The organism is Pseudomonas sp. 1L-E-NC-VB-C3, assembly GCF_057291535.1.
Genome location: NZ_JBXAWD010000012.1, coordinates 114326 through 169275 on the forward strand (window position 1 = coordinate 114326; position 54950 = coordinate 169275).

Genomic DNA, 54950 nt, shown 5'->3' on the forward strand with positions numbered 1-54950 from the left:
ATGCTCTGCGCCACGTGGTTTGACCGATCAGCGAGGCACTTTTTCACCGCTTGACCGTCTTACCTGCACGACTGTTGACCTACCTTGAGGTGTGAGTGATGAAAGCCTGGATCTGTGTACCGTTGATGGCTCTGGTTCTGGCCGGTTGCGCCGGCAAAACCGCGTACCGCGACAGCTGCGGCAGCCAACTCGACGCGGCCTGGCACGAACTGGACCTGGCCAAGGCTGAAGGCTTCGCCGGCACCGTCAGCTATTCCAAAGCGCTGTCGCTGCTGACCGCCGCCAAGACCCAGCAACAATTCGAAGGCTTCGAAGGCTGCAGCAAGAAAGCCGAGAAAGCCCGCTTCTACATTCGCGAATCCCGCGCAGGACGTTAACAGCAGCTGCAAGTTTCTAGCTGCAAGCCGCAAGCTTTGAAGCAATCACATTCAGCTTGAAGCTTGTAGCTAGAAGCTTGTAGCTGTCTACGGAGTAGACCCCATGATCGATCGCTTGGTGGCTCATGTGTTGAGCCTGGATGTGCGGCTACTGGCATGTCAGGCGCGCCTGACTGCGCGCACTGATCCCGAGGCGTTGCATGATTTGCGCACCACGGTGCGGCGCTTGCGCAGTCTGTTGCGGCCGTTGCGCGGCTTGCCGGGTGTCGAGCAACTGGAGGCGGCGGCGTCTGCGGTGGGCGAGTTGACCACACCGTGGCGTGATCGCGAAGTGCTCGCGGCGTATCTGCTCGAGCATGATCAGCCCGAGGCTGCGCAGCGGCGTCTGGCGCAAATGGCCGAGGCGTATCCGGCGCTGGCGGCGAGTGCGGAATTGGCTTCGTTGCTGATGATTCTCGACGCCTTTCCACGGTTTCTGCGCGCGTCCGAGCGTCAGGGCTTGCTCAAAGATCTGGATAAACGCATTGAAAAACGCCTGGGCAAACAATGGCAGAAACTCGACGAAGCGCTGCACGATCCCGCCCATGACCGCCATCGCCTGCGCCTGCTGATCAAGCGTGTGCGCTATGGCATCGAAGCCTATCCCGAGCTCGATCGCTTGCCGAAGCCGGCCTACAAACGCCTGAAATCCGCGCAAGGCGCACTGGGCGACTGGCACGATTGCTGGCAATGGCTGGCGCGCGCCGAACAGGAGGCTGATCTGCAGCCGTGCGTGGCCACCTGGCAGGCCGGGTTGATCAAGGCAGAGCTGAAGGCCGATCAAGTGCTGGAAAAGCTCAGCGCTACGTGTTTCAAATCCTGAAGCTTGCGCATCCCCTGTAGGAGCTGCCGAAGGCTGCGATCTTTTGATTTTGATTTGCAAACAGATCAAAAGATCGCAGCCTCGTTTCACTCGACAGCTCCTACAAGGGTTTTGCGGCGAAATCGAAAAGTGCCAAGGCCTATCTGTCAGCCCATTTGACCGGAATAGACGCTGCGCCGCCGCCCGGGGCTGGGTAAGATCCGCGCATTCCTTTCTCGTTTTCCGAGGTTGCCATGCGCTTTTGCGATCTGCTCGATGCTGTCCGCCAACAACCTGAAGTAATCATCCCCGCCGAATGGGGGCAGGGCCGCGCCAGTTTTGGCGGACTGGTGGCCGCGCTGCAATTTGAAGCCATGCGCGCCAGGGTGCCGACGGAGCGCCCGGTGCGTTCGCTGGCGATTACCTTTGTCGGCCCGGTCGAGCCGGAAGTGCCGGTGAGTTTCGAAGTCGATGTGCTGCGTGAAGGCAAAGCCGTCAGCCAGGTGTTGGGCCGCGCCATGCAGAATGGTCAGGTGGTGACGATCATTCAGGGCAGCTTCGGTGCCTCGCGGCCCTCGGAAGTCGCTGTCGAAGCCTACCCGGCGCCGACCATGAAACACTGGGACGAATGCCAGGAGCTGCTCTACATCAAAGGCGTGACCCCGGAATTCATGCGCCATCTGGCGATGCGCTGGAGCGTCGGCGGTATTCCGTTTTCCGGCACGGCATCGCGCTTGATGGGCGGCTGGGTGCGGTTGCGTGGGGATGTCAAAGAGGAGCCGGTCAACGAGGCACATCTGCTGGCACTGGTGGATGCCTGGCCGCCGGCGCTGTTGCCGTATCTGAAGAAGCCGGCGCCGGGTAGCACGCTGACCTGGACCATCGAATTCGTGCAGCCGTTACACGATTTGAGCACGCTGGACTGGTGCCAATACCTGGCCGACATCGAATACGCGGCCGACGGTTACGGCCATGTCGCCGCGAAGTTGTGGAGCGCGAAAGGGGAGTTGATTGCCATGAGTCGGCAGACCGTGACGATCTTCGCCTGACTCAATGCCGACGGTGGCGCTCACGCCAGGCGCGCCACCAGCCACCGCTGAGAAAGAACCGCGGAAAGGTCAGAAACTGCTCGACCAGCAAACGTGACACGGCATCTTTGCGATCACTGAACGGCTCGGAGGCTTGCGCCTCCAGGCCGTGGCCGTGGCGCTGCAGACCCAGCGCCGCGATGATACCGATCACGCCGATGGCGACGCTGGCCAGGCTCAGACTGAACACTCCCGACACGATCAACAGAAACGCCACGATGAACAGCGGCACGGCAATCAAGTGCAGGACCAGATTGGTCGGATGCTGATGATTGCCCGGGTAGGCGCGCCATTGCCATGCGGGAAGGTTGGGGTGACGTTTGCCCATGTTTGCTACTCCTCGATCCATGTTGAACTTCATGGTTGAAGAATAGGCCCGGGCGCGGAGCGCGGCGAATCAAGGTTGGCTATTGAGCTGATAGCGGCAATGGCAAAATTTGATGTCGCCTGAGCGGACGGCATCGCGGGCGAGCCCGCTCCCACAGTGTGCTCGGTGTACGCACAATTGTTGATTGTCGAAAATCCCTGTGGGAGCGGGCTTGCCCGCGAAGAGGCCATCAGAGTTTCAACTGACCTATCGCCTTGTTCAGCTCCCCGGCCAACGTCGCCAGCTCATTACTGGTCGTCGCCGAATCCACCGTCTGCTGCACGGTGTTCTCGGTCACGTCACGAATACTCACCACCGCGCGATTCATCTCCTCGGCAACCTGACTCTGCTGTTCCGCCGCCACGGCAATCTGCGTGTTGCTTTCGCGCATCTGCGCCACCGCTCCGGTGATTTCCGCCAGCGCCGCGCCAGCCTCCTGCGCCTGCTGCACGCAGTCGTCGGCTTTGTACGAACTCTCCTGCATGAAATCCACCGCATCGCGGGTGCCGGCCTGCAACGCGGCGATCATGCCGGTGATCTCGTCGGTGGAAGCCTGCACGCGCTTGGCGAGATTGCGCACTTCATCGGCGACCACGGCAAAGCCGCGACCCATCTCCCCGGCGCGGGCCGCTTCGATCGCCGCATTCAGCGCGAGCAGATTGGTCTGTTCGGCAATGCTGTGAATCACGCTGACCACGCCGTTGATCTTCTGGCTGTCCTCGGCCAGGCGTTGAATCATTTCTGCCGTCTGCTGCACGCCGTTGGACAACCCGGCAATCGATTGCTGCACCCGCGCCACCACCTGCTGACCGCTGCCGGCGAGGCCATCGGCGGTTTTCGACAGATCGCGGGTGGCGCCGGCGTGTTGCGCGATGTGATAAACGGTGGCGGTCATTTCGTTGATCGCGGTGGCAGCTTGGTCGGTTTCGCTCTGCTGGCCGAGCATGCCGTGGCGCACGTCGTTCATGCTCGAGGCCAGCCGCGCTGCACCGTCATCCAGTTGTCGCGCGGTGCTGGCAACGGTGGTCACGACGCGTTGATAACCGGCCTGCATGGCGTTGAAGGCATTGGCCATCTGCCCGACTTCGTCCCTGCCCACCAGCGGCACGCGAGCGGAGAGGTCGCCGGTTTTTTCAACGTGCAGCATCACGTCTTTCAACGTGTTGAGCTGGCTGAGCAGAAAGCGGATCAACAGTTGCGAGGCGCCGAGCATCGCCAGCATCAGGATGAATACCGCCAGCGCATAGTTGGCGAAACGCTCGCTGAACACCTGGCTCAGGCTCGGGGCATAGGCGATGACCGCCACTTGCTCGCCGTCGGCACGGCTGAACACTTCGGCGCCGATCAACGGATTCTCGCCAAACAGCGGCATTTCATTGATGGCGTTCCAGCCGTTGCTGCCGGTGATTTCCAGCAGCGGTTGATCATTGAGACGCGGCGCTTCACTGCGCTTGAATGTCAGCACTTGGGCGGACTTGGGCAACGGTTGCCCGAGCGGCCAGGCCTTGAGCAACTGCGCCTGCGCTTGTGCGGATGCCTGCGCGGCGTGGCTGCGGGCCTGCTGTTCGAGATGTACGGCGTACAGTACGAGCAGCAGGGTGGTGACAAAGGCGACCGCGTTGACCGCCCAGAATTTGTATTTCAGCGAGATGTTGCTAAGCCAGGCACCCATGGAGGTCTTCTCTGATAGCGGAAACAGTTTTGGCAAGGTGCCATTATTGTGCCGCTATGCAGATTCGGGAGTTTTGATATGAATCAACAGATGCCGAGATCTATTGTGGGAGCGAGCCTGCTCGCGAAAGCGCTGCGTCCTTCAGCCCATTTGTAGCTGATCCACCGCCTTCGCGAGCAGGCTCGCTCCCACAGGGGAAGTGTGCAGTCAGGTGAGAATGGGAAGATTAAAAAACGCCCGGGCACACGCGGTGGTATGTGCGGCCAGCGCTTCCTCAGTCTCGCCGCGATGCAACGCCACCTCGCGCAGCACTTCGGTCAGATACGCCGGTTCGTTGCGACCGTTTTTCGGTTTCGGCCGCAACGTGCGCGGCAGCAGATATGGCGCATCGCTTTCCAGCATCAGCCGCCCCGGCTTGATCTCTTTGACCAATGGATGCAGATGCGTGCCCCGGCGTTCGTCGCAGATCCAGCCGGTGATGCCGATGTGCAGATCCAGATCGAGGTAGCTGAACAAAGCCTTTTGCTCGCCAGTGAAGCAGTGCACCACCGCCGCCGGCAGTTGATCGCGGAAGTCTTTGAGGATCTCCAGCAGCCGCTGGCTGGCATCACGCTCGTGCAGGAAGACCGGCAATTGCAGTTCGACGGCCAGCGCCAGATGTTCTTCGAGAACCTTTTCCTGTTGCGCGCGCGGGGAGAAGTCGCGGTTGAAATCCAGCCCGCATTCGCCCACCGCGACGACGCTGGATTCGTTCAACAGACTGCGCAGACGACGGGCGCTGTCAGCGTTCCAGTCGCTGGCCGAATGCGGGTGAATACCGGCGGTGGCGAACAGCCGTTGGCCACTTTCATCCAGTTGCTGGCACAGTTCCAGCGCCTGCTCGCTACCCTCGACGCTGGTGCCAGTCAGCACCAGTTGGCAGACGCCGGCGGCGTAGGCGCGGTCGAGCACGGCCTGGTGTTTGTCGGCGAAACTGGGGTTGGTCAGGTTGACGCCGATATCGATGAGTTGCATGGTGCTACCTCGGGCCGAAGGCCGGAAAGCATATCAGAGCTGTAGATTTATAAGAAAAGCCAAGAACTACAAAGACTTATGGCTGTCTGTTGAGGCCGCGGGGGACTCCGGGGTGGCGACAATGCCATCACTGTGCCAGTCTCACGCACTTTATCAGCGCGCAAAGCGCTCTGTTTTCGTCGGTGATGTCGTCTCTTTTGCGACGAATCGCCCCGTATTCTTTTCGGAGAGTGGATGCATCGTCCCTCGGTTCTGCTGCTGTTGTGTGCTGCGTTGCTGCTGCCGATGACGGCGGCCGCGCGCCTGCCCGGACCGCTGCAAGCCGTACCGGCGAGCAAGGTTCGCGACCTCTCCGAAATCCGCAGCAGCCGCGTGTTGCGGGTGTTGGTCAATCAGAGCCGCAACAGCTCCGGCGAAGTCCAGGGCCAGGCCATCGGTGTCGAGTACCACCGATTGCGCGCGTTCGAGCAATACCTCAATGGCCATGCTCGCGACGGCCAGGAAGTCACCCTCAAGATCATTCCCAAAGCCAAGGATCAATTGCTCGGCGCTTTGCAGCGCGGCGAAGGCGACATGGTCGCGCCCGGTGAATTGCTCGATCTGCCATCGGGCTATGCAGTGGCCAGCAGTGAGCCGATTGCCAGCAACGTGCCGCTGGTGCTGGTCGGTATCAAGGGCCAGCGCCGGTACACCAAGGTCGAGCAACTGTCCGGCAAGACCCTGGCCTTGCCTACCGGCAGTGCGGCGGGGGAGGTGGTCAGCCAGCTCAACCAGAAACTGGCGCTGCACAAACTGGCGCCGATCAACATCGAGTGGGTCGATCCGACGCTGGCGGTCGAAGACGTGCTGGAGATGGTCCAGGGCGGGATTTTCCACCTGACCATTGTCGAGCAACCGATTGCCGAGCGTTGGGGCAAGATCCTGCCGAAGCTGCGTCTCGATCGGCAACTGAGCCTCGGCGAGCCGGGCGAAGAACATTGGTTCGTGCGCCGCGATGCGTCGATGTTGCGCGCGAGCATCGATCGCTTCCTCACCGGTTACAAGAGACCGTCGGACGAAGACGCCGCTTTCTTGCGCATCTATCGGCGCCTTTATCAGGTGCACAATCCGCTGGCCAAGGCCGATCGCCAGCGTCTGGAAAAACTCCGTCCGACCCTGCAGAAGCATGCCGACGCGCAAAACATGGACTGGCTCAATCTGGCGGCGCTGGCGTTCAAGGAATCGCGTCTGCAGCCCAACGCCCGCAGCGGCAGCGGTCCGACCGGGCTGATGCAGATCACTCCGTCCGCCGCGCAACGGGTCGGCGTGAACAATATCCAGAATCTCGATGCGAATGTGCAGGCCGGCGCCAAGTACCTGGCGATGATCCGCCGCAAGTTCTTCAGCAGCCCGAAACTCAACGAGCGTGAGCGCATGGCGTTCACCCTCGCCGCGTACAACATCGGCCCCGAGCGCGTCCAGGGTATGCGTGCGGAAGCCCGCCGCCGTGGCCTCAATCCCAACCAGTGGTTCTTCCAGGTCGAGCGCATTGCCATGGAGCAGGTGGGGATGGGCGCCGTCAGCTATGTTAATAGCGTGAACAAGTATTATCTGGCATTCGACCGGGAGCGAGAGTCGCTCGAGCCCCGGCAGCAGAAAGTGGTCACACGGAAATAATCTAATAATTCGATTGTTATGGCGAAATTTTTGCGCTTTAAACATGAAATAAACTGATTAATATAGCGACCAACCCAAACACACAAACACTTCTGCACAACAAGGAATGCACCATGAGCTCTCTGATCAACAAGGTTCTGTTCACCCGCGCCGGTTACGGCCTGACTGTCCTGCGCATTGCTGTCGGCGTGATCTTCGCGGCCCACGGTTCGCAGAAACTCTTTGGTCTGTTCGGTGGTTACGGCCTGGCCGGCACCGCGCAATGGATGGAAAGCATTGGCCTGACCCCGGGCTATCTGATGGCCTCGCTGGCCGGCGGTACCGAGTTCTTCGCCGGTCTGGCGCTGATCATCGGCCTGCTGGTACGCCCGGCGGCACTCGGTCTGGCGTTCCTCTCGCTGGTGGCGATCTTTTCGGTGCACATCGGCAACGGTCTGTTCATGGCCAACAACGGTTACGAGTTTGCTCTGGCTCTGCTGGCCGGCAGCATCGCGGTATTGATCGAAGGTGCCGGCAAGCTCTCGGCGGATCGCGCCATCGCCGGTTGAAGGCTCTGGCTCAAGGCAAAGGCCCGCATTGCGCGGGCCTTTTTTTGTTGCGGGGGATTCTTGACACTGATCGGTCACGTTCTCTAGGATGTTGCCCATGCGCCGATTTAAACAGCTACTTGCGGGGCGCCAGGTGACTTCTACAGTTACCGTCAGAAGCCGGAACAGGGCTTCGAAATACCGCTAAAGCGCTGGTTCGGTGTTGCCTCTCACCTGCCATGCAGACTTTTGAGGCAGAGACACGACAAGATGAACGCACTACGCCCTCCAGCACGTCCCGCGCCGATCACGGCACATGTCACCCAGCGCAACCCGAAAATCCTTCTTGGCGGCAAACACCAGCCGACGCTGTTGCGTTATCTCGATGGCTGGCCACGTCGCAGCGGCGGTCCTGCCGCGTTCCTGATCCAGTTTGTCGATGACGGCGAGTCGCTGGCGCGTTTCGCTACGGACAGCTTCGATCTGGCGGTGATTCAGGCGCCGAGCGCAGACGATGCGCCGGAGATGATCAAGCAACTCACCCGCGTTGCACGGCAAGGCCTGATCACTCGGCGCTGATCAGTCTTACGGGTATTCAATCGCAACGATGTAAACGAACTGCTCGCCGGTCGGCGTCTGCACCCGCACTTCCGCGTCGAGTGCCTTGCCGATCAGCGCGCGGGCCAGCGGCGAGTCGATGCTGATCAAACCCTGTTTGAGGTCCAGTTCATCGGGGCCGACAATGCGGTAGCGCGACTGCTTGCCGTCCTCGTCTTCGATGGTTACCCAAGCGCCGAAATAGACTTTGTTCGGGTCGCTGGGTTTTTCGCTGACTACCTTGAGCGCTTCCAGGCGTTTGGTGAGAAAACGCACGCGACTGTCGATTTCGCGCAGCATCTTCTTGCCGTAGGTGTATTCGGCGTTTTCCGAACGATCACCCTGCGCCGCCGCTTCACTCACCGCCTGGGTGACCTGCGGGCGACGCACATGCCACAACTCATGGAATTCGGCGCGCATCCGCGCTTCACCCTCGGGGGTGATCAGCGCGGTGCCAGCGGTGCGGGGAGGGCGATAACGGCTCATGGCGACTTCTTGTGATTAAGACCGTTTGAGTCTATCAACCCTCGCGCAACACTGTCAGCGGGCTCGCATTCAGAGCGCGACGCGTGCCGAACACACCGGCGCTACCAATCAGCGCGGCGCCAATCAACGGCAGCACCAGCAGCCATGGATGCGGATGCCATGGCAGATCGAAGGCGAAGCGGTACAGCACCAGACTGACCACCTCCGAACCGATCGCCGCGAGCAGACCGCTGACCGCACCCAACAAACCGAATTCGATACGCCGCGCCTTGATCAGCAACTGCCGCTCGGCGCCCAGCGCGCGCAACAGCGCACCCTGGCGGATGCGTTCATCCAGCGTCGCTTGCAGGCCGGAGAACAGCACCGCCATCCCCGCAGCCAGAACAAACAACAACACATATTCCACCGCCAGAGTGACCTGAGCGAGGATGCTGCGCAGCTGTTCGAGCAACGCTTCGACCTGCAGGATGGTCACCGCCGGGAAGGTCCGCGACAACTCGACGATCTGCTGATCATGCCCCGGAGCCAGATAGAAACTGGTCAGGTAGGTCGCCGGCAGATCCTTCAGGGTGCCAGGCTGGAAGATCATGAAGAAGTTCGGCTGGAAGTTGTCCCAGTTGATCTCGCGCAGGCTGGTGACCTTCGCTTCGCGATTGACCCCGCCGACACTGAACACCATGTGATCGCCGAGTTTGAGTTTCAGGCTTTCGGCAACCTTGCCTTCCACCGAAACCCCCGGCACATCATCGGACGGCTGGCCGCTCCACCACGAGCCGGCGGTGAGCTTGTTGCCGGCCGGCAGATCCGCCGCCCAGGTCAGGCTCAGGTCACGCTGAATGGCGCGGTCACCGGCCGAGTCCTTGCTGACGATCTGTTGTACCGCTTCGCCATTGATGCTGATCAACCGACCCGGCACCACCGGATACAACGGCGCCGCTTGCGCGGACACCTTGATCAGGTGATCGGCGAAAGCCTGTTTGTCCGCCGGGAGAATATTCAGCGCGAAATAGTTCGGCGCGTTTTTCGGTAGCTGGTTCTGCCAGGTGTCGAGCAGTTCGCCGCGCAGCAGTGCGATCAGCGCCATCGACAGCAGGATCAGACCGAACGCCAGCGACTGCCCGGCCGCCGCCAATGGATGCCGCAACAACTGGCCAAGGCCCAGACGCCATGGCAACGAGGCGCGGGCCAGCATGCGGCGCAGGCTTTGCAGCAGCAACAACAGCAGGCCGCCCAGCACCAGCGCGGCGACTACGCCACCGCCAAGCAGGGCGAAGGTCAGCAGCAGGTCGAGGCTCAGACGCCACATGATCAGGCCCAGCGCACCCAGCGCCGCGCCGTAGACCATCCATGTGCTCGAGGGGATCGGCAGCATGTCGCGGCGCAACACCCGCAGCGGCGGCACGCGACCCAGTGCAGCCAAAGGCGGCAAGGCAAAACCGGCCAGCGCCACCAGCCCGGTGCCAATCCCGGCCATCGCCGGAAACAGGCCACCCGGTGGCACGTCACTTGGCAGCAAATCATGCAGCAACGCGAACAGCCCCAGTTGCGCCAGCCAGCCGAGCAGGGCGCCACTGATGGCGGCAATCAGGCCGAGCACGGTCAGTTGCAGGCTGAACAGCACCATGGTTTCCCGGCGCGACAAGCCGAGGCAGCGCAGCAAGGCACTGGCGTCGAAACGGCGACTGGCGAAACGATTGGCCGATAGCGCCACGGCCACGCCAGCCAACAACACCGCGACCAGACTGGCCATGTTCAGATAGCGCTCGGCCTTGCCCAGCGCACCGCCAATCTGCCGGTTACCGTCACGGGCATCCTGGATTCGCTGGTTTGCAGCGAGGCCCGGTTTGATCAGCTCGCGATAAGTTTCCAGCGCCTGCGGTTCGCCGCGCCACAGTTCGCGATAACTCACCCGGCTGCCCGGTTGCACCACGCCGGTGGCGGCTAGGTCCTCAAGATTGATCAGCACCCGTGGCGTCAGGCTGTAGAAGTTGCCGGCGCGATCCGGCTCGTAGGTCAGCACGCGGGTCAGCTTGAGCGTCTTCATGCCGACGTCGATGCTGTCGCCTATCTTCAGATCCAGCGCGGTCAACAGACGTGCCTCGACCCAGGCTTCACCGGGTTGCGGTTCGCCGCCGACTTCTTCCTGGGCGAATGGTGCGGGCGCGCTTTTCAGCTCGCCGCGCAGAGGATACGCGCGGTCGACGGCTTTGATGCTGGATAACTGAATGCCATTGTCGGTGGCGATGACGCTGGAGAACTCCACCACTTGCGCATGATTCAGGCGCAGTTCGGTGCCGCTGCGGATTTGCTCCTCGCGGGCCGGCGAGCTGCCTTCAAGGACCAGATCGGCACCGAGAAACTCGGTAGCGCGCAGCATCATTGCGCCATTGAGGCGGGCGCCGAAGTAGCCGATCGCGGTGCTCGCCGCGACGGCCACCACCAGCGCGAAGAACAACACGCGCAATTCTCCGGCGCGGGCATCGCGCATGAGCTGGCGCAGGGCAAGGCTGAACAGACGCAACAGCGGCAGACGTGCCATCAAGGCTCCAGAGGGGCGACCAGCAGCCCGGCTTCAAGACGGATCAGGCGCCGGCAGCGATGGGCCAGGCGTTCGTCGTGGGTCACCAGCACCAGGGTGGTGCCGCGTTCCTTGTTCAATTCGAACAGCAAGTCGCTGATGCGCTCGCCGGTGTGGCTGTCGAGGTTGCCGGTCGGCTCGTCAGCGAACAGCACGTCCGGTTCGGCAGCGAAGGCGCGGGCGATGGCCACGCGTTGCTGTTCACCACCGGAGAGCTGGCGCGGCGAGTGGGTCAGGCGCTGGCCGAGGCCGACGCGCTGAAGCAATTGCGTGGCGCGCTCGCGGGCATCTTTGCGGCCGTCGAGTTCAAGCGGCAGCATGACGTTTTCCAGCGCATTGAGGCTGTCGAGCAACTGGAACGACTGGAAGACAAACCCGACGTGCTCGGCGCGGATTCGCGCGCGCTGGTCTTCGTCGAGATTGCTCAGGCCCTGGCCGGCGAGAGTGACTTCGCCGCTGCTCGGCAGGTCGAGGCCGGCGAGCAGGCCGAGGAGGGTGGATTTGCCGGAACCGGACGCGCCGACGATGGCCAGGCTGTCGCCCTTGTTCAGTTCCAGGCTGAGTTCGTGCAGGATAGTCAGTTCACCTTCCGCGCTAGGGACCACTTTGCTGAGGTTCTTCGCGGTGAGAATGCTTGCGCCCATGGAGAATCCGATGCGTGTATGGTTTTTGAGTGCTGGCCTGGCCTTGATGTGCATGGCCCAGAACGCAGCGGCGGGTACTGTCCTGATCGTTGGCGATAGTATCAGCGCCGGTTTCGGCCTGGATACCCGTCTGGGGTGGGTGTCGTTGCTCGAGCAGCGCCTCAAACAAGAGGGTTTCGACGATAAAGTGGTCAATGCCTCGATCAGTGGCGACACCAGTGCCGGAGGCCAGGCGCGGCTGCCGGCGCTGCTTGCAGAGCATAAGCCGGAGTTGGTGATCCTCGAGCTGGGTGGCAATGACGGCCTGCGCGGGATGCCGCCAACGCAATTGCAACAAAATCTTGCCTCGATGATCGACAGCTCGCGGCAGAGCGGCGCGAAAGTGCTGCTGCTCGGCATGCAGTTGCCACCCAATTATGGCAAGCGCTACACCGATTCGTTCGCTGAGGTTTACGGCAAGCTCGCCGTAGAGAAAAACATCCCGTTGGTGCCGTTTTTTCTCGAAGGTGTCGGTGGTCATCCGGACCTGATGCAAGCCGACGGTCTGCACCCGGCTGCCGGGGCTCAGGGCAAGTTGCTGGAAAATGTCTGGCCGACGCTAAAACCGCTGTTATGAGGCTTTTCTAGAGGCAGGCTTTCGGCTAATGTGGCGCCCCCTAATTTGGAGCCCCCGATGCCGCGTCCTGCCTGGTCCCTGTTTGCCTACCAACTGATCGAGCCTGACGAGCAGCTGGATCTGTTCGCCTGCCAGGAAGTGCGGGTGCATCTGGTGACGCGTCAGCTGGAACTCGGTGGCTCGGCCGATCGCACGCTGTGCGGCACGCTGCTGCCAGCGCAACCGCGCTGGTCGAATGTTGATCGCCGGGTGTTTCAGGATCAGCGTCTGTGCTCGCTGTGCCGGGCGATTCTTGAATCGCAGAAGCGCGGTACGTCGCCGATCTGGCCTGAGCTGCGTTTCGAACTCTGAGCGCTGAAGATCAAAGTGTGGGAGCGAGCCTGCTCGCGAAGGGGTTTTATCAATCGACATTTATGGTCGCTGATACACTGCTTTCGCGAGCAGGCTCGCTCCCACCTTGAACGCACCCTGTCGCCAATAGCGGTGCTACCTCCCCGAATCCCCAAGCCGCGGTGTACAATCGCGTCCTTATACCCTTGATGATCATGCGAAGGATTTTCCGGATGTTGCCGCGCTTTCCTGCCGTCACCCGCTGCCTGTCACTTGCCGCCCTGTGTGTGGCCGGCCCCGTTGCTGCATTGGAGCTTCCCCTGCCACCACCCGGCGAAGACATCGTCGGTCAGGTGCAGGTGATCAAAGCCAAGTACGAAGACACCTTCGCCGATCTGGGCACCACCTACGATCTGGGTTATTCGGAAATGGTTGCGGCCAACCCGGGCATCGATGCCTGGCTGCCGGGCGCCGGTACCGAGATCGTCCTGCCGACGCGCTTCATCCTGCCGCCTGGCCCGCGTGAAGGCATCGTCATCAACCTCGCCGAATACCGCCTCTATTACTATCCGAAAGGCCGTGACGTGGTGTACACCTTCCCGCTGGGTATCGGCCGTGAAGGCTGGGGCTCGCCGATCGCGCACACCTCGATTATCGCCAAGACACCGAACCCGACGTGGACGCCTCCGGCTTCGATCAAGGCCGAGCACGCCGCTGACGGTGATCCGCTGCCCAATGTGGTGCCGGCCGGTCCTGATAACCCGCTAGGCCCGTTCAAGTTCACCCTCGGCACGCCGGGCTACCTGATCCACGGTTCGAACAAGAAGTTCGGCATCGGCATGCGCACCAGCCACGGCTGCTTCCGCATGTTCAACAACAACGTGCTGGAAATGGCCGGCATGGTCCCGGTCGGCACCTCGGTGCGCATCATCAACGACCCGTACAAGTTCGGTCGCAGTGGCGGCAAGGTCTATCTGGAAGCGCACACGCCGCTCGACGACAAGGGCAACCCGTCGGTGGTCGACAAGCACACGGCGGTAATCAACGCGATGCTCAAGCGTGAAGACATCACCAGCAACCTGCGCATGAACTGGGATGTGGTGCGTGATGTGGTCGCCGCCGAAGACGGCCTGCCGGTAGAGATCGCCGTGCCGAATACCTCGGCGCCAATGGTGAGCAGTGCACCGATCGACCTGCAGCAATAAGCTCTGATTGAAAACCCGCCGATGCGAGCAGCGTCGGCGGGTTTTTTATTGCACGGAGAAAAGCACCGGGCACAAAAAAGCCGACCCGGAAAACCGGATCGGCTCGATAACAATCCCGAGGGATTATTACTTGCGGCTAGCTTTTTCCAGCATGCGCAGAGCACGCTCGTTAGCTTCGTCAGCAGTCTGTTGTGCTTTTTGAGCAGCAGCCAGAGCTTCATCAGCTTTACGGTAAGCTTCGTCTGCACGAGCCTGGGAGCGAGCAGCTGCGTCTTCAGTAGCGGTCAGACGTGCTTCGGTTTCTTTCGATGCGCTGCTGCAACCGGTAGCCAGAACTGCGGCCAGAGCCAGAGCAGAGAATTTCAGAACGTTGTTCATCGTGTTCCCCTTCAAGGACTTTCAAATTAAGTGGCTGTCTCCTCACGATTGAGGAAATAGCCGGCGTACATACTACCCATTACTTGTAGTAAGTAAACTGACGTAGCGCAAGAAGCAAAAAAAATTGTAGGCGTTGATTCTTTTTCGAGCAACTTTTAACTGCGCTGTATAAAAAATATCCAGCTGCAAGCCCCGGCGTGAGCGACTCAAACGGGAAAAGTTCCCGCGCTCGCGCGCTGTTTTTGCGACTTCGGCTAAAGTCTTTCTAAATGAATTCGTCCACACTTTTGTTCAGGTTCTGCGAAGCGCTTCGCGTATCTTTGTTGATGTACAGGTGACTTTAAAAAAGGTCGCACGTCTTAAGTCTCAACATTCCGGCAATGTTCAGGCAAACGGCACGCAAAGATTGTCTTGCGGCCGAACCTGCGACCATCGATGCCAATGCACGCAAACCATCCGATGACGAGCGTACCTTGAGCATTTTCGCCAATGGTGCCTACTATTCAGCAGGTGTCAGATTGCGCGAGATCGGTGTGGCTCTTCTCAGTGTCCATCAGGCACGGGGTGGCGTAGATGTTCCTTCGCCGGAAAAACATCGGTAAGGTAGGGGTCACAATTCAAGACCCGCGAGGAGTAGTGATGAGCGAGGCGTTGTCCATCCACCATGACCAGGCTGGTCATCAATTCGAGACCACTGTGGACGGTCATCGTGCTTACCTGACCTACATGGATCTGGGCAAGCAGACCCTGGATATCTATCGTACCTTCGTGCCCAACGCCCTGCGCGGCCGTGGCATTGCCGCAGCGCTGACTGAACGCGCGCTGCAATACGCCGAAGAAATGGGCTACACGGTGATCCCGTCATGCTCCTACGTCGAGCGCTATATGGAACGCCATCAGCGTCGCGCCGCGAAGATCTGAACCGCACACACAAAAACGCCGGGCAATGCCCGGCGTTTTTTTATGCCCGCAAAACGCAGCTTACGTGCGCTGACGCTTCGGCAATACGTCCTTGAGCTTGGCGTGCATGCTGCGCAAGGTGTTTTCGGTGGCGGACCAATCGATGCAGGCATCGGTGATCGACACGCCGTATTGCAGGTCGGCGAGATCCTTTGGAATCGCCTGGCAGCCCCAGTTCAGGTGGCTTTCAACCATCAGGCCGATGATCGACTGGTTGCCTTCAAGAATCTGGTTGGCGACGTTTTCCATTACCAGCGGTTGCAGCGCCGGGTCCTTGTTGGAGTTGGCGTGGCTGCAATCGACCATGATGTTCGGCTTGATCTTCGCCTTGTTCAGCGCCTGCTCGCACAGGGCTACGCTGACCGAATCATAGTTCGGCTTGCCATTACCGCCGCGCAGCACCACGTGACCGTAGGCGTTGCCTTTGGTGGTGACGATCGACACGCCACCTTCCTGGTTGATGCCGAGGAAACGGTGCGGGCTGGACACCGACTGCAAGGCGTTGATCGCCACGGTCAGGCCGCCATCGGTGCCGTTCTTGAAGCCGACAGCCGAGGACAGGCCGGAAGCCATTTCGCGGTGAGTCTGCGATTCGGTGGTACGCGCGCCGATGGCCGACCAGCTGATCAGATCCTGCAGATACTGCGGGGAGATCGGGTCGAGGGCTTCGGTCGCGGTCGGCAGGCCTTTCTCGGCCAGGTCGAGCAGTAACTGACGACCGATGTGCAGACCGTCCTGGATCTTGAACGAGTCGTCCAGATACGGATCGTTGATCAGACCTTTCCAGCCGACGGTGGTACGCGGCTTCTCGAAATACACACGCATGACCAGATACAGGGTGTCGGAGACTTCCTCGGCCAGCACCTTGAGGCGATCGGCGTATTCGTGGGCAGCCTTGATGTCGTGAATCGAGCACGGGCCGATCACGACGAACAGACGGTGGTCGGTGCCATCGAGAATGTTGCGAATGACTTCGCGGCCCTTGGTGACGGTGCGCAGGGCGGCGTCGCTCAGGGGGATATCACGCTTGAGCTGATCGGGAGTGATCAGGGTCTCGTTAGAGGCGACGTTTAGGTCGTTGATCGGTAAATCAGCCATCGTTTACTCGTCAGGTCACGGGTGCCGGCCGCCAGCGATCCCCGCGCGGCGGAGCACAGCAGATTTAGCGCGTCGGGGGAGCCGAACCTTAGCGCGTCAGAGGCGGCTCGACAATGGGCAAACTGTGCTTTAGTCCAGCGCTGGCTGCGCGAAAGCCTTGCGCAAGTTGTCGTGGGAGAACTCTTCGGCATGCTCCTCGACCCATTGCAGGGCCAGCGCCTGAATATCCTGCAGGTCGTCGTGGCTGTCCTGCATGCGCGAATAGCGTTCGATCTGACACACCTGCTCACCCATTCGCGCGCTGAACAGGGTCTGTTCGTCAGTGAAGGCAATGCCCACCAGATAGCCTTTTTTACGTCGCAGACACCAGGCCACGTAGCCCGGGCAACAGAAGTCGGCATTCAGCGTCGGCATGCGTACTTGCAGTGCAGTGCCGTGGCGCCAGGCGCGGTGGTAATTGCAAGCGATGCCGCCGAGGCTGATAGTGTGCAGCTGTTGTCTGGAAATGCATTCAGGCTTGAGTAACGTCAATTCAACCGGCACTTCGTCCGGATGAGGAATGAAACGTCCCATGAGCACAGACTCCCTGTGTCGGTCATCTGACATTGTTTCCCCCAGTATAGTGGTCGAATCCGAGCTGACTGACTTCGACGCCGACCAGCGGCTGCTGGCGATGCGCGGGGTTTCTCTGGTGATCTTCACCAGCGTCGGCTGCGCCAGTTGTCGTTATGCCCGCGAGGTGTTGCCGGGCATGCAGCTGGCTATCGATCGGCTGTGCTGGATTGACGCCGGCGACAATGGCGGGCTGGTCGAGCGTTATCAGGTGTTTCATTTGCCGGCGCTGTTTGTGGTGCGCGACGGCGAGTTCTTTGGCGCAGTGCACACACGTCTGACGGTTGATCAACTCAACCAGGCGGTGGCGCAATCGCTGAGTCGAATTGCAGAGGAGTTGCCATGAGCGAGACAGTCAGCAAGCCGGTGGTGGGGATTATCGGCACCGGTGCAATCGGCGGGTTCTACGGGGTGATGCTGGCGCGTGCCGGTTTCGACGTGCACTTTTTGTTGCGCAGCGAATTCTCGGCGGTGGCTGAGCGCGGTTTGCAGATCAACAGTGCGGTGCACGGGCCGTTGACGCTGCATCCGGCCAATGCCTATTCCGCTGCCGAAGACATGCCGCCCTGTGACTGGCTGCTGGTCGGCACCAAGACCACCAGCAACGCCGGTCTGGCCCCGGCGATCATTCAGGCCGCCAAGCCTGACGCCAAGGTGCTGTTGCTGCAGAACGGTCTGGATGTCGAAGACAGCCTGCGGCCGCTGTTGCCGGATTCACTGCATCTGCTCGGTGGTCTGTGCCTGATCTGCGTGCACCGCGAGGGTCCGGGGCAGATTACCCATCAGGCCCTTGGCGCGGTGAATGTCGGTTATCACAGCGGCTCGGCCATTGATGAAGTAGCGCGCATGGCGATCGTCGAAGAGGGCGCCGGACTGTTCCGTGCCGCCGGCATCGACTCGCAGGCGATGGCCAACCTGCATCAGGCGCGCTGGCAGAAACTGGTGTGGAATATTCCCTATAACGGCCTTTCGGTGTTGCTCGGCGCGGGAACCGAAGCGCTGATGGCTGATGCTGACAGCCGCGTGTCGATTCAGGCACTGATGGCGGAAGTGGTGCTGGGCGCCAAGGCCTGTGGATACGAGATCCCGCCCGGTTACGCCGCGTACCTGTTCACCATGACCGAGAAAATGCCCGATTACTGGCCGAGCATGTACCACGACTTTGCACACAAACGCCCGCTGGAGCTGGAGGCGATTTACGCCCGGCCACTGGCGGCGGCGAACGCGGCGGGCTGCGAGTTGCCGCGCATCGAGGCGCTGTATCGCCATTTGGGTTTTATCGACCGACGCAATACCTGAGTCGGTTGTTCTGGGGGAAGGCATGGCCAATAACATCGATGACAAACTGGTGCTGGCGATTTCCTCGCGCGCCTTGTTCGACCTGAGCGAAAGCCACAAGGTCTACCTGTCGAGCGGCGTCGAAGCCTATCGGCAATATCAGATCGAGCACGAGGACGAAATCCTCGCGCCGGGCGATGCGTTCCCGCTGGTGGAAAAACTCCTGAGCCTGAACAGCCGCCTCGGTCGCGCGCGGGTCGAGGTGATTCTGGTTTCCCGTAACAGCGCCGACACCGGGCTGCGCGTGTTCAATTCGATTCATCATTACGGCCTGGCGATTTCTCGTGCGGCGTTCGTCGGTGGGCGCAGTCCGTACCCTTATCTGAAAGCGTTTGGCTGCGACCTGTTTCTCTCGACTCACGCCGAAGACGTGCGTGCGGCGCTGGACGCCGGGTTCGCCGCCGCCACGATTCTGTCCGGTGGCGCGAGCCGTGCGGCCAGTGATGAATTACGTATTGCCTTCGACGGTGACGCGGTGATTTTCTCCGACGAGTCCGAGCGCGTCTATCAGTCCGGAGGGCTGGAAGCGTTTCAGGCCAAGGAACGCGAATCGGCACGCGAGCCATTGCGCGGTGGGCCGTTCAAGGGCTTTCTGGCAGCGCTCAATCTGTTGCAGCGCGAGTTTCCCGATGACGATTGCCCGATCCGCACGGCGCTGGTGACCGCGCGTTCGGCGCCGGCCCATGAGCGGGTGATTCGCACCTTGCGGGAATGGGATATCCGTCTCGATGAGTCGCTGTTTCTCGGTGGCCTGACCAAATCGGCGTTCCTCGAAGCCTTCGCCGCTGACGTGTTCTTCGATGACCAGACCGGTCATTGCGAGCTGGCTCGCGAAGTGGTCGCCACCGGCCACGTTCCCCATGGCATCAGCAACGAACCGCCGATCTAGAGCCTTTTCATTCAGGACGTTGCGTCGCACGTCGTACTCGCCAAGGCACTGCTAAGCTGAATCAATCTCCGCCATCGTTGGCTCGCGAGGAGGTCCCATGATTCGCTCAATGCTGTATGCCACCGACCTCGGTCTGTACGCACCGTTCGTGATGCAGCATGCCCTGGCCTTGGCGCGCACCTTCAATGCCGATCTGTATGTAGTGCACGCGGTGGAACCCATGGGCCTGTTTGCCGAGTCAGTGCTGCAAAGCTATCTCGACGAACAGGCATTGAACGAATTCCATAGTCAGGGTCTGAAAACAGTCATCGCCAATATCGAACAACGGGTGCTCGACAGCTTTCGTGAAGAACTGGGGGACGACGGCGAACAGGATCTGCAACGCATTCGCGCGGTGCGCGTGCTGCAGGGCGACCCGTCGCAGGTGATTCTCGACCAGGTGCACAAGCTCTCGGTCGATCTGCTGATCGTCGGCAGTCACAGCCATGGTGTCGGTGCGGAAACACCGTTGGGGCGCACGGCGGCGCGGGTCCTGCAATTGGCCAAGGTGCCGGTCTATCTGGTGCCGCTGATGGAACGCCGGCGGCGTGAGGATCGCTGAAGCAGGAATAATGGCGTTTTGATAAAAAAGTTCTAGATTTATTCTTCGAACCATTAATATAGTTATATACCGTCGCTGATGCCCGTGGCGTCTACCTGCTTTGAGGGATTGATATGAAGCTTCAACAACTGCGCTACATCTGGGAAGTGGCGCACCACGACCTCAACGTTTCCGCTACCGCTCAAAGCCTGTACACCTCGCAACCGGGTATCAGTAAGCAGATCCGCCTGCTGGAAGACGAGCTGGGCGTCGAAGTCTTTGCCCGCAGCGGCAAGCACCTGACCCGCGTCACCCCGGCCGGCGAGCGCATCATCACCACCGCCGGCGAGATTCTGCGCAAAGTCGAAAGCATCAAGCAGATTGCCCAGGAATTCTCCAACGAGAAAAAGGGCACCCTGTCGATCGCCACCACCCACACCCAGGCGCGTTATGCGCTGCCGCCGGTGATCAGCAATTTCATCAAGCAATACCCGGACGTGGCCCTGCACATGCATCAGGGCTCGCCGATGCAGATCGCCGAAATGGCCGCTGACGGCACCGTCGATTTCGCCATTGCCACTGAAGCGCTGGAGCTATTCGGTGATCTGGTGATGATGCCGTGCTATCGCTGGAACCGCTGCGTGGTCGTACCCCACGGCCACCCGCTGACCAAGCTGCCGAAGCTGACCCTCGAAGCGCTGGCCGAATATCCGATTGTTACTTACGTGTTCGGTTTCACCGGCCGTTCCAAGCTCGACGAAGCCTTCAGCCATCGTGGCCTGACGCCTAAAGTGGTGTTCACCGCTGCTGACGCCGACGTGATCAAAACCTACGTGCGTCTGGGGCTGGGCGTGGGCATCGTGGCTAAAATGGCCGTCGATACCAAACTCGATAATGACCTGGTGGTGCTGGATGCCAGCGAGCTGTTCGAGTCGAGCATCACCAAGATCGGTTTCCGTCGTGGCACTTTCCTGCGTGGCTTCATGTGCGACTTCATCGAGAAATTCGCTCCGCACCTGACCCGCGAAGTCATGGCCAAGGCCATTCAGTGCCACAACAAGCAAGAGCTGGAAGAACTGTTCGACGGCGTCGAACTGCCCGTTCACTAAGCACCCGCTTCAGAGCACCTCGGTGACAGCAAATTGTTGCCGGGTGCCCGCCACCAGAATCTCCACCTCATCGCCCGCGAACTTGCCCAGCAGACTTTTGCCCAGCGGCGAGCGTGGGGTGATGACGGTGATCGGCTGACCCACCACGTCGACTTTCAGCCCCGCCGCATCCGGCGCCAGAAACAGCCATTGCTCGCGACCCTTTTGGTCCTCCAGACCGAGCAGGGCGCCGACTTCGATGCCGCGATTTTCGTCGTAGGCACGCAACGTCAGGTTCTGGCACAGCGCCAGTGACTGACGAATCTCCTCAACCCGCTTCGCCTGACCCGCCGCCAGATACGACGCCTCCAGCCCCAGCGTGTCGTATTTATTTTCGGCGATGTTTTCTTCGTGGGTCGCGGTTTCGTAGGCGGTTTGCGCGGCGCGTTCGGCGATGTCGAGGTCGATGCGCAGCTTGTCGAGAATCAACTGGTGGACGCTGTGTTTGTTCATGATCAATCGCAGAATTGCAAAACGTTGGCGCGGCTCTTTTCCGTCGGCGCGGTCTGGTCCTGCTGCAGCCAGAACTGGCATTTCGGGTTCGACGCATTGCGCGAATTGGCGCGCGCCTGATCCAGTCGGGCCTGCTGTTCATTCTTGCGCAGGTTTTCTTCGTACTGTTGGAACAGCGGCGTTGGCGGCGGTGCGACGTCCGGCTGTGGCTCGACTGCAACTGGCGGATTGGCCAATTGCTGCACCGCTTGAGCCACCGGGGCCAATTGCTCGGCAAAGATGAAGCGCGATAGCAGCCAGCAGGTCAGCGCAATCGCCAGGAACCCCAGCCACAGGCCCAGCGCAATGCTGCCGGTCAGATGCAGCGCGCTAAGCTGAACAGGCAAGGGACGACGCGGATTGGGACGGTAGGGCATGGCGGCCTCCTGGCGGATGGTTGCGGGCAAGCGGCGATTGTCGCACGAAGATTAATCGCCGTCGGCTCTTCTGCGCGAGCGCATTTATGCGGACAATCGAGGTCTTTTGCCAACGGGAGAACGGCATGCCTGAAGCGAAACCCCGCTGGGACATTTTCTGCACCGTGGTCGATAACTTCGGTGACATCGGCGTGACCTGGCGCCTGGCCCGGCAACTGGTGGCCGAACATGCCTTGCCGGTGCGCCTGTGGGTGGATGATCTACGCGCGTTCGAGCGCCTCTGTCCTGAGATCGATGTCGATGTTGTGCAGCAATGGCAGCAGGGCGTCGAGGTGCGTCAGTGGCCGAGCGAATGGCCGCACGCCGAGGCGGCCGACGTAGTCATCGCCGCCTTCGCCTGTCAGTTGCCCACTGATTACATGGACAGCATGGCTGCGCGGGAAACGCGGCCGCTGTGGCTCAACCTCGATTATCTCAGCGCCGAAGACTGGGTCACCGGCTGCCATGGCTTGCCGTCGGTGAAATACAAATCGGTGCAGAAGTTCTTCTTCTTTCCGGGCTTCAAGCCGGGCACCGGTGGCCTGCTGCGCGAATGCGGACTGCTCGAACAGCGTCGGCAGTTTCAGCAGGATCGACCGGCTCAGCGACATTTCCTGCAAGGTCTGGGTACTGATCCCGCGCCCGATGCGCAATTGATCTCGCTGTTTGCTTATGAAAATGCCGGGCTGGCCAGTTGGCTGGACGTGCTGGCGGCCGATGCGCGGCCGACTCACCTGCTGGTGCCGGAAGGGCGGATTCTCGGCGATGTGGCGCGCTGGCTGGGCGTGGAAACCTTGATGGTCGGTGCGATTCATGTGCGCGAGTCCCTGACCGTGCAAGTGCTGCCGTTCGTCCGTCAGGATCAATACGACCACCTGCTCTGGTGTTGCGATTTCAACGCGGTGCGCGGTGAAGACTCATTCGTGCGCGCGCAATGGGCGGGGCGGCCGATGCTCTGGCACATCTATCAGCAGGACGATGACATCCATCTGGACAAGCTCGACGCTTTCCTCGCGCTCTACACTCACGGCCTTTCGCCCGCTGCGGCGCAGGCGATGAACGGTCTGTGGCGAGCGTGGAGCGCCGGGCAACCGATCGGCGAGCACTGGCTGGCGGTGCGAAATCATTGGCCGGAACTCGAGGAAAATGCCGAGGCATGGTGTCTGGAACAGGCCTTGCAGGCGGATCTTGCCACGGCGCTGGTACAGTTTTATGTAAATTGGATATGATACGCGGCCTAGATTTTTGTAAATCCCATCCAAATTCGGATATTCGCAATGAAAACTGGTAAAGAACTCAAACCCGGTACAGTGATCCGTATCGACAACGATCCTTGGCTGGTTCAGAAAGCTGAATTCACCAAGTCGGGCCGTAACAGCGCGATCATGAAGACCAAGCTGAAGAACCTGCTGACCGGTTACAAGACCGAAACCGTTTACGGTGCGGACGACAAACTGGACGACGTGATCCTGGATCGTAAAGAAGCCACCCTGTCGTTCATCAGCGGTGACACTTACACGTTCATGGACACCACTGACTACACCATGTACGAGCTGAACGCCGAAGACATCGAAAGCGTTCTGCCTTTCGTTGAAGAAGGCATGACCGACGTTTGCGAAGCCGTGTTCTTCGAAGAGCGTCTGGTTTCCGTAGAGCTGCCGACCACCATCGTGCGTCAGGTTGACTACACCGAAGGCTCCGCTCGCGGTGACACTTCCGGCAAGGTGATGAAGCCTGCCAAACTGAAGAACGGTACCGAGCTGTCGGTTGCCGACTTCATCGAAATCGGCGACATGATCGAGATCGATACCCGCGAAGGCGGTTCCTACAAAGGCCGTGCGAAATAAGCACTGCTTTTTGCGGAAAGAAAAAACCCGACCATTGAGTCGGGTTTTTTTGTGCCTGCGCTTTGAGTTTCACACCTGTCCCATGTGGGAGCGAGCCTGCTCGCGAATGCGGTGTGTCATTCAATGAAGCGCTGTCTGACGGGACGCTTTCGCGAGCAGGCTCGCTCCCACAATGGGACTGTGGTTACTTCAAGTGTTGCTTCAGTTCTTCAGACGCCTGCAACATCGCCGAACGCACCGCAGGCACTTGGCTGACCACGTTGAGCAAACCGTAATCGTGGATCATGCCGTTGAACCGCACCGACGTTACCGGTACTCCGGCCTCATCGAGTTTGCGCGCATAGGCTTCGCCTTCGTCACGCAGCACGTCGGCGCTGGCAGTCTGCACCAGTGCAGGTGGCAGGCCTTTGAGCTGTGCGGTAGTAGCGCGCAGCGGTGAAGCGTAGATCTCGTTGCGCTGTTTGGCGTCGGTGGTGTAGTTGTCCCAGAACCACTTCATCATGTTGCGGGTGAGGAAGTGTCCTTCGGCGTACTGGTTGTACGAACCGGTGTCGAAGTTGGCATCGGTCACCGGCCACAGCAGTACCTGGAATTTGATCGCCGGGGTGCCCTTGTCCTTGGCCATCAGTGCAACCACTGCGGCCATGTTGCCGCCGACGCTGTTGCCGGCCACGGCCAGGCGCTTGCCATCGACGTTGATCTCTTTGCCGTGTTCCGCCACCCATTTGGTCGCAGCGTAGGCCTGGTTGATCGCCACCGGGTAATGCGCTTCCGGCGAAGGGGTGTAGTTGACGAAAACCGCCGCCGCCCCCGAACCGACCACCAGATCGCGCACCAGACGTTCGTGAGTCGGGAAGTCCCCCAGCACCCAGCCGCCGCCGTGGAAGAACATGAACACCGGCAGCTCACCCTTGACCCCGGCCGGCCGGACGATGGTCAGGCTCAGCGGTTGACCATCGACCTGCACCGTTTTCTCGCTGACATCGGCTTTGGGCAACGTCAACTTGACCCCGGACTGCGCGCCGACCAGCACGGCGCGGGCATCCTTGGGCGACAGCTGCTCGATCGGCTTGCCGCTGCCTGAGTTCAGCGCATCGAGAAATGCCTGGGTGTTGTGTTCGACATCACCGGCGAAAGCGCTGTGTACCGACAGGGCGAGAAGGGTACCGGTCAAGACTTTGCTGAAAGTGTTCATGTTCATTTTTCCTTGTTCGGGCCGGGGGCTTGAGTGATTACACAGTCACGTGCAGACGGACATCGACGTTGCCACGGGTGGCGTTGGAGTACGGGCAGACCTGGTGAGCGGCGTCGACCAGCGACTGCGCATCGGCTTGTTCCAGGCCTGGCAGACTGATGTGCAAATCGATGTCCAGACCGAAACCGCCAGGGATCTGGCCGATGCCGACGTGCGCGGTAATCGACGCGTCGTCAGGAATCTTGCGCTTGGTCTGGCTGGCGACGAACTTCAGCGCGCCGATGAAGCAGGCCGAGTAACCGGCAGCGAACAGTTGCTCAGGGTTGGTCGCCGCGCCGCCAGCACCGCCGAGTTCTTTCGGGGTGGCCAGTTTGACGTCCAGTACGTTGTCGCTGGAGATCGCACGACCGTCACGGCCGCCAGTGGAAGTTGCGATTGCGGTGTAGAGAGTTTGCATGGTGTGAGCCTCATGGGTTGTGGTTTTGTGCGCTAATTGTTTGCGCGCTAAGTAGGTGTGAAGAGAATGTATAGCGCTAATGTTTAGTGCGCAAGATAAATTTTTAATAAAAATCGCGTTTTGCTCAAGGGCATAGCGTGGAAGGGGCGGGTAAGGCCTGATTTAGAGCGCTTGACGAGGGAATTCAGGCGGGACAAATATTTTTGTTGGCGCTGAAATCAGTGTGGGAGCGAGCCTGCTCGCGAAGGCGTCGTGTCAGCCGAGACACGTTTTGACTGATCAATTGCCTTCGCGAGCAGGCTCGCTCCCACAGGGGGATGTAGCGGGGCTTAATTCAGGCTGTCTTGCAGATGTCCGCGCAGCGCTTGCAGCTCGCCCTGCAATTTCTGCAGACGTTCAAGGGTGAAGCCACTGGCGCCGAGAATGCACTGTGGCACGGTCTGCGCCTTGTCGCGCAAGGCTCGGCCCGCTGCGGTCAGTTCGACAATCACCACCCGCTCATCTTCGCGACTGCGGGTGCGGCTGAGCAGGCCTTCGGCTTCCAGGCGTTTGAGCAATGGCGTCAGCGATCCCGGATCGGTCAGCAGGCGTGCGCTGATTTCTCCGACAGTCAGACCGTCCTTCTCCCACAGCACCATCATCGCCAGATATTGCGGATAGGTCAGGCCCAGCGCCTGCAACAGCGGCTTGTAGACCTTGGTCATCATCAGCGAGGTCGAGTGCAGGGCGAAGCACGCCTGATTGTCGAGCAGAAGGTCGTCGCAGTTGTCGCGTTCGGAAGTCATGTCAAAGCCTTGATCGTTGATCGTTTTTTAATCTAGCGCTCGAATCTTTAAGGCGCCAGATAAATATGTCCGGCCTCAGTGCCGGGCGAATTGCCGTTGCAACGCCAGATCCCACGGCGGCACCGGACTGAAGCGGGTTTTCAGATATTCCAGCAATAACCGACTGCGCGAATGGACCTGCTGTTCCATGCGCAGCGCGTAAATGCCGGTGGACTCCGGCGGAGGCAGGCCATTTTCGCAGAACAGTGGCACCAGTTCGCCACGCAGCAGGTATTCGCTGGCCAGCCAGGTCGGCAAGTGTGCGACGCCCAGACCCGCCGCCGCGCCACACGCCAGAGCTTCGGCATTGTTGGCGCTCAGACGTACGCGCGATGGCCGGTGCAATTGCATTTGCCCGTCCACTTCGAATTTCCAGGCAAACGGCGGCGCAAGGCCTTCCCAGTCGAGCCCGTCGTGTTCACTCAACTGCGCCGGATGCTCGGGCACACCACGCTGCTTGAGATAGTCAGGGCTGGCACAGGCGACGCGGACCATGCTCGCCAATGGCGTGGCGACCAGGCGCGAGTCAGCCAACTGGCCGGTACGCAGCACCAGATCGACCTTGCCCAGGCTGCTGCCGGCCATGTCGCTGAAGCTGTCGATCAGGTGCATCTGCACATCGAGTCCCGGATACAGCAGGAGAAAATCGGCAATTACCGGCGCCAGATGTCGCCGCCCGAAAGCTGCTGGCGCATCGATGCGGATCAGGCCTTCCGGTGCGCTGCTCAACGACACCGCTTCGGCACGTGCCAGTTGCAACTCGGCGATGATCCGTCGCGCCCGTTCGGCGAAGGCCAGACCGGCCGAAGTCGGCAGCACGGCGTGGGTGCTGCGCACGAACAGCTGACTGCCGACGGCACTTTCCAGGCTGTCGATGCGCCGCGCCACGGCGGATGGGGTCAGCGGATGGCGGCGCGAAGCGGCAGAAAAGCTGCCACTTTCCAGCACATCGAGAAACAGGCCGAGCTGATCGGTCAATTGGTTGGGATTCATGGAAACCACGCTTGTGCAAAATCGGCATAGCCATTGTGCGTTGCTATGCGTTTCCCCGCTAGGCGCGAGTGCGTAGCATTGGCCGCCTGTCGTTAGAGGATTACCGTTGTGATGGATTTTCTGTTGTACCTGCTGTTCGGCGCCGCCCTTGGCACATTGGGCGGGATCTTTGGCATTGGCGGTGGCTTGATTGCGATCCCGTTGCTTGGCGTGTGGTTTGGGCTTGATCAGCAGATCGCCCAAGGCACGGCGCTGGTGATGGTGGTACCGAACGTGATGCTGGCGCTGTGGCGTTATCACCAGCGCAATCGCATCGAATTGCGCCATGCGCTGCCGCTGGCGGTGATGGGTTTCTGCTTTGCCTGGCTCGGCTCGATCTGGGCGGTGGGCATCGATGCGCAGACCATGCGCATCGGCTTTGTCGCCTTTCTGGTGGCGCTGTCGGCCTACAACCTGTTGAAGATGTTCGGCCCGCGCCCAGCGCCGACTGCCGAGATGCGCTATTCGTGGCCTTGGCTGGGCGTGCTCGGCGCCGCCTCGGGGACCATGGGCGGTCTGTTCGGCGTCGGCGGCGCGGTGGTGGCGACGCCGGTGCTGACCAGCCTGTTCGGCACCAGCCAAGTGGTCGCTCAGGGCTTGTCGCTGGCGCTGGCCCTGCCGAGCACTGGTGTAACCCTGGTGACCTACGCCGTGCACCATGAAGTCGACTGGATGATCGGTCTGCCTCTGGCGGTCGGTGGTCTGCTCAGCATCAGTTGGGGCGTGAAAGTTGCCCACGCCATGCCGGAAAAAATTCTGCGTGGGCTGTTTTGCGGCTTCCTCGTGCTGTGTGCGGTGATGCTCGCGTTTAAAGTTTGAAGCCCTCGACAATGTGCTCGGCCAGGCACTCGGTGATCGGCGACGGGTTGTTAAGATTGCGGATCAGCATGATGCTCGCCTCGGGCAGCAGCGGCAGGTCTTCGGCGGCGCCAAGGATGCGCATGTCCGGGGTGATCAGGCTTTCCAGTTGCGCGGTGATCGCCAGCCCTGCGCTGACCACGGCCATCAGCGCCGACAGGCTGCTGCTGTTGTAGGCGATGCGGTAATCGCGGCCCATCGCGTCCAGCGCATTGCACGCCCACAGGCGGCAGAAACAATCACTGTTGAACATCGCCAGGGGCAGCGGCGTCTGTTCGTGGGCGCTGAAGTTCTGCGCCTCGGCCCAGACAAAGCGCTCCTTGCGCAGCAACTGGCCGATCTCGTTGCCCGGCTCACGGGTGACGATCGACAAATCCAGATCAGTGCGCTGCAACAGTTGTTTGGTCGATTCGCAATGCACCTCGATCTGGATCAGCGGATAGAACTGCGCAAACCGCGACAGGATCCCCGGCAGAAAACGCATCACGTAATCATCCGGCGTACCGATGCGCACGGTGCCGACCATGTGCGGCTCGCGCAGGGTGTTGAACACCTCACTGTGCAGTTTGAGGATGCGCCGTGCATAACCGAGCAGCACCTGGCCTTCGGCCGTCAAGCGCACCTGGCGCCCATCACGCTCGAACAGCTGGCGCTGCAACACGTCTTCTTCCAGGCGTTTCATCTGCATGCTCACCGCCGACTGGGTGCGGTTGACCATCTCGCCAGCACGGGTGAAACCGCCCTGATCGGCAATCGCGACAAAGGTGCGCAGGACATCGGTATCGATACTGGGGTAGGCGGACAATTGATGAATCTCCGTGATGCATGCCATCAGAAACATTCGTTGGATTGATCTTAGCGCTGGCGCGAGACTTGAGCCATCCACAAAAGGAGGCAAGACGATGAAAGGTCAAAGAGAGTATGCAAGCCAAGAACAGCTGTCCGGCCACGGCCATATCGTGTCCGATCTGCTGCACAAATTCAGCCGCTGGTATGAGCTGCATCGTGAACGGGAAATGCTCGCCGGGCTCAGCGACGAAGCGCTGAAGGACATCGGCATCAGCCGCGCCGATGTGGAGCATGAAACCGTGCGGCCGTTCTGGGACGACCCGATGCATAAATGATGAGGCTATCGCTACACAAACCCCTTTCAGGTGAGGTAGGTTGCGAGCAGACATGGAGGAATAAATGCCCGCGACAGTGTCCTTTTCCCTCAAACAGGCGCGACGTCTGGCGCTGGCTGCCCAAGGGTTCAACGGGCGCCAGCCGCCGAACGTCAATGCCAGTCATCTGAACCGGCTGATCGAACGGCTGGGCCTGCTGCAAATCGATTCCGTCAATGCCGTGGTGCGCTCGCACTACCTGCCGCTGTTTTCCCGTCTCGGTTGCTATCCATCTGACTTGCTCGACCAGGCTGCCTGGAGTTCGGGCCGTCGGCGCACGCTGTTCGAATACTGGGGCCATGAAGCGTCGTTGCTGCCGCTGTCGATGTTTCCGTTGCTGCGCTGGCGCATGCAGCGGGCCAAGCGTGGCGAAGACATCTATCAGCAATTGGCGAGGTTTGGTCGCGAACAACAGGAAACCATCCGCCGCGTGCTGACTGCGGTTGAGGAGCGGGGCGCGCTTGGCGCCGGCAGTCTGTCGACCCGCGAAGACAAGGCCGGGCCATGGTGGGACTGGAGTGCCGAGAAACATGCGCTGGAATGGTTGTTCGCCGCCGGTGAGGTCACAGTGGCGGGGCGACGCGGTTTCGAGCGCTTGTACGATTTGCCCGAGCGGGTGATTCCTTCTGCGATCCTGCAACAGCCCACGCCGGACGAGGCCGAGGCGCAACGCAGTTTACTGTTGCATGCGGCGCAAGCGTTGGGCGTTGGTACGGAAAAAGACCTGCGTGATTACTTTCGCCTGAGCCCTGCGGATGCGCGGCCGCGTCTGGCTGAACTGGTTGAGGCGGGGCAATTGCAGATGTGCGAAGTCGCCGACTGGCGGCAGATCGCCTATTGCCTGCCGGAGCCCAAAGTGCCGCGCAAGGTCATCGCCAGTGCGCTGCTATCGCCGTTCGATTCGCTGATCTGGGAACGCAGCCGCACCGAGCGCCTGTTTGATTTCCGCTATCGCCTGGAAATCTACACACCGCAGCCCAAGCGCGTGTATGGCTATTACGTACTGCCGTTTTTGCACAACGAGCGGATCGCCGCGCGGGTTGATCTGCGCGCCGAACGGGCGGCAGGGCAGTTGGCGGTGCATGCGGTGCATGAGGAAGAATCGGGACTGGACGAGGAGGGCATGCTGGCGCTGGCGCTGAATTTGCGGCGGATGGCGGGTTGGCTGGGTTTGGCGCGGGTGCAGTTGAATTGTCAGCGCGAGAGTGCGGGGCGGTTGCGGGTGGCATTGGCGCGGATTGAGGTTGCCTGAGCCGGCCCTTCGCGAGCAGGCTCGCTCCCACAGGGAAACGCATTGCAAATGTGGGAGCGAGCCTGCTCGCGAATTGGGGCTACTCGGTCTAGCGGCGGACTTGCTTCAGGGTCTCGGCAATCAAAAACGCCAATTCCAGCGACTGATCGGCATTCATCCGTGGATCGCAGTGGGTGTGATAACGGTCGGACAAGCCATCCTCGGTAATCGGTCGGGCGCCGCCGATGCACTCGGTGACATTCTGCCCGGTCATCTCGATATGAATGCCGCCGGCATAACTGCCTTCCGCTTCGTGCACCTGGAAAAACTGCTTCACCTCGCCAAGGATCTGCGCGAAGTCACGGGTCTTGTAGCCGCTGCTGGCCTTGATGGTGTTGCCGTGCATCGGGTCGGAGCTCCACAGCACTTGCTTGCCTTCGCGCTGGACCGCGCGGATCAGTGCCGGTAGATGATCGCCGACCTTGTTCGCACCCATCCGCGCGATCAGGTTCAAACGCCCCGGATCGTTGTCCGGGTTGAGCACGTCGATCAGGCGGATGAGATCATCGGGGTCCATGCTCGGGCCGACCTTGACGCCGATCGGGTTGTTCACCCCGCGCAGGAATTCAACGTGCGCGCCGTCGAGCTGACGCGTGCGGTCGCCGATCCACAGCATGTGCGCCGAGCAATCGTAGTAATCGTTGGTCAGGCTGTCGCGGCGCACGAAGGCTTCTTCGTAGTTCAGCAGCAAGGCTTCGTGGGCGGTGAAGAAACTGGTTTCGCGCAGTTGCGGCGAGCTGTCCATGCCGCAGGCGCGCATGAATGCCAAAGTTTCATCGATGCGGTCGGCGAGATGGCTGTACTTCTCGGCCAGCGCCGAGTTGGCGATGAAATCCAGGTTCCACTTGTGCACTTGGTGCAGGTCGGCAAAACCGCCCTGAGCGAAAGCGCGTAACAGATTCAGAGTCGCTGTGGACTGATGATAGGACTGCAGCAAACGCTCTGGATCCGGCACGCGGCTCTTTTCGTCGAAGCCGATGCCGTTGACGATGTCGCCGCGATAGGCCGGCAGGGTCACGCCGCCGATGGTTTCGTCGTTGGCCGAACGCGGCTTGGCGAACTGACCCGCCATGCGCCCGACCTTGACCACTGGGCAACCGGCAGCGAAGGTCATGACGATCGCCATCTGCAGCAACACTTTAAAGGTGTCGCGAATCTTCGCTGCGGAGAATTCAGCGAAGCTTTCCGCGCAATCGCCGCCCTGCAACAGAAACGCGCGACCCTGGGTAACTTCGGCGAACTGGCGGCGCAGCTCGCGCGCTTCGCCGGCGAACACCAGCGGCGGATAGCTGGCCAGGGTTTGCTCGACCTGGCGCAGGTGCGCGGCGTCGGGGTATTGCGGTTGTTGCTGGATCGGCAGGGCGCGCCAGCTGTCAGGGCTCCACGGTTGGCTCATCACGGTCTCGAAGTTCGTACGCAGGGAAGCGCCATGTTAGCAGCAATTAGTGCGTGACCTGCTCCCGCCCCATCGCCGACAATCGCCGCTTTGCCACGGCGCCACAGCGGTGCCATCGCGTCACCGCGCCCGGTGACCATCAGGAGACGAAATGACTGAGGAGCGCGTCGAGCATCTGCTCGCCGAAGTACAGGATGAGTTCGGCGTGATTCGCGTGCTGGAAGTGGCCGATTACCGCTTTCTCGAGTTCGGCGATGCGATCGAGCAGAGCTGCGTGTTCACTGCCGACCCGAGCTGGCTGGAGTACGACTACACCCGCGCCATGCTGATCGGTGCGCTGTGCCACGAGCAGCCGGAGAGCGCGCTGTTTCTCGGTTTGGGTGCGGGCACACTGACCCAGGCTTGCCTGAAGTTTCTGCCGCTCGAAGACGTCGAGGCCATCGAACTGCGCCCGGACGTGCCGCGCCTGGCCATTGAATACCTCGGTCTGGATGATGATCCGCGTTTGTACATCCGCGTCGGCGATGCGCTGGAATTGCTGCCGACTGCCGAGCCGGCGGATCTGATTTTCGTCGACCTCTATACCGATGTCGGCCCCGGGGTCGGGCATCTGGCCTGGAGTTTTCTCGGCGATTGTCAGAAGCGCCTGAATCCGGGCGGCTGGCTGGTGATCAACCAGTGGGCCACCGACGATGGCAAGCCGCTCGGCGCGGCATTGTTGCGCGGCCTCTATCACCGGCATTACTGGGAATTGCCGGTGAAGGAGGGCAACGTGATTCTGATTATCCCGGCGGATCTCGATCAGGCGCTGGACATGCAGGCGCTGACCCAGCGGGCCGAAGCGCTGGCGCCGCAGTTGGGGTACTCGTTGCAGTCGTTGATCAACGCGATTCGCCCGGCGACCTGAGCCGGCAGTACCGCCCCCTTCGCGAGCAGGCTCGCTCCCACATTTGAAATGCGTTCGACCTGTGGGAGCGAGCCTGCTCGCGAAAAGGCCCTGACAGGCAGCAGATTCTTCACACCCCTTTGAAAATCCCTGGCCGCCGCTCCACCAGCGATCTCACCCCCTCCCGGGCATCTTCAGTGGCGAGCAACTTCTTCACCAGCGCCGGTAACGCTTGCGCCGCCGCTGTCTCACCCTCATAGCGCGCCTGCCGCGCTGACATCAAGGTCGCCTGCACGCCCAGCGGTGCTTGCCGGGCAATCCGTTCGGCCAGCTCGATCGCGCGGGGCAGCAAGTCTTCACTGGCCATCACTTCCTGGACCAAGCCCAGATGCAACGCATCGTGTGCATCAAACTCGTCGCCGGTGAGCAACCAGCGCATCGCATTGCCCCAGCCGGCGATCTGCTGGAAACGCAAAGTCGCCCCGCCAAACGGAAAAATCCCACGTTGCACTTCCATCTGCGCGAAGCGGGTATTGCTCGCGCACAGATTGATGTCCGCCGCCAGCATCAGCTCGATGCCGATAGTCAGGCAGTAACCCTGCGCGGCGACGATTACCGGCTTGCTCACCCGTGGCCCGACGAAAACGCCCCAGGGATCGCACCCGCCTGTCGGAACCTGCCAGCCTTCGGCCAGAGCCGCGCTGGCATTGACCAGATCAAGCCCGGCGGTGAAGTGCTCGCCGTGGCCGAACACCACGGCGACCCGCGCTTCGCGGTCGGCTTCGAACTCGCCGTAGGCCAGGCTCAAGTCGTTGAGCAGGTCGATATCGAAAGCGTTGCGCTTGGCCGCCCGATCGAGGCCGATCAAGTGCACATGACCACGACGTTCTCGGCTGACGCGGCCGGCGCAGGGCTGATTCATGGCTAAATCCTCAAGCGGGAAGGGCGGGTGCGCGGCGCTTTGCCGCAGGTCGGTGAACCGTTTAAGCGTCATCGCCCGCAGGGCCGGGCCTTTGCAAAATAGACCGTTGCGCGATTATCCGCAAAACCCCGTTACACGGCGGTGACACACGGATAAGGGCCACAAAAAAAGCTCCCTTTTCGGGCGAAATCCGGTATAGTGCGCGCCGGCCTTTAACCGGGCCGCGTTTAGGTAGCGCATTTCCCGAAGTCAGCTTCGGCTGCACGTCCGCATTGCGGGCTCTTCCTTGACGATTCATCTTCATTCATTCGTTTTCGCAAATCCCCGCCGACAAAGCTGCCAGGGCGACTCTTGAGTCTCAACACGGCATGCGCAGCTTTGGAGCATGGGTCTTTGCGGATGCACTTAGAGGCAGACCCATGACCCAGGAAACCGGCGGATTCGCCGCTTTTAATCTCAACCCGAATATTCTTGCAGCCGTCGCAGCGACTGGCTACGAAGAGCCTTCGGCGATTCAGCAGCAATCGATCCCGATCATCATGGCCGGCCAGGACATGATTGGCCAGGCGCAAACCGGTACCGGTAAAACCGCCGCGTTCGCACTGCCTATTCTGCACCGCATCGATCCTGCCAAGCGCGAACCGCAAGCCCTGATCCTGGCGCCAACCCGAGAGTTGGCGCTGCAAGTAGCAACCGCTTTTGAAACCTACGCCAAGCAAATGCCAGGCGTCACCGTCGTGGCTGTCTACGGCGGCGCGCCGATGGGCCCGCAACTCAAGGCAATCCGTAATGGCGCACAGATTGTTGTCGCTACTCCGGGTCGTCTGTGCGACCACCTGCGTCGCGACGAGAAAGTCCTGTCGACCGTGAACCATCTGGTTCTCGACGAAGCTGACGAAATGTTGAAGCTGGGCTTCATGGATGACCTGGAAGTCATCTTCAAGGCTCTGCCATCGACCCGCCAGACCGTGCTGTTCTCGGCGACCCTGCCGCAGTCGATCCGCGCCATTGCCGAACGCCATCTGCGCGATCCGCAACACGTCAAGATCCAGACCAAGACCCAGACCGTTACCGCGATCGAACAGGCTCACCTGTTGGTTCACGCTGACCAGAAAACCTCGGCCGTGCTCAGCCTGCTGGAAGTCGAAGACTTCGACGCCCTGATCATGTTCGTGCGCACCAAGCAAGCCACTCTGGACCTGGCCAGCGCCCTCGACGCCAAAGGCTACAAAGCCGCCGCGTTGAACGGTGACATCGCCCAGAACCAGCGTGAGCGCGTCATCGACTCGCTGAAAGATGGCCGTCTGGACATCGTTGTCGCCACCGACGTTGCTGCCCGTGGTCTGGACGTTCCGCGCATCACTCACGTGTTCAACGTTGACATGCCGTACGACCCGGAATCCTACGTGCACCGTATCGGCCGTACCGGCCGTGCCGGTCGCGAAGGTCGCGCCCTGCTGCTGGTGACTCCACGTGAGCGCCGCATGCTGCAAGTGATCGAGCGCGTAACCGGTCAGAAAGTTGCCGAAGTGCGTCTGCCGGACGCTCAAGCCGTTCTCGATGCTCGCATCAAGAAACTGACCAACAGCCTTTCGCCGCTGGTTGCTGATGCCGAATCGACTCACGGTGAGCTGCTCGACCGCCTGACCGCCGACATCGGTTGCACCCCGCGTGCACTGGCCGCTGCGCTGCTGCGCAAAGCCACCAATGGTCAAGCGCTGAACCTGGCCGCAATCGAGAAGGAACGTCCACTGGTGCCGAACAACGCACCGCGTGGCGACCGTCCTGAGCGTTCCGGTGATCGTCCTGATCGTGGTGACCGCGAGCGTCGCGCGCCAATGCCTTTGGGCGAAGGCCGTGCTCGTTGCCGTACCGCGCTGGGCGCGCGTGACGGTATCGCTGCGAAAAACCTGCTGGGCGCCATCCTCAACGAAGGCGGTCTGGCCCGTGAAGCGATCGGTCGCATCCAGGTGCGTGACAGCTTCAGCCTCGTCGAGCTGCCGGAAGAAGGTCTGGAAAAACTCCTGACCAAACTGAAGGACACTCGCGTGGCCGGTAAGCAGCTCAAGCTGCGTCGCTACCGCGAAGATTGATCCGCCCTCGGGCTGATTGATCGCACATAAAAAATCCCCGACTGGTTCGGGGATTTTTTTTGCCTGCTCATCGGGCGACACAACACCTTGTGGGAGCTGGCTTGCCAGCGATGACGTCAGCCGAAGCGATAAATATCCATACCCAGCGCCCCCATCGTGAAACCCTGATGCGCCACGCTGAAAACCCCGCCAGCACCGCGAGCAAAGTACAGCGGCAACAAATGCTCATCACTCGGGTGACTGCGCACGGCATTCGGCGCCTGCTGGCGATAATCATGCAGCGCTGTTTCATCGTCGGCCGCCAGCTTGTCGATCATCCAGTCACGGAAATCCCGCGCCCACGGTTCAACGCTTTCCGGGCCGGCATGCCAATCCAGCTCCCGGAGGTTGTGGGTGATGCTGCCGGAGCCGATCAACAGAATGCCGTGTTCGCGCAGGCTCGCCAGTGCACGGCCAACTCGCGTCTGCAATGCCGGTCCGCCGCGACTCGGCAACGAGACTTGCACCACCGGAATATCGGCCTGCGGATACATCAAAGACAGTGGCACCCAAACACCATGATCGAACGGTCGTTGCGGATCGAGCCGCGCCGGCAGGTCATTGGCGTTCAGCAGTTGAGCCACCTCGGCGGCCAGCTGCGGATTGCCCGGTGCCGGGTACTGCACTTCAAACAGCGCACGGGGGAAACCGCCGAAGTCGTGCCAGGTTTCCGGGTGCGAGTGGCTGCTGACCAGCAGTTCCTGGCTTTCCCAGTGCGCCGAGACGATGACAATGGCGTTGGGGCGCGGCAGTTCAGCGGCCAGTCGCGCCAGTGCCGGGCCGCTGGCACCGGGCTCCAGCGCCAGCATCGGTGAACCGTGGGAGATAAACAGGCTGGGCAACATAGACGGGCTCCTGAGCGCTAAGATGAACCATCTTCAGTCAGATCATCGATCTGAATCCAATATAAGTTTCTGCGGTTTTTCATCGGTTTTTCGGGAGTGATCCATGCAGCCTGAGTTTTGGTACAAGAAATGGGATTCGAACCAGATCGGCTTTCATCAGGCCGAGGCCAACCCGTATTTGCAGCGCTATTGGCCGGAGCTGGCGATTGCACCGTCGGCGCGTGTGCTGGTGCCGCTGTGCGGGAAGAGTCTGGATCTGCTCTGGCTTGCCGGGCAGGGACACCAGGTGATTGGGGTTGAGCTAGCGGAAAAGGCTGTCGAGGAGTTTTTCAGCGAACATCAGTTGCAACCGCAGATCAGCGAGCAGGGCGCATTCAAGGTTTATCGCAGTGTTGCGTTCGAATTGTGGTGCGGTGATTTTTTTGCGCTGACGGCCGAGGACGTCGCAGATTGTACTGCGCTGTATGACCGCGCCGCGCTGATTGCCTTGCCGGACGCGATGCGCCAGCGCTACGCGGCGCATTTGCAGCACTTGCTGGCGCCGGAGATGAAAGGGCTGGTGATTACCCTGGATTACGATCAGACGCAGATCCCGGGACCGCCGTTTGCGGTGAATGATGATGAGGCGCAGCGGCTGCTGGGCCAGGGTTGGCAGCTGGAGAAACTGGAAGAGCGAGATATTCTGGCTGAGAGCCCGAAGTTTCTGCAGGGCGGGGTTGAGTGGTTGGTGGAGCGGGTTTATCGGGTTTCTTCCAGATAGTTTTTTATTAGCAGCTCCGGCGTCTTCGCGAGCAGGCTCGCTCCCACAGGGGAATGCGTTTCAAAGGTGGGAGCGAGCCTGCTCGCGAATGGGACTTTGCTGACAACGCATGATCTGAAGATACAAAAAAAGGCCCGCATCACTGCGGGCCTTCTTTTTTATTGCGATCAAATCAACCGCGACGACGCAGTGCGTCAATACGCTCTTCCAGCGGCGGGTGGCTCATGAACATGCGTGCGAAGCCCTGTTTGATGCCACCGTTGATGCCGAAGGCGTTCAGGGTGTCGGGCATATGCACCGGCAGGCCCTGTTCGGCGCGCAGACGTTGCAGAGCACCAATCATCGCGCTGGTACCGGCCAGGCGGGCGCCGGCTTCGTCGGCACGGAATTCGCGCTTGCGCGAGAACCACATGACGATTGCGCTGGCGAGGATGCCCAGCACCAGTTCGGCGAAGATGGTTGCCACGTAATAGGCGATGCCCTGGCCTTCTTCGTTCTTGAAGATGACCTTGTCGACGAAGTTGCCGATGATCCGCGCGAAGAACATCACAAAGGTGTTCACCACGCCCTGGATCAGCGCCAGCGTGACCATGTCGCCGTTGGCGACGTGACCGATTTCGTGGGCCAGTACGGCTTTCACTTCATCGGGCGAGAAACGCTCGAGCAGGCCCTGGCTGACCGCGACCAGCGCGTCGTTCTTGTTCCAGCCGGTGGCGAAAGCATTCGCTTCGTAGGCCGGGAAAATCCCGACTTCAGGCATCTTGATCCCGGCTTCGCGGGACAATTGCTCGACCGTTTGCAGCAGCCATTGCTCATGACGAGTGCGTGGCTGGCTGATGATTTGCGTACCGGTGCTCATCTTCGCCATCCACTTGGAGATGAACAGCGAGAACAGCGAGCCGGCGAAACCAAAGACCGCACAGAAGACCAGCAGCTGACTGAGGTCGAGGTCGACCCCGTTGGCCGCCATGAACCCGTTGAAGCCGAACAGGCTCAGGGTGATGCTGGCTATCAGCACGACCGCCAGGTTAGTGGCCAAAAACAGCAGGATGCGCATCATGGTTGTAGAACTCTCCTCAAGCTAAAGATGTAGCGTACTGCGGGGTATATAAGGTGCGGCACCGGGCTATTCAACCGAGTGACTATTTCAAACTGTGTCCTACAGCGGTTTCTTGAGGAAAAAGAAAATTCCCACCCTCGATTCCGACACGGATGACACAGCCTTTCGCCCCGCCGCCATTAGGTCAGACACGTCTGTACGGCTCGCATCGCAAGTGTAGAAGGGCTGCAAAGGCGCGGAACAAAGATGTGTTGCTGAATCAGACAGTGCGCAACAGCCAATCCGTTGCGCACTGCAGGCCGGTTACTGGCGGTAGGACTTGAGGAAGTTGCCGATGCGGCCGATGGCCATTTCCAGATCATCGACGCGGGGCAGGGTGACAACACGGAAGTGATCCGGCCACGGCCAGTTGAATGCCGTGCCCTGGACCACCAGCAGTTTTTCGGAAAGCAGCAGGTCGAGAACGAATTTTTCGTCGTTGTGGATCGGGCAGACCTTCGGGTCGATTTTCGGGAACGCGTACAACGCGCCCATTGGCTTCACGCAGCTGACGCCGGGAATATCGTTGAGCAACTCCCAGGTGCGATTACGCTGCTCCAGCAGGCGACCCTGCGGCAGCACCAGATCGTTGATGCTCTGGTAGCCGCCCAGCGCGGTCTGGATTGCGTGCTGGCTCGGCACGTTGGCGCACAGGCGCATGTTGGCCAGCATGTCGATGCCTTCGATGTAGCTCTGCGCGTTGTGTTTCGGCCCGGAGATGGCGATCCAGCCGGAGCGGAAACCGGCCACGCGGTAGGATTTCGACAGGCCGTTGAACGTCAGGCAGAGCAGATCCGGCGCCAGCGAGGCAGTGCAGATATGCACGGCGTCGTCATAAAGAATCTTGTCGTAGATCTCGTCCGAGAACACCACCAGGTTGTGCGCGCGGGCGATTTCCAGCATGCCCAGCAACACTTCCTTCGAATACACCGCACCCGTCGGGTTGTTCGGGTTGATGATCACCATGGCCTTGGTGTTCGGGGTGATCTTGGCCTTGATGTCGGCCAGATCCGGAAACCAGTCGGCGCCTTCGTCGCACAGATAATGCACGGCGTTACCGCCAGCGAGGCTGACGGCAGCGGTCCACAGCGGATAGTCCGGGGCTGGCACCAGCACTTCGTCGCCGTTGTTGAGCAGCGCCTGCAGCGACATCACGATCAGCTCGGACACACCGTTGCCCAAGTAGATGTCTTCGATGCCGACACCTTCAACCTGCTTCTGCTGGTAGTACTGCATCACCGCCTTGCGTGCGCTGAACAGGCCTTTGGAGTCGCTGTAACCTTGCGCGGTCGGCAGGTTGCGGATCACGTCCTGGAGGATTTCGTCCGGCGCTTCGAAACCAAACGGCGCCGGGTTGCCGATGTTCAGCTTGAGGATGCGCTGGCCTTCCTCTTCCAGTCGTTTGGCGTGCTTGAGCACCGGGCCGCGAATGTCGTAGCAGACGTTGGCGAGCTTGTTCGATTTGCTGAACTGCATGGCGATGTGATCCCGAAAATGAACGATCCAGGCGGCAAATGGACAACCGTACTGGGATTGCTGCGTCTTCGCACAGGCGGAGGTCTGGCGCTTTAGCGCTCAGAATCCGTTTGAATGCACCCGGTCTGGCTGCCAGACTGGCGCGTGACGAGGCGCAATCATACGTGCCGCCCGATCCGTGGAAAAGGTACAGATCGGGCTTTTTCAGCCGCTGAGGTGTGATGATGGAAAAGTTGCAGAAAACCCTGGAAGAATGGCGTGCCATGCTCGACCCCGAGCAGTACAACGTCTGCCGTCTGAGTGCCACCGAGCGTCCGTTCTCGGGCAAATACAACGACACCAAAACCGACGGTGTCTACCACTGTGTCTGCTGCGACGAGCCGCTGTTCGACTCCAAGACCAAATTCGACTCCGGCTGCGGCTGGCCGAGCTTTTACGCGCCGATCGGCGATAGCGCGATGACTGAGATCCGCGACACCAGCCACGGCATGATTCGCACTGAAGTGAAGTGCGCGCGCTGTGATGCGCATCTGGGGCACGTATTCCCGGATGGCCCGCCACCGACCGGCCTGCGTTATTGCATCAACTCGGTGTGCCTGAATCTCGAGCCCCGGGAATAACCGAAACAGGCGACATCGTGTCGCCTTTTTATCGGTCAATTAGATTGCACGCAATTAAATTGCTCGTTATGTTTACGCCTTCCTCACCATTGCGGAGCCGACTCATGAGCGACAACCTGCTGAATATCCCGTGCACCACCATCAAGGGTGAGCAAAAGACCTTGGCCGATTTCGCCGGCAAAGCCGTGCTGGTGGTCAATACCGCGAGCAAGTGTGGCTTCACTCCGCAATACAAAGGTCTCGAAGAACTCTGGCAGACCTACAAGGATCAAGGGCTGGTGGTACTGGGTTTCCCCTGCAACCAGTTCGGCAAACAGGAGCCGGGCAATGAGGGCGCCATCAGCGAGTTCTGCGAACTGAATTTCGGCGTCAGCTTCCCGCTGTTCAAGAAGATCGACGTCAACGGCGCCGATGCTCATCCGCTTTTCGTGCAGTTGAAGAAGCGCGCCCCGGGCGTGCTCGGCTCGCAGGGCATCAAGTGGAATTTCACCAAGTTCCTGATCGGCAAGGATGGCCAGTTGGTCAAGCGTTTCGCCCCGACGACCAAGCCGCAAGACCTGAGCGGCGAGATCGAAGCTCTGCTGAAATGAGCCTGGCGGTTGATTCGCTGAAGCTCGACAGCCAGTTGTGCTTCAAGCTGTACGCGGCCTCGCGGGCGGTGATTCGCGCCTACAAGCCGATGCTCGATCAGTTGGGCCTGACCTACCCGCAGTACCTGGCGATGCTGGTGCTGTGGGAATGGCAGGATGCTGCGCCGGAGCAACCGACGGTCAAGGCCTTGGGCGAACGTCTGGCGCTGGACTCGGGGACGTTGACTCCTCTGCTCAAGCGTCTGGAGCAGAGCGATCTGGTCCAGCGTCGGCGCTCGGCGCGGGATGAACGCGAGATGCACCTGAGCCTGACGCCTGCCGGAACAGCACTGCGCGAGCAGGTCGGGCCACTCAAGGCGCGACTGCTCTGCGACAGTGGCGTAGATCTCGACCGGCTCAATGATTTGCGCGCCGGCCTCGATCACTTGCTCGGGCAGATCAAAGGGCTTTCGTAGTCGGCATCCACTGATCAAGCAGCGCGGCGAGTTCTTCGCGGCGAAACGGTTTGGCCAGATAGTCGCTCATGCCCGCCGCGCGGCAGCGTTCGCGTTCCTCGGACATGGCATTGGCGGTCAGCGCGACAATCGGCAGATTCGGCCAGCGCCCGCTCTGGCGAATCTGCCGACTGGCTTCATAGCCATCCATCACCGGCATGTTGCAGTCCATCAGCACCAGATCGAAATCGGCAAACTCCAGCTGATCCAGCGCCTCGGCACCATGGCCGGCCACCACTACATCGCAGCCAAGCTTGCCGAGCATGCCTTTGGCGACCAGTTGATTGACCGGGTTGTCCTCGACCAGCAGCACCTTGCCCCGGCGCGCGGACGGCAAGGCATCCGCTTGTGCTTCGTTGAGGGTGGCGGCGTCCGGTTGCAGAATCCGTCGCAGATGCTGGTACAGCGCGTTGCGCGCCAGCGGCCGGGCTTGCTGCTGCAAGGGGGCGAGGGCGGCGGCTTCTTCGCTGGGCAGAAAACTGCCGTAAGCAGTCACCAGCAGAATCGGCGCGGTGATGCTAGGGCGCAGACCGAACAGGCATTCCGGGCAATCGGTGATCAGCACATCCGGACTCAGGCCCAGCAGCGAATCATCAATAGTGCGCTGCGTGTATTCCAGGCCCCACACCGGCAACAGGCTTTTCAGCAATTCCGCCAAGCCACTGCTGGCAGCGGTGATGGCGAGAACCTTGCCGCGTAACGGTATCGGCGGCAGCGCGCGGGTGTGAGAGGGCAGTGGCAGTTCGGCGCAGAACTGGCTGCCGAAGCCGCTTTCGGAGCTGATGGTCAGCCGACCCTGCATCGCTTCGCACAGGTTGTACGTCAGCGCCAGTCCCAGCCCGGTGCCGCCGTACTGACGGGTGATACCAGCGCCGGCCTGGGTGAACGGTTGGAAGATTTTCACCTGCGCTTCCTGGGCTATGCCGATGCCGGTGTCGCAGACTTCGATGCGCACGCCACCCTTGTACGCCGACAGACGCACATCGACCCGACCGAAACGGGTGAATTTCAACGCGTTGGACAGCAGGTTGCTGACGATCTGCCGCACCCGGGTCGGGTCGCCCAGCACCAGCGCCGGGAAGTGCGGCTCGATCAGACAGGTCAGCTCGACGCTTGGCGCGGCGTTCTGCGAAAGCAGGTTGGCGGTGTCTTCGATCAGCGAGCCGAGGTCGAAGGGGATGTTTTCCAGCTCCAGTTGCCCGGCGTCGAATTTCGACAGGTCGAGAATATCGTTGAGCAGTTCCACCAGCACCTTGCCCGAGTCGTGGGCGATCGACAGTTGTTGCTGCTGCTCGGCGTTGAGCGGGCCGTCCAGCGACAGCGCGATCATCCCCAGCAGACCGTTGAGTGGTGTACGGATTTCATGGCTCATGTTGGCCAGAAACGCCGAACGCGCTTCGGCCATGTCCAGTGCAGTACGGCGTGCCACTTCCAGTTCTTCGTTGGACTGGCTGAGGCGGGCGTTGATTGCCTTGAGTTCGGCGGTGCGCGCCGAGACGATGTCTTCCAGTTGCGCGAGGTATTCGGTCAGGCGATTTTCCGCGGTGCGCCGTTGCTGGATTTCGGTGGCGATGTTCTCGAACTGCTGATTGGCGACCTTGACCAGCACGCCGATTTCATCGTTGCCGTGGCCGGCCGGGCACTCGAGCGTGGTCGGCTCGGCGCTGCGCGGGTCGCGACCGCTGAGCTCACGGATGACCCGCACCAACGGCTTGGTCAGCATCACGTAGAACAGCGCCAGGAGGATCCCGGTCAGCAGCAGGCTGCGGGCAAAACCGTTGAGCAGGGTGACTTCCGCGCGGCGCAGGAAGCGGCTGCCGAAGGCATAAGTGTCGACTTCAAGCTTGAGGACGCCGAGGGATTCGTTGGGCAAGTGGTCGAGGTACAGACGATCTTCGAAATGACGCTTGGCGCCGAACAGGAAGTCGCTGATCAGCCGATAGCTGCTCTGCAGTTCCGGGCGTTTGACGCTGGCCAGCACGGTATCGTTGTTGTCGATCAGTTGCGCGGCGATGATCGCGGGCGAGCGCAGCAGGCCGAGGGTGAGCTCCTGCGCGAGCTCGGCGTCGATGTTATAGGCGATGCGCGAGGCCGGATTGTGGCTGATTTCCAGCAGCGCGAGGATTTCACGGTTGATGGAAGCGTCTTCGCTGGCATAATCGATGCCGATCTGCAGCAGACTGAGCAGGGTGCCCAGAATGAACCCGACCAGCACGGTAAGCCTGGCTTGCTTGTAAGACAGCCGGTGGGTGAATTTGATATCCATGGGTTGTTGAACCACTTCCGTTTCCCTTCGCTGCTCAAGCATAGTCGATCATGCAGGGATACCGAGGTTCCCGAATCGCCTTGTAACAAGGCTTGCTGAGGCGATTTTATCTGTGTGTCGTCGCTGGATCGTCATCATCACTGTGAAAGTGCCCGAGGAGAAGACGTGGATTCCCGATTGAATGCTTTTCTTGAACGCGCCGAGTCGGTTCTGGCGCGAATCGAACCACTGTTGCCGGCACCGCGCCCCGTCATTGACTGGAACACATGCCTGGCAGCGCGCTGGCAGCGTGACGGTCGCAGCGGTTACCTGTTGCCGCTGGAAGTCAGCCTCGACATGCGTCTGTCCGACCTGATCGGCGTCGACCGGCAGTTGGAGCAGCTGGGGCGCAACACACAACAATTTCTTGATGGCATGCCGGCCAACCACGCCTTGCTCTGGGGTTCACGCGGTACCGGCAAGTCTTCGCTGGTGCGTGCGTTGCTGGCCGAGCACGCCGGTGCCGGCCTGCGTCTGATCGAGATCGAACGCGATCACTTGGCTGACCTGCCACGCGTGGTCGAGCAAGTCGCCAAATTGCCGCAACGTTTCGTACTGTTCTGCGATGACCTGTCGTTCGAATCCGGCGAAGGCGACTACCGCGTGCTGAAAAGCGTGCTCGACGGTTCGCTCGAGCAGGCCCCCGACAATGTCTTGTTGTACGCCACTTCCAACCGCCGCCACCTGGTGCCGGAAAAGGAAAGCGACAACGAAAACTGGAAGCGCGTCGACGGCGAACTGCACCCGAGCGAAGCGGTGGAAGACAAGATCGCCCTGTCCGACCGTTTCGGTCTGTGGCTGTCGTTCTACCCGTTTACCCAAGAACATTTTCTCGACGTCGTCGAGCACTGGATCGGCCAGTTGGCCGCCAAGGCCGGCCTGAGCTGGCAGCGCGACGAAGCACTGGACATCCTCGCCGTGCGCTGGGCCACCGGCCGCGGTAATCGCAACGGACGTTGCGCGTATCAATTCGCCCGCTACTGGGTGGGACTGAAATTGCTGGAGCACAAGGCATGATTGATTTGCAACAAAGCGGCCAGGGCCTCGAAGGCTACGGTATGTTGGCCGCACAACTGGAATCGCTACTGGCGGACGAACGCGACTTCATCGCCAATGCCGCGCAGTTTTCCGCATTCCTGTTCAACCAGCTCGATGATCTGAACTGGGCCGGTTTCTACCTCAATCGCAACGAAGAGCTGGTACTCGGCCCGTTTCAGGGCCAGATCGCTTGCGTGCGCATCCCGTTCGGGCGCGGTGTTTGCGGCGCTGCTGCTGCCAGCCTGCAAACCCAGCGCGTCGAGGATGTGCATGCTTTCCCCGGTCACATCGCCTGCGACAGCGCGTCCAACAGCGAACTGGTAGTGCCCTTGGTCAAGGACGGTCGCCTGATCGGCGTGCTCGACCTCGACAGCCCGAAGCTGGCGCGTTTCGGCGCCGAAGATCAGGCCGGCATCGAACAACTGGCGGCGATTTTCCTGCGCCTGACCGACTGCTGATCAACCGCCGAGGCCAGCCTTGTGCAACAGGCTGGCCGTATCCACGCTGTCGATTTGCGCGGGATCAAGAAACCGCGTCGCGTACTGCATGTACACACCCTCATTGATGAACAGGCCGAACAGCGGCGCATCGATGTGCGCTTCACGGCACATGGTCGCCATGATCCCCAGCGCCTCGCTCAACGACTTGGCTTTCTTGTAAGGGCGATCGGCGGCGGTCAGCGCTTCGAAAATATCGGCAATCGCCATCATCCTCGCCGGCAGGCTCATCTCCTCGCGTTTCAGCCGTTTCGGATACCCGGTGCCGTCCATTTTTTCATGATGACCGCCGGCGATCTCGGCAATGCTGTCCAGGTGGCCGGGGAAGGGCAGGTGGCTGAGCATCATGATCGTCTGCACCATGTGATGGTTGATGATGTAGCGCTCTTCGCGAGTCAGCGTGCCGCGGCCGATCTTCAGGTTGTACAACTCGCCGCGGTTGTACTTGTACGCGGGCACATCGAGTTTGAAGCCCCAGGGATTGTCCTCGGGGATCAGTTCGCTCTTGTCGCGTTCGATCAGATGCTCGGGTTTGTCGGCCAGCAGACTTTCACTGACAGGCAGCGTTGGTGCAGGGTTTTTTGCCTGGCGGCGGTTCTCTTCCCATGACACACCGAGGCGATCATCGAGGGTGCGCAGCCAGGTGCGTTGCGCCACTTGGTCAAGGCGTTGCAGATCAGCCTCGGCCATGGCCTCGCCACCGAGATTGCAGCGGGCGACAAAGGCAAAGTCGTCATCGAGCATCAGCAACTCACTATCACGGGCGCGGGCCAGCGCCGCTTCGTCTGCACCGCGTGCCACCGTCTGCCAGTAGTTGATCCACACGTCACGCTTGAGCACTTCGAAGCGGGTGCGGATTTCGTGGATGCGGTCGTTGATGGTCTCGAGCTTGGTGGCTTTGTCGACCACGTATTCCGGCGTCGTGACCTTGCCGCAATCGTGCAGCCACGCAGCGATGTGCAACGCCTCCCATTCATCCTCGCTCGGCTGGTAGCCGGTGAACGCCGGGTCATGGCTTGCCGCAGCAGCCTGGGCGAGCATCAACGTCAGCTCCGGCACCCGCTGGCAATGGCCGCCGGTGTAGGGGCTCTTGGCGTCGATCGCGCTGGCCAGCAGTTGGATGAAGGCATCGAGCAGTTGTTTTTGCCGCGCTTGCAGACGCTGACTTTCGATGCTCACCGCCGCCGCGCCGGACACCGCCTGCAAGAAGGCAATTCGGTCAGGCCGCAGCTTTTCCAGATCACTCGGCTCACCACTGTCATTGACCAGCAGAATCAGCAGGCCGATGGTTTCATCGTGCTGGTTGTGCAGGCGGATGCCGATCAGGTGAATGCGCGGTGATTCCATGACGAGGAGGATTTTCTGCAAGTCGCCGGCCTGATCGAAGCCCAGATGGCTGACGGTATTGTTGGCGCTGGCCAGTTGCTCGAACCACGCCGGGCCGGTGTTTTTATGCAACTCACGTCCTTGAATGTCGAACGCCTCCAGCTTCTGCGGCACGCCATCAATCACCAGTCCATAGGGTTCCATGCGCGCGCCGTCGGCTTCGCGCAGGTAGATCAGACCGGCCTGCGCCTGAGCAATCTGTACGGTTTCGAACAGCACACGTTCGAGCAGCGGGGCAAAACGGGTTTCGGCGCACAGGCTGTCGGTGATGCGGAAGAAACTGCCCAGGGTTTCTTTCATCCTCGCCATCGACAGGCTTAATTGATCGACTTCCAGTACGGGCGAGCGGCGCGCCAGCGGAGAACTGAAGTCGAAGCTGCGGATCGCGTCGGCTTCCTTGACCAGGGCATGCAGCGGCTTGACCAGAATCCGCGAAATCACCCAGCCCAATGGCAGGCACAGCAACAGGATGGCCAGGGTGATCAGCGCGCCTTGCCAGCGCATCCGGAACGCATCCACCAGTAATTCGTCTTCCGGCACCAGCAGCGCCAGTTGCAGACCTTTCGGCCCGCCTTCCTCGATGCTGGTGCGTGCGACGATCCATTGCCGGTCGTTTACTTGCAGACGCTTGCCGATAGTGTCGGAGCTGAGCAGCGCGTTCAGCTCAGGGCTGAGATCGGCCGCTCTGGCCAGCCGCGCAGTGCGGTCATCGACGATCAGGCGATGGCTGTCGGGGTAAGCCACGGCGTTGCCGTCGGTGTCGTACAGCGCGATCTCTGTCGAAGGCGTGACCTGGTGCTTGCCCAGGGCGGTCGACAGCGAAGCGAGGGTCAGGTCGGCGCCGATCACCGCGTTCTCGCCGCTGCGCCGGGCCAGCGTGGTGCCGACATTGTGGGTCGAGAAAAATACATAGGGCTCGGTGGTGATTTGCCCGGCCTGTTGCAGGGCGTCGCTGAACCAGGTCCGGCTGCGCGGATCGTACGGCTCTTGGGGATGCTCGCGGCGGTTGATCGGTGTCAGGGCCTGATCAAAGAACAATGATTGCGAGCGTATGGCGCCTTGTGGAGCATGCTCGATGCTCCAGACTTGATAGGCCGCCGCTTCCGGCGCCTGAAGCTGTGCCTTCAGAGCCGGAGTACGCAGCGCGCGCACCATGAAGAAATCGCCATTGGCGTAACCCAGATACAGCGACGCCAGCGCCGGGTTGTCGGTGAGCGACTGGCTGAAGGGTTTGAGCAACGGCAGGCGTTGTTCCAGATCACTCGCGTGGGCCGCCGGGGTGTCCGCCAGCAGGCTCAGCAGGTTGCGGATCGGTTGATAGGTTGCCTGCAGATCGAGGCGTACATCCTGCTCGATGCGGTCAAACAGCTTTTCGCTGCTCGACAGGATGATCTGCGTGGTCTGGTGGTAATTGAACAGGCCCAGCACCACGCCCGTGAGCAATAAAAGAAAGGTGAACATGACGCTGATGTGCACGTGCAGCGGCAACCGGCGTTGCTCGGGGCGCAGTGGGCTGTGCATTGCAGGCTCTCCATGAATGTTTAACTCACTGCTCAGCGTCCAAGCATAGTTAAGACTCGCTCACTGTGCCTTGATCGGCCAGGGTCAATTGCTGTTGCAGGGCCTGCGCCAGTTCGAGCATCGCTTGGCTGGTTGCCGCCCAGCGACGGGCAATCTCCTGTGACGCGAGCGCTTGCTGGCAGGCGTCCTCGAGCTCATCGCAACATTCGATCAACCGCGAGGCCTGCGCGATGCGTGCTGCGCCCTTGATCTTGTGCGCAACCACTGCCAGCGCTTCGCGATCATCCTCGGGCGACAGCCTCAGCAGTTCTTCGCGGTCGAGACGGCTGCTCTTGAGCAGTTCCACCAGCATGCGCCGGGTTTGCCCGGGGTTGTTGCCGGTCAGCAGGCTCAGACTTTGCAGGTCGAAGACCGAGGCCGGTGATGCCGGCGTGATGCCGTCGATCCATTGTCCGAGCAGGGTCAGACTCAACGGTTTGAACAGGCAGTCGTCCATGCCGGCGAGCTTGCAGCGCTGGACTTCTTCGGGCTGGGCATTGGCGGTGAAACCCAGCACGGTGCACGGCGGGCGGTGGTTTTGCAGTTCAAGCTGGCGAATCCCACGGGTCATGTCATAGCCGTTCATCAAGGGCATGTTGCAGTCGACGATCACCAGATCGAAATGATCGGCCTTCCACCGCTCGAGGCCGCTGCAGCCATCTTCGGCAATGCTGAAGCGATGACCGAGAAACTCCAGTTGCTGACACATGAGCAAACGGTTGGCCGGATGGTCGTCGACAACCAGGACATGTAACGGCGTTGTCGCAGGCTTGATCAACGGTTCGCTTTTCGGCGGATTCGCCTTTGCCGGCAGGCTGTCCAGCGGCAGCGATATGCAAACCTGAGTGCCGATGCCGGGCAGGCTGCTCAACTGCAGTTGTCCGCCCATCATTTCGCACAGGTTGCGACTGATGACCAGCCCGAGTCCGGCGCCGTTTTTTGCCTGCCTACTGCCGTTATCCGCCTGCGAGAAAGGTTCGAACAAGCGCTGTTGATCTTCGGCGCTGATGCCTGAGCCGCTGTCCTGCACGGTCAGCTGCATCAATGTTCGCCCAGCAGCGTCTGCCGGGATCAGGTCGAGGGTGATCCGCACGTGGCCGCTTTCGGTGAACTTGATAGCGTTGCTGACCAGGTTGGACAGCACCTGCTTGAAGCGCAGCGGATCCAGATGCACATCCACAGCCGGGTTCGGCGGGTTGAAGACGACTTGCAAGGCAAGGTTTTTCTGCCGCGCTAGGCCGTCGAAGATGCGCGCAACGGAGGTCACCGTGTCGACCAGATTGATCCACTCCGGAGACAGGCTCAGACGGCCGGACTCAATGCGGGCGATGTCGAGGATATCGCCGATCAGCCCGAGCAGATCCTTGGCCGAATGGTAGGCCGTGTCGATCGAAGCGCGATCGGGGTGCTGCGGATCGATGCGTCGCAGGGTCAGTTCGAGCATGCCGATCACGGCGTTCATCGGTGTACGGATCTCGTGGCTCATGGTTGCCAGGAAGGTACTTTTGGCCCGGTTCGCCTCGTCTGCCTGTTCTTTGGCCGCACGCAGTTTTTCAAACAATTGGCGGCGTTCACTGATATCGATCCAGCCGCCAATGATGCCCTGGACGGCACCGCTGGAGTCGCGGTAGGGAAGTATCCAGTGGTAAATCGTCAGGCGGCGGCTGCCGATGTGCAGAGGCCGGTCGAGTATCAAGGGAATGCCTTCGGCAATGACTCTCTGGTAATCGGCCTGGAATGCCTCGGCCTCGAACGCGTTGCTCAGGGTGCCTTGCACGACGCCTTTGCCGATGATGTCCTCGCGTCTGGCGTTGAACGCTTCGAGATAACTGTCGTTGCAACTTTGCAGCAGACCCTGGCGATCTCGCACGTAAATCGGGTGTGGTGTGCCGTTAACCAGCGAGCGCATGAACTCCAGTTGATCGTTCAGCGCGCGTTCGGCAGCCTGACGTTGCTTGATCTGGTGGCGCATGTAGGCGTTCCACGTCAACAACAGCAGCAGGATCAGGCCGGCGGCTGCGACTACTTGGTAGAACAGGCGCTGGTAGTTTTGCCAGATGTTCTGTGATGCCGTGGAGTAACCGCGCCAGCGGCCGTTGATCACGCCGAGCTCCTCGGGAGCGATGCTCAGCAGCGCCTTGTTGATGATCGAGGCCAGTTCGGTGTTGTCACGGGCGGTCGCCAGCGAGAAGGCGGCCTGACTGGTGCCGATGGTGGTGGTGATTTGCAGTGGCCGGTCAAAGATGCGCGAGGAGATGAAATAGTTGGCGATCACCAGCGAGTTCACCGCGCCGTCGACATGGTTGTCGGCCAGCATCGACACGGCGCTGAAGGTGTCGGGGGTTTCGATCAGTTCGATGCCCGGAAAATTCTCATGCAAGTAGGCGACCAGCGGATTGCCTTGGGCGATCGCCAGACGCTTGCCTTTGAGTTGGGCCAGGTTGGTCGGGCTGTCGGCGCTTTTGCGGGTCAGCAGCACGTAGGAATTTTCCAGATAGGGACGACTGAAACTCAGGTTTTTTTCACGTTCGGCGCTGGGCAGCAGGGCGGCAATCAGATCGGCTTTGTGATTGTCGATCTGCCTGATCATTTCCGCATCGTTACGGCTGCGCTGAATCTCGAAACGCAGGCCGGTACGCAAGCGGATCAGCTCGAGCAGGTCGGCACTGATGCCGCGGAAATTGCCGGCGCTGTCGAAGAAGGTCAACGGTGCGTACGCTTCATTGACCACTACGCTGACGACGGGATGCTGCTTGAGCCAGTTCTCCTCACGATCCGTCAGCTGGAGTTTGCTGTCGGTGAGCAGCAGGTCGCTGCCGGCGCTCCAGCGTTTGGCGATGTCATCGCGCTGGCTGCGCGGGATCGCTGCGAGCACTGTGTCGATGATGCCCAGCAACTGCGGATTGGTGCGCCGCACGGCGAAGCTGAAGCCATGGGCTTCCTGCTTGCCGAAGTTGGCCATGCGAACGTTGTTGAGATAGCCCTTGTTGATCATGTAATGGGTGGAGAGGGTGTCGCCGAGAAACACATCGGCCTGGTCGAAGGCCACCGCGTTGATTGCGTTCTGATAGGACGGATAGCAGGTGATCAGCGCTTTGGGATACAGCGCCTTGATCTCCGGCAGCGGCAAATAGTGATACACCATGCTCAGGCGCAGGCCGGCGAGGCCTTCGGTTAGCGAGCGGGTTTCATCTTCGCGGGTCACCAGTACCGGCTGATCGACCGCGTAAGGTGTGGAGAGCGCGAGGTTGGCATTGCCTGCTTCGTAGCCGTTGGCTGTGCCAAGCACGTCGATCTGGCCATCGATCAAGGCGCGAATTGCAGCCTCGCGCGAGGGAAAGCGTTGCACGCGAATCGGCAAACCGGTGGCCTGACCGAGAATCCCTGCGTAATCGGCGGTCAGTCCCTCGTAGTCCTGGCCACTGACGGTCATGTCGAATGGCGGGTAATCAGGTGCGGAGGTACCCAGTTTCAGTTCGCTGCGAGTCTGTAGCCATTGCCGTTGTGACGGTTGCAGGACAGTTTGAACGGCCTCGGTGGCCGAGCGGCTGAGCAATGCATAGTCCGGTGAAGCGCTTGGCGCGGCGAGGGCATTGGCGCTCAGATACAGAACGGCGCTCAAGGTGATCAGGTAGTCCTTCAGACGGCTGGGCATGTGGGGTCTCACACGAGTGCGTTGCGTTTGGCCATCTCGATAAGTTCTACAAGGGATCTGGCTTTGAGTTTTTGCATCAGACGCTTTTTATAAGTGCTGACGGTCTTGTTGCTCAGAAACATGCCCTTGGCAATTTCCTTGTTGGTGCGTCCTTGTGCAAATAACTGCAATACCATCAGCTCGCGGTCATTAACGGATTTGAATAGTTCAAGTTCTGCATATCGAGTGTCATCGCTGCGCACCGGATTAAGTGCCTGACTGGGGAAGTAGTTGTAACCGGAAAGTACCGCTTTGATTGCGCTGACCAATTCGCTCAAGTCTTCCTGCTTGCAGACATATCCCGATGCGCCGGATTGCATGCAGCGAATGCCGAACAGCGTAGGACACTGCGCCGTCAGAATCAGAATCTTGAAATTGGAACCCATGGTGTTGAAGCGGGCCAGCACTTCGAGGCCGTCCAGCTTGGGAATGCTGATATCGAGAATGACCAGGTCGGGCATGCATTCACGGACCATCTGCATGGCATCGACACCGTTATCGGTCTCACCGACGACCTTGTAGCCTTCATGTTCCAGGAGCATTCGCACGGCGAGGCGGATGACCGGATGATCGTCCACAATAAAAACGGAGTTCATAAATAGAGTCCCATGCAAGCATGAATAAAGCGCGCACCTTAGCTCAGATGCATGAGCACTCGCATGGACTGGTAGTGTCGCGACTACGTTATCGGATTAATCCTACGCGTAATGAAGAAATGGACTACGTTGAAATTAGGATTGGCGTAAGGAAGCACGAGCGTTAAATTCGCCGAAGATGGAAATTATCCGAGAGCCAATATTGATCTCCAATTATTTACTGGTGTTTAAAGTTGTGTTTAACAAGTGCGGTTCGTTTTGTTTGGTTGCCTAGGTCAGCGCGATCCAGTCTGACCAGTTTAAAGAACGCGTATAGCGTTCATGGCGAAAACTCACCGGGCATCAGCCGGCCAGACCAATGGCCGGCTGATGCGGGACGATCAATGACTTGAGCGGCCGGTCATTTCCAGTGCCATGTCACTGGCGTAACTGTCGGTCATGCCGGCGATGAAATCGATCATGCGCAGAAACGAACTGTGCAGCGAACCTTGAGGGTCCGGCGCATTGTTGCCGAGCAAATCGAGAATACGCCGGCTCTTGAACGACGGCGTGCGGCCGTTGTGCTGCTCCAGCGCGGCACCGCAGAACGAATTGAGCAGAATCTCCAGTGTCGTGTACGCGCCGATCTCATGCAGGGTCTTGCGTTTGTCCTGGAAGATCTTCTTGCGCGCGATGTCCTTGGCGTTCAACACGCAGCGCTTTGCCGGCCCGTGCATGTGTTCGACCAGATCGCCGTGCAGTGTGCCGGCGAGCAGAGCATCCTGCTGTTCGACAAATGCTCGCGCTGCCGCGTTGGTCAGGTGCTCGATGGCCTTGCCGCGCAGGATCGCCAGTTTGCGCCGCCGGGAATCCTGCGGGCCGAGCTGGCGATAGGTTTCCGGCAAATCGTCGCCGACCAGACCGAGCAGCAGTGACTCGACTTCGGCGTATTCGAGCAGCTCCATTTCCAGACCGTCTTCGAGATCGATCAGCGCATAGCAGATGTCATCGGCGGCTTCCATCAGGTAGACCAGTGGATGGCGTGCCCAGCGCTGGTCTTCGATTTGCGGCAGACCGAGTTTGTGCGCGATCTGTTCGAGCAATGGCAGCTCGCTTTGGTAGCAGCCGAATTTGTGTTTCTTGTAGCCGAGGGAGTCGGCGTGGCGCGCGGTCCACGGGTACTTCAGATAGGTGCCCAGCGTCGCGTAAGTCAGGCGCGTGCCGCCATCGAACTGGTGATATTCAAGCTGCGTCAGCACGCGAAAGCCTTGAGCATTGCCCTCGAAATTGAGGAAGTCACCACGCTCGGCTTCGCTCATGCCATCGAGCCAGCCGCGCCCGGCGGCTTGTTGAAACCAGTGGCGAATCGCGTCTTCGCCGGAATGGCCGAATGGCGGATTGCCGATGTCATGGGCCAGGCAGGCCGACTGCACGACCATGCCGAGGTCGGCCGGGTCGCACCAGTCTGGCAGCGCGCTGCGCAAGGTTTCACCGACACGCATGCCCAGCGAACGGCCGACACAACTGACTTCCAGCGAATGGGTCAGGCGCGTGTGAATGTGATCGTTGCTGGTGACCGGATGCACTTGGGTCTTGCGCCCGAGGCGGCGGAAGGCCCCGGAGAAAATGATGCGGTCATGGTCTTTGTGAAAAGGGCTGCGGCCGAGTTCTTGCGGGCTGTGCAGCGGCTTGCCGAGGCGTTCGCGGTTGAGCAGGGTTGGCCAATCCAAGGCTGAATCTCTCCGTCTGGTGACTGATCGCCCTAGCTTCCCGGTTCGGCCCCGCGCCTGCAAGCGGAACTACAGACCCGCCGCATCGATATCGATCAGCAGCAGCCGTTCACCGTTATCGAAGAACTGTCCGGCAGTCAGGCAATACTGGTTGCTGGTGGCGTCGCGATAGGTGTTGGACAGGGTCAGGCGGCGTTCTTCCCAGCCTTCGGCCAGCAGATGATAGAAGTACGGTCGCCACGACCAGTTGTGCCCCAGATAGCGATCATCGGCGAACCAGCCGTTATGGCGCCATTCCAGGTTGGGGGTCAGCTGCGTGCCGTGGCGGTCGCACTGATAAAAGCGCAGCAGCCAGGGAAACGCCTGCAA

Annotated in this window: 55 protein-coding genes (1 of these 55 cut by a window edge); 28 read left to right on the plus strand and 27 right to left on the minus strand. The window is 60.5% G+C overall.

Going from position 1 to position 54950, the window contains the following annotated elements; translation table 11 throughout:
• The first annotated feature begins 98 nt into the window (after positions 1 to 98).
• The 3 genes from AC0Z5Z_RS20175 (at position 99) to AC0Z5Z_RS20185 (ending at position 2267) form a co-directional block, all read left to right on the plus strand.
• Entirely contained in the window at positions 99 to 377 is a 279-nt protein-coding gene (locus tag AC0Z5Z_RS20175; protein ID WP_016770894.1) for a hypothetical protein, read from the plus strand.
• A 103-nt stretch (positions 378 to 480) separates the two neighbouring features.
• Positions 481 to 1239 carry a CHAD domain-containing protein gene (locus tag AC0Z5Z_RS20180; RefSeq protein ID WP_056788446.1) on the plus strand — a complete coding sequence of 253 codons (759 nt, stop codon included), beginning with the start codon at positions 481 to 483 and terminating at the stop codon, positions 1237 to 1239.
• Between the two features lie 233 nt (positions 1240 to 1472).
• Complete coding sequence (locus AC0Z5Z_RS20185; protein WP_095182218.1) at positions 1473 to 2267, plus strand: acyl-CoA thioesterase; 795 nt, start codon at positions 1473 to 1475, stop codon at positions 2265 to 2267.
• 1 nt (position 2268) lies between these two features.
• On the opposite strand, the gene AC0Z5Z_RS20190 is transcribed toward AC0Z5Z_RS20185, so the two are convergent.
• From AC0Z5Z_RS20190 to AC0Z5Z_RS20200, 3 genes are all read right to left on the minus strand, one after another.
• Positions 2269 to 2634 (minus strand): DUF962 domain-containing protein, encoded by a 366-nt coding sequence (locus AC0Z5Z_RS20190; RefSeq protein WP_016770891.1) that lies wholly within the window; start codon positions 2632 to 2634, stop codon positions 2269 to 2271.
• A gap of 229 nt (positions 2635 to 2863) precedes the next feature.
• Positions 2864 to 4345 carry a methyl-accepting chemotaxis protein gene (locus tag AC0Z5Z_RS20195; RefSeq protein ID WP_485611564.1) on the minus strand — a complete coding sequence of 494 codons (1482 nt, stop codon included), beginning with the start codon at positions 4343 to 4345 and terminating at the stop codon, positions 2864 to 2866.
• A 207-nt stretch (positions 4346 to 4552) separates the two neighbouring features.
• Positions 4553 to 5359: a TatD family hydrolase gene (locus AC0Z5Z_RS20200; protein WP_252868050.1), complete on the minus strand. Its 807-nt coding sequence runs from the start codon at positions 5357 to 5359 to the stop codon at positions 4553 to 4555.
• A gap of 234 nt (positions 5360 to 5593) precedes the next feature.
• Here AC0Z5Z_RS20200 and AC0Z5Z_RS20205 point away from each other — a divergent pair, with 234 nt between their 5' ends.
• From AC0Z5Z_RS20205 to AC0Z5Z_RS20215, 3 genes are all read left to right on the plus strand, one after another.
• Positions 5594 to 7015, plus strand: coding sequence for an MltF family protein (locus tag AC0Z5Z_RS20205; protein ID WP_252868049.1), 1422 nt, complete (start codon positions 5594 to 5596; stop codon positions 7013 to 7015).
• 113 nt (positions 7016 to 7128) lie between these two features.
• On the plus strand, positions 7129 to 7563 hold the full coding sequence (locus AC0Z5Z_RS20210; RefSeq protein WP_039759946.1) for a DoxX family protein: 435 nt from the start codon (positions 7129 to 7131) through the stop codon (positions 7561 to 7563).
• Between the two features lie 249 nt (positions 7564 to 7812).
• Positions 7813 to 8121 (plus strand): hypothetical protein, encoded by a 309-nt coding sequence (locus AC0Z5Z_RS20215; protein ID WP_016770886.1) that lies wholly within the window; start codon positions 7813 to 7815, stop codon positions 8119 to 8121.
• A gap of 6 nt (positions 8122 to 8127) precedes the next feature.
• Here the strand turns inward: AC0Z5Z_RS20215 and greB are convergent, their stop codons facing one another.
• The 3 genes from greB to AC0Z5Z_RS20230 are packed head-to-tail and all read right to left on the minus strand — an operon-like array spanning position 8128 to position 11847.
• Entirely contained in the window at positions 8128 to 8625 is a 498-nt protein-coding gene (gene greB, locus AC0Z5Z_RS20220) for a transcription elongation factor GreB (protein WP_071173132.1), read from the minus strand.
• 34 nt (positions 8626 to 8659) lie between these two features.
• Complete coding sequence (locus AC0Z5Z_RS20225; RefSeq protein ID WP_485611565.1) at positions 8660 to 11164, minus strand: ABC transporter permease; 2505 nt, start codon at positions 11162 to 11164, stop codon at positions 8660 to 8662.
• A complete protein-coding gene (locus tag AC0Z5Z_RS20230) occupies positions 11164 to 11847 on the minus strand; it encodes an ABC transporter ATP-binding protein (RefSeq protein WP_016770883.1) in 684 nt (227 codons plus the stop codon). The genes AC0Z5Z_RS20225 and AC0Z5Z_RS20230 overlap by 1 nt, the downstream gene beginning before the upstream one ends.
• A gap of 10 nt (positions 11848 to 11857) precedes the next feature.
• On the opposite strand from AC0Z5Z_RS20230, the gene AC0Z5Z_RS20235 reads away from it, so the two are divergent.
• From AC0Z5Z_RS20235 to AC0Z5Z_RS20245, 3 genes are all read left to right on the plus strand, one after another.
• Complete coding sequence (locus AC0Z5Z_RS20235; RefSeq protein ID WP_056788467.1) at positions 11858 to 12463, plus strand: arylesterase; 606 nt, start codon at positions 11858 to 11860, stop codon at positions 12461 to 12463.
• Between the two features lie 57 nt (positions 12464 to 12520).
• Positions 12521 to 12814, plus strand: a complete 294-nt coding sequence (locus tag AC0Z5Z_RS20240; RefSeq protein WP_016770881.1) for a hypothetical protein — start codon at positions 12521 to 12523, stop codon at positions 12812 to 12814.
• A 212-nt stretch (positions 12815 to 13026) separates the two neighbouring features.
• Positions 13027 to 13998, plus strand: a complete 972-nt coding sequence (locus tag AC0Z5Z_RS20245; protein WP_024013783.1) for a L,D-transpeptidase family protein — start codon at positions 13027 to 13029, stop codon at positions 13996 to 13998.
• Positions 13999 to 14124: 126 nt separating this feature from the next.
• Here AC0Z5Z_RS20245 and oprI read toward each other — a convergent pair whose 3' ends face one another.
• Positions 14125 to 14376, minus strand: a complete 252-nt coding sequence (oprI, locus tag AC0Z5Z_RS20250) for an outer membrane lipoprotei OprI (protein ID WP_003183784.1) — start codon at positions 14374 to 14376, stop codon at positions 14125 to 14127.
• Between the two features lie 639 nt (positions 14377 to 15015).
• Between oprI and AC0Z5Z_RS20255 the strand changes: the two genes are divergently transcribed.
• On the plus strand, positions 15016 to 15297 hold the full coding sequence (locus AC0Z5Z_RS20255) for a GNAT family N-acetyltransferase (RefSeq protein ID WP_016770879.1): 282 nt from the start codon (positions 15016 to 15018) through the stop codon (positions 15295 to 15297).
• Between the two features lie 60 nt (positions 15298 to 15357).
• Here AC0Z5Z_RS20255 and AC0Z5Z_RS20260 read toward each other — a convergent pair whose 3' ends face one another.
• Positions 15358 to 16434, minus strand: coding sequence for a 3-deoxy-7-phosphoheptulonate synthase (locus AC0Z5Z_RS20260; RefSeq protein WP_016770878.1), 1077 nt, complete (start codon positions 16432 to 16434; stop codon positions 15358 to 15360).
• Between the two features lie 129 nt (positions 16435 to 16563).
• Positions 16564 to 17007 carry a PilZ domain-containing protein gene (locus AC0Z5Z_RS20265; RefSeq protein WP_041478403.1) on the minus strand — a complete coding sequence of 148 codons (444 nt, stop codon included), beginning with the start codon at positions 17005 to 17007 and terminating at the stop codon, positions 16564 to 16566.
• Between AC0Z5Z_RS20265 and AC0Z5Z_RS20270 the strand changes: the two genes are divergently transcribed.
• The 5 genes from AC0Z5Z_RS20270 to cysB all read left to right on the plus strand — a co-directional run bounded on the left by AC0Z5Z_RS20270 (position 17006) and on the right by cysB (position 20962).
• Positions 17006 to 17392, plus strand: coding sequence for a thioredoxin family protein (locus AC0Z5Z_RS20270; RefSeq protein ID WP_485611566.1), 387 nt, complete (start codon positions 17006 to 17008; stop codon positions 17390 to 17392). The two genes, AC0Z5Z_RS20265 and AC0Z5Z_RS20270, sit on opposite strands and share 2 nt — an antisense overlap.
• Positions 17389 to 18345 (plus strand): putative 2-dehydropantoate 2-reductase, encoded by a 957-nt coding sequence (locus AC0Z5Z_RS20275; protein WP_485611567.1) that lies wholly within the window; start codon positions 17389 to 17391, stop codon positions 18343 to 18345. The genes AC0Z5Z_RS20270 and AC0Z5Z_RS20275 overlap by 4 nt, the downstream gene beginning before the upstream one ends.
• Positions 18346 to 18367: 22 nt before the next feature.
• Complete coding sequence (locus tag AC0Z5Z_RS20280; protein ID WP_024013777.1) at positions 18368 to 19273, plus strand: 5'-nucleotidase; 906 nt, start codon at positions 18368 to 18370, stop codon at positions 19271 to 19273.
• 97 nt (positions 19274 to 19370) lie between these two features.
• On the plus strand, positions 19371 to 19874 hold the full coding sequence (locus AC0Z5Z_RS20285; protein WP_016770874.1) for a universal stress protein: 504 nt from the start codon (positions 19371 to 19373) through the stop codon (positions 19872 to 19874).
• A 113-nt stretch (positions 19875 to 19987) separates the two neighbouring features.
• Positions 19988 to 20962 (plus strand): HTH-type transcriptional regulator CysB, encoded by a 975-nt coding sequence (gene cysB / locus AC0Z5Z_RS20290; protein WP_016770873.1) that lies wholly within the window; start codon positions 19988 to 19990, stop codon positions 20960 to 20962.
• Between the two features lie 9 nt (positions 20963 to 20971).
• Here the strand turns inward: cysB and AC0Z5Z_RS20295 are convergent, their stop codons facing one another.
• The gene (locus AC0Z5Z_RS20295) at positions 20972 to 21454 is read right to left on the minus strand and encodes a GreA/GreB family elongation factor (protein WP_485611568.1); all 483 of its coding nucleotides are present in this window, start codon (positions 21452 to 21454) and stop codon (positions 20972 to 20974) included.
• A gap of 2 nt (positions 21455 to 21456) precedes the next feature.
• Entirely contained in the window at positions 21457 to 21870 is a 414-nt protein-coding gene (locus AC0Z5Z_RS20300; protein ID WP_150742516.1) for a hypothetical protein, read from the minus strand.
• A gap of 125 nt (positions 21871 to 21995) precedes the next feature.
• Here AC0Z5Z_RS20300 and earP point away from each other — a divergent pair, with 125 nt between their 5' ends.
• Both earP and AC0Z5Z_RS20310 read left to right on the plus strand, forming a co-directional pair.
• Complete coding sequence (gene earP, locus AC0Z5Z_RS20305) at positions 21996 to 23138, plus strand: elongation factor P maturation arginine rhamnosyltransferase EarP (RefSeq protein WP_485611569.1); 1143 nt, start codon at positions 21996 to 21998, stop codon at positions 23136 to 23138.
• A gap of 48 nt (positions 23139 to 23186) precedes the next feature.
• Entirely contained in the window at positions 23187 to 23756 is a 570-nt protein-coding gene (locus tag AC0Z5Z_RS20310; protein WP_003226785.1) for an elongation factor P, read from the plus strand.
• Positions 23757 to 23940: 184 nt separating this feature from the next.
• On the opposite strand, the gene AC0Z5Z_RS20315 is transcribed toward AC0Z5Z_RS20310, so the two are convergent.
• The 4 genes from AC0Z5Z_RS20315 to AC0Z5Z_RS20330 all read right to left on the minus strand — a co-directional run bounded on the left by AC0Z5Z_RS20315 (position 23941) and on the right by AC0Z5Z_RS20330 (position 27225).
• Positions 23941 to 24951, minus strand: coding sequence for an alpha/beta hydrolase (locus AC0Z5Z_RS20315; RefSeq protein ID WP_041478416.1), 1011 nt, complete (start codon positions 24949 to 24951; stop codon positions 23941 to 23943).
• Positions 24952 to 24988: 37 nt separating this feature from the next.
• Positions 24989 to 25408: an organic hydroperoxide resistance protein gene (locus AC0Z5Z_RS20320; RefSeq protein ID WP_007940002.1), complete on the minus strand. Its 420-nt coding sequence runs from the start codon at positions 25406 to 25408 to the stop codon at positions 24989 to 24991.
• Positions 25409 to 25737: 329 nt separating this feature from the next.
• Entirely contained in the window at positions 25738 to 26193 is a 456-nt protein-coding gene (locus tag AC0Z5Z_RS20325; RefSeq protein ID WP_323620453.1) for a MarR family winged helix-turn-helix transcriptional regulator, read from the minus strand.
• Between the two features lie 75 nt (positions 26194 to 26268).
• The gene (locus AC0Z5Z_RS20330) at positions 26269 to 27225 is read right to left on the minus strand and encodes a LysR family transcriptional regulator (RefSeq protein WP_016770867.1); all 957 of its coding nucleotides are present in this window, start codon (positions 27223 to 27225) and stop codon (positions 26269 to 26271) included.
• Between the two features lie 111 nt (positions 27226 to 27336).
• Here AC0Z5Z_RS20330 and AC0Z5Z_RS20335 point away from each other — a divergent pair, with 111 nt between their 5' ends.
• Positions 27337 to 28083, plus strand: coding sequence for a sulfite exporter TauE/SafE family protein (locus tag AC0Z5Z_RS20335; RefSeq protein WP_221264894.1), 747 nt, complete (start codon positions 27337 to 27339; stop codon positions 28081 to 28083).
• Here AC0Z5Z_RS20335 and AC0Z5Z_RS20340 read toward each other — a convergent pair.
• Entirely contained in the window at positions 28073 to 28927 is an 855-nt protein-coding gene (locus AC0Z5Z_RS20340; protein ID WP_174823892.1) for a LysR substrate-binding domain-containing protein, read from the minus strand. The genes AC0Z5Z_RS20335 and AC0Z5Z_RS20340 overlap by 11 nt on opposite strands.
• Positions 28928 to 29024: 97 nt before the next feature.
• Between AC0Z5Z_RS20340 and AC0Z5Z_RS20345 the strand changes: the two genes are divergently transcribed.
• Together AC0Z5Z_RS20345 and AC0Z5Z_RS20350 are read left to right on the plus strand one after the other, a co-directional pair.
• A complete protein-coding gene (locus AC0Z5Z_RS20345) occupies positions 29025 to 29246 on the plus strand; it encodes a DUF1127 domain-containing protein (RefSeq protein ID WP_016770864.1) in 222 nt (73 codons plus the stop codon).
• A gap of 64 nt (positions 29247 to 29310) precedes the next feature.
• The gene (locus AC0Z5Z_RS20350) at positions 29311 to 30537 is read left to right on the plus strand and encodes a winged helix-turn-helix domain-containing protein (RefSeq protein WP_485611570.1); all 1227 of its coding nucleotides are present in this window, start codon (positions 29311 to 29313) and stop codon (positions 30535 to 30537) included.
• Positions 30538 to 30625: 88 nt separating this feature from the next.
• Here the strand turns inward: AC0Z5Z_RS20350 and AC0Z5Z_RS20355 are convergent, their stop codons facing one another.
• Positions 30626 to 31972, minus strand: a complete 1347-nt coding sequence (locus tag AC0Z5Z_RS20355) for a class II 3-deoxy-7-phosphoheptulonate synthase (protein WP_095182202.1) — start codon at positions 31970 to 31972, stop codon at positions 30626 to 30628.
• Between the two features lie 151 nt (positions 31973 to 32123).
• On the opposite strand from AC0Z5Z_RS20355, the gene AC0Z5Z_RS20360 reads away from it, so the two are divergent.
• Entirely contained in the window at positions 32124 to 32879 is a 756-nt protein-coding gene (locus AC0Z5Z_RS20360) for a spermidine synthase (protein ID WP_056788491.1), read from the plus strand.
• Positions 32880 to 32988: 109 nt separating this feature from the next.
• Here AC0Z5Z_RS20360 and AC0Z5Z_RS20365 read toward each other — a convergent pair whose 3' ends face one another.
• Positions 32989 to 33780 (minus strand): crotonase/enoyl-CoA hydratase family protein, encoded by a 792-nt coding sequence (locus AC0Z5Z_RS20365; protein ID WP_056788494.1) that lies wholly within the window; start codon positions 33778 to 33780, stop codon positions 32989 to 32991.
• Positions 33781 to 34199: 419 nt separating this feature from the next.
• On the opposite strand from AC0Z5Z_RS20365, the gene AC0Z5Z_RS20370 reads away from it, so the two are divergent.
• Positions 34200 to 35873, plus strand: coding sequence for a DEAD/DEAH box helicase (locus AC0Z5Z_RS20370; protein WP_016770859.1), 1674 nt, complete (start codon positions 34200 to 34202; stop codon positions 35871 to 35873).
• A 116-nt stretch (positions 35874 to 35989) separates the two neighbouring features.
• Here the strand turns inward: AC0Z5Z_RS20370 and AC0Z5Z_RS20375 are convergent, their stop codons facing one another.
• Positions 35990 to 36757 (minus strand): DODA-type extradiol aromatic ring-opening family dioxygenase, encoded by a 768-nt coding sequence (locus AC0Z5Z_RS20375; RefSeq protein WP_095182201.1) that lies wholly within the window; start codon positions 36755 to 36757, stop codon positions 35990 to 35992.
• A 103-nt stretch (positions 36758 to 36860) separates the two neighbouring features.
• Between AC0Z5Z_RS20375 and AC0Z5Z_RS20380 the strand changes: the two genes are divergently transcribed.
• The gene (locus tag AC0Z5Z_RS20380; RefSeq protein WP_315435975.1) at positions 36861 to 37517 is read left to right on the plus strand and encodes a thiopurine S-methyltransferase; all 657 of its coding nucleotides are present in this window, start codon (positions 36861 to 36863) and stop codon (positions 37515 to 37517) included.
• A 172-nt stretch (positions 37518 to 37689) separates the two neighbouring features.
• Here AC0Z5Z_RS20380 and htpX read toward each other — a convergent pair whose 3' ends face one another.
• Complete coding sequence (gene htpX, locus AC0Z5Z_RS20385; protein WP_007908619.1) at positions 37690 to 38577, minus strand: protease HtpX; 888 nt, start codon at positions 38575 to 38577, stop codon at positions 37690 to 37692.
• A gap of 303 nt (positions 38578 to 38880) precedes the next feature.
• Positions 38881 to 40092 (minus strand): pyridoxal phosphate-dependent aminotransferase, encoded by a 1212-nt coding sequence (locus AC0Z5Z_RS20390; protein ID WP_016770856.1) that lies wholly within the window; start codon positions 40090 to 40092, stop codon positions 38881 to 38883.
• A 224-nt stretch (positions 40093 to 40316) separates the two neighbouring features.
• Between AC0Z5Z_RS20390 and msrB the strand changes: the two genes are divergently transcribed.
• The 3 genes from msrB to AC0Z5Z_RS20405 all read left to right on the plus strand — a co-directional run bounded on the left by msrB (position 40317) and on the right by AC0Z5Z_RS20405 (position 41757).
• Positions 40317 to 40712, plus strand: coding sequence for a peptide-methionine (R)-S-oxide reductase MsrB (gene msrB / locus AC0Z5Z_RS20395; RefSeq protein ID WP_095182199.1), 396 nt, complete (start codon positions 40317 to 40319; stop codon positions 40710 to 40712).
• A 104-nt stretch (positions 40713 to 40816) separates the two neighbouring features.
• Complete coding sequence (locus AC0Z5Z_RS20400; RefSeq protein ID WP_133339387.1) at positions 40817 to 41302, plus strand: glutathione peroxidase; 486 nt, start codon at positions 40817 to 40819, stop codon at positions 41300 to 41302.
• Entirely contained in the window at positions 41299 to 41757 is a 459-nt protein-coding gene (locus AC0Z5Z_RS20405; protein ID WP_095182197.1) for a MarR family winged helix-turn-helix transcriptional regulator, read from the plus strand. Before AC0Z5Z_RS20400 ends, AC0Z5Z_RS20405 begins: the two co-directional genes overlap by 4 nt.
• Here AC0Z5Z_RS20405 and AC0Z5Z_RS20410 read toward each other — a convergent pair.
• A complete protein-coding gene (locus AC0Z5Z_RS20410; protein WP_252886602.1) occupies positions 41741 to 44062 on the minus strand; it encodes a hybrid sensor histidine kinase/response regulator in 2322 nt (773 codons plus the stop codon). The two genes, AC0Z5Z_RS20405 and AC0Z5Z_RS20410, sit on opposite strands and share 17 nt — an antisense overlap.
• Positions 44063 to 44227: 165 nt before the next feature.
• Between AC0Z5Z_RS20410 and AC0Z5Z_RS20415 the strand changes: the two genes are divergently transcribed.
• Both AC0Z5Z_RS20415 and AC0Z5Z_RS20420 read left to right on the plus strand, forming a co-directional pair.
• Positions 44228 to 45118, plus strand: coding sequence for an ATP-binding protein (locus AC0Z5Z_RS20415; RefSeq protein WP_095182195.1), 891 nt, complete (start codon positions 44228 to 44230; stop codon positions 45116 to 45118).
• Positions 45115 to 45597 carry a GAF domain-containing protein gene (locus AC0Z5Z_RS20420; protein ID WP_016770850.1) on the plus strand — a complete coding sequence of 161 codons (483 nt, stop codon included), beginning with the start codon at positions 45115 to 45117 and terminating at the stop codon, positions 45595 to 45597. Before AC0Z5Z_RS20415 ends, AC0Z5Z_RS20420 begins: the two co-directional genes overlap by 4 nt.
• On the opposite strand, the gene AC0Z5Z_RS20425 is transcribed toward AC0Z5Z_RS20420, so the two are convergent.
• The 5 genes from AC0Z5Z_RS20425 to AC0Z5Z_RS20445 form a co-directional block, all read right to left on the minus strand.
• A complete protein-coding gene (locus AC0Z5Z_RS20425) occupies positions 45598 to 48543 on the minus strand; it encodes an HD domain-containing phosphohydrolase (RefSeq protein WP_485611571.1) in 2946 nt (981 codons plus the stop codon).
• A 49-nt stretch (positions 48544 to 48592) separates the two neighbouring features.
• On the minus strand, positions 48593 to 52237 hold the full coding sequence (locus tag AC0Z5Z_RS20430; RefSeq protein WP_485611572.1) for a transporter substrate-binding domain-containing protein: 3645 nt from the start codon (positions 52235 to 52237) through the stop codon (positions 48593 to 48595).
• A gap of 8 nt (positions 52238 to 52245) precedes the next feature.
• On the minus strand, positions 52246 to 52872 hold the full coding sequence (locus tag AC0Z5Z_RS20435) for a response regulator transcription factor (protein WP_041478434.1): 627 nt from the start codon (positions 52870 to 52872) through the stop codon (positions 52246 to 52248).
• 380 nt (positions 52873 to 53252) lie between these two features.
• The gene (locus tag AC0Z5Z_RS20440) at positions 53253 to 54581 is read right to left on the minus strand and encodes a deoxyguanosinetriphosphate triphosphohydrolase (RefSeq protein ID WP_016770846.1); all 1329 of its coding nucleotides are present in this window, start codon (positions 54579 to 54581) and stop codon (positions 53253 to 53255) included.
• 69 nt (positions 54582 to 54650) lie between these two features.
• Positions 54651 to 54950, minus strand: the 3' portion of a protein-coding gene (locus AC0Z5Z_RS20445) for an EAL domain-containing protein (RefSeq protein ID WP_485611573.1). The gene runs 864 nt beyond the window's last position; the window shows 300 of its 1164 coding nt (coding positions 865-1164); its start codon lies off the right edge, out of view; the stop codon is at positions 54651 to 54653.

Coding starts and splice junctions, on each gene's coding strand:
- AC0Z5Z_RS20335 (WP_221264894.1), top strand. CDS start 27,337: ATGGATTTTCTGTTGTACCTGCTGTTCGGCGCCGCCCTTGGCACATTG.
- AC0Z5Z_RS20360 (WP_056788491.1), top strand. CDS start 32,124: ATGACTGAGGAGCGCGTCGAGCATCTGCTCGCCGAAGTACAGGATGAG.
- AC0Z5Z_RS20230 (WP_016770883.1), bottom strand. CDS start 11,847: ATGGGCGCAAGCATTCTCACCGCGAAGAACCTCAGCAAAGTGGTCCCT.
- AC0Z5Z_RS20325 (WP_323620453.1), bottom strand. CDS start 26,193: ATGACTTCCGAACGCGACAACTGCGACGACCTTCTGCTCGACAATCAG.
- AC0Z5Z_RS20365 (WP_056788494.1), bottom strand. CDS start 33,780: ATGAATCAGCCCTGCGCCGGCCGCGTCAGCCGAGAACGTCGTGGTCAT.
- AC0Z5Z_RS20425 (WP_485611571.1), bottom strand. CDS start 48,543: ATGCACAGCCCACTGCGCCCCGAGCAACGCCGGTTGCCGCTGCACGTG.
- AC0Z5Z_RS20235 (WP_056788467.1), top strand. CDS start 11,858: ATGCGTGTATGGTTTTTGAGTGCTGGCCTGGCCTTGATGTGCATGGCC.
- AC0Z5Z_RS20285 (WP_016770874.1), top strand. CDS start 19,371: ATGATTCGCTCAATGCTGTATGCCACCGACCTCGGTCTGTACGCACCG.
- AC0Z5Z_RS20280 (WP_024013777.1), top strand. CDS start 18,368: ATGGCCAATAACATCGATGACAAACTGGTGCTGGCGATTTCCTCGCGC.
- AC0Z5Z_RS20205 (WP_252868049.1), top strand. CDS start 5,594: ATGCATCGTCCCTCGGTTCTGCTGCTGTTGTGTGCTGCGTTGCTGCTG.
- AC0Z5Z_RS20400 (WP_133339387.1), top strand. CDS start 40,817: ATGAGCGACAACCTGCTGAATATCCCGTGCACCACCATCAAGGGTGAG.
- htpX (WP_007908619.1), bottom strand. CDS start 38,577: ATGATGCGCATCCTGCTGTTTTTGGCCACTAACCTGGCGGTCGTGCTG.
- AC0Z5Z_RS20310 (WP_003226785.1), top strand. CDS start 23,187: ATGAAAACTGGTAAAGAACTCAAACCCGGTACAGTGATCCGTATCGAC.
- AC0Z5Z_RS20190 (WP_016770891.1), bottom strand. CDS start 2,634: ATGGGCAAACGTCACCCCAACCTTCCCGCATGGCAATGGCGCGCCTAC.
- AC0Z5Z_RS20380 (WP_315435975.1), top strand. CDS start 36,861: ATGCAGCCTGAGTTTTGGTACAAGAAATGGGATTCGAACCAGATCGGC.
- AC0Z5Z_RS20355 (WP_095182202.1), bottom strand. CDS start 31,972: ATGAGCCAACCGTGGAGCCCTGACAGCTGGCGCGCCCTGCCGATCCAG.
- AC0Z5Z_RS20260 (WP_016770878.1), bottom strand. CDS start 16,434: ATGGCTGATTTACCGATCAACGACCTAAACGTCGCCTCTAACGAGACC.
- earP (WP_485611569.1), top strand. CDS start 21,996: ATGCCTGAAGCGAAACCCCGCTGGGACATTTTCTGCACCGTGGTCGAT.
- AC0Z5Z_RS20200 (WP_252868050.1), bottom strand. CDS start 5,359: ATGCAACTCATCGATATCGGCGTCAACCTGACCAACCCCAGTTTCGCC.
- AC0Z5Z_RS20255 (WP_016770879.1), top strand. CDS start 15,016: ATGAGCGAGGCGTTGTCCATCCACCATGACCAGGCTGGTCATCAATTC.
- oprI (WP_003183784.1), bottom strand. CDS start 14,376: ATGAACAACGTTCTGAAATTCTCTGCTCTGGCTCTGGCCGCAGTTCTG.
- AC0Z5Z_RS20195 (WP_485611564.1), bottom strand. CDS start 4,345: ATGGGTGCCTGGCTTAGCAACATCTCGCTGAAATACAAATTCTGGGCG.
- AC0Z5Z_RS20320 (WP_007940002.1), bottom strand. CDS start 25,408: ATGCAAACTCTCTACACCGCAATCGCAACTTCCACTGGCGGCCGTGAC.
- AC0Z5Z_RS20240 (WP_016770881.1), top strand. CDS start 12,521: ATGCCGCGTCCTGCCTGGTCCCTGTTTGCCTACCAACTGATCGAGCCT.
- AC0Z5Z_RS20185 (WP_095182218.1), top strand. CDS start 1,473: ATGCGCTTTTGCGATCTGCTCGATGCTGTCCGCCAACAACCTGAAGTA.
- AC0Z5Z_RS20270 (WP_485611566.1), top strand. CDS start 17,006: ATGAGCACAGACTCCCTGTGTCGGTCATCTGACATTGTTTCCCCCAGT.
- AC0Z5Z_RS20370 (WP_016770859.1), top strand. CDS start 34,200: ATGACCCAGGAAACCGGCGGATTCGCCGCTTTTAATCTCAACCCGAAT.
- AC0Z5Z_RS20315 (WP_041478416.1), bottom strand. CDS start 24,951: ATGAACACTTTCAGCAAAGTCTTGACCGGTACCCTTCTCGCCCTGTCG.
- AC0Z5Z_RS20430 (WP_485611572.1), bottom strand. CDS start 52,237: ATGCCCAGCCGTCTGAAGGACTACCTGATCACCTTGAGCGCCGTTCTG.
- AC0Z5Z_RS20215 (WP_016770886.1), top strand. CDS start 7,813: ATGAACGCACTACGCCCTCCAGCACGTCCCGCGCCGATCACGGCACAT.
- AC0Z5Z_RS20435 (WP_041478434.1), bottom strand. CDS start 52,872: ATGAACTCCGTTTTTATTGTGGACGATCATCCGGTCATCCGCCTCGCC.
- AC0Z5Z_RS20225 (WP_485611565.1), bottom strand. CDS start 11,164: ATGGCACGTCTGCCGCTGTTGCGTCTGTTCAGCCTTGCCCTGCGCCAG.
- AC0Z5Z_RS20180 (WP_056788446.1), top strand. CDS start 481: ATGATCGATCGCTTGGTGGCTCATGTGTTGAGCCTGGATGTGCGGCTA.
- AC0Z5Z_RS20295 (WP_485611568.1), bottom strand. CDS start 21,454: ATGAACAAACACAGCGTCCACCAGTTGATTCTCGACAAGCTGCGCATC.
- AC0Z5Z_RS20375 (WP_095182201.1), bottom strand. CDS start 36,757: ATGTTGCCCAGCCTGTTTATCTCCCACGGTTCACCGATGCTGGCGCTG.
- AC0Z5Z_RS20405 (WP_095182197.1), top strand. CDS start 41,299: ATGAGCCTGGCGGTTGATTCGCTGAAGCTCGACAGCCAGTTGTGCTTC.
- greB (WP_071173132.1), bottom strand. CDS start 8,625: ATGAGCCGTTATCGCCCTCCCCGCACCGCTGGCACCGCGCTGATCACC.
- msrB (WP_095182199.1), top strand. CDS start 40,317: ATGGAAAAGTTGCAGAAAACCCTGGAAGAATGGCGTGCCATGCTCGAC.
- AC0Z5Z_RS20175 (WP_016770894.1), top strand. CDS start 99: ATGAAAGCCTGGATCTGTGTACCGTTGATGGCTCTGGTTCTGGCCGGT.
- AC0Z5Z_RS20210 (WP_039759946.1), top strand. CDS start 7,129: ATGAGCTCTCTGATCAACAAGGTTCTGTTCACCCGCGCCGGTTACGGC.
- AC0Z5Z_RS20300 (WP_150742516.1), bottom strand. CDS start 21,870: ATGCCCTACCGTCCCAATCCGCGTCGTCCCTTGCCTGTTCAGCTTAGC.
- AC0Z5Z_RS20350 (WP_485611570.1), top strand. CDS start 29,311: ATGCCCGCGACAGTGTCCTTTTCCCTCAAACAGGCGCGACGTCTGGCG.
- cysB (WP_016770873.1), top strand. CDS start 19,988: ATGAAGCTTCAACAACTGCGCTACATCTGGGAAGTGGCGCACCACGAC.
- AC0Z5Z_RS20390 (WP_016770856.1), bottom strand. CDS start 40,092: ATGCAGTTCAGCAAATCGAACAAGCTCGCCAACGTCTGCTACGACATT.
- AC0Z5Z_RS20265 (WP_041478403.1), bottom strand. CDS start 17,007: ATGGGACGTTTCATTCCTCATCCGGACGAAGTGCCGGTTGAATTGACG.
- AC0Z5Z_RS20345 (WP_016770864.1), top strand. CDS start 29,025: ATGAAAGGTCAAAGAGAGTATGCAAGCCAAGAACAGCTGTCCGGCCAC.
- AC0Z5Z_RS20245 (WP_024013783.1), top strand. CDS start 13,027: ATGTTGCCGCGCTTTCCTGCCGTCACCCGCTGCCTGTCACTTGCCGCC.
- AC0Z5Z_RS20275 (WP_485611567.1), top strand. CDS start 17,389: ATGAGCGAGACAGTCAGCAAGCCGGTGGTGGGGATTATCGGCACCGGT.
- AC0Z5Z_RS20410 (WP_252886602.1), bottom strand. CDS start 44,062: ATGGATATCAAATTCACCCACCGGCTGTCTTACAAGCAAGCCAGGCTT.
- AC0Z5Z_RS20330 (WP_016770867.1), bottom strand. CDS start 27,225: ATGAATCCCAACCAATTGACCGATCAGCTCGGCCTGTTTCTCGATGTG.
- AC0Z5Z_RS20420 (WP_016770850.1), top strand. CDS start 45,115: ATGATTGATTTGCAACAAAGCGGCCAGGGCCTCGAAGGCTACGGTATG.